The following is a 50,856-nucleotide window of genomic DNA, read 5'->3' as shown; positions in this document are numbered from 1 at the left end:
AGCCCGACAATCCCACTACACACGCCGCCTCAACCTCGAACTCCAGCCATGATCCCGAACGGCGGCTGCCGTACTAGGTCCTCTGAGGGCAATCATCCTGGCGCACCCTTGCCTTATCGAGTGACGTAGTCCAAGATCGCTAGACATCCAGGCCGCGTACGGGGGCGCGCCGTCTGGATGTCTTGGCCCCCACGCATGTCTACGGGGGTCCGATGAGATTTCGGCGGCTGCTCGCCACGCTTTTGTTAACAGCCGGGGTGGGGCTGGTGCCTGTCCCTGCGGAGGCCAGCATCGCGCTGGCCACCTCGCAACCCACGGTGACGAATCTCGACCTCGTCGCCGGTCAGTTCAACATGGCCGGCGGGAATGATGAACACGGCATCAAGGGCAACGAAGCGCCCGACGCATTGGCCCGGGACATCAACAGTCGCGCGTCCCAGTTGGCGTTTCTGATCGTCAACGAGGGCTGTCAGGATTGGCTGGAACGGGTCGAAGCCCAGATACCCAACAAGTACCGGGTGCGGTTCGACCCGATCCGGGGTCGCAGCGGCCGGATAGCGAGCTGTAGGCACGACTCGCCGTTCGGCAACGCCATCATCTACGACCAGACCGTTCTGCCCAACCCGCAACCGGTCGCCCATGAACTGGCCGCGCAGGTCGGCATGGAGAAGCGCGAGATGCTCTGCCTGCGCTCGTCCCTTCGGATGCTGGTGGTCTGCAGCACCCATCTGAGCGCCACCAGCGAGAACGCCCCGCAGCGTCAGCTGGAGGCGGAAGAGATCAAGAGAATCCTCGCCAGGGACTACTCCGGCTACACCTTGATCGTGGGCGGCGACTTCAACGATCATCCGCTCTCCCGAACGTTGAGCAACCTCTACCACAGCGGTTACGGGGGTGAGACGGGGAAGAAGGCGCACGGCTCGCTCAAAGAGGCGTTCAGCCCGTGCGAGAACGAAGTCAAGGAACGGTACGTGGATCTCCGTGGCTTCGAGCAGTTCTGCCGCGCCGGCGAGCGAACCCATGGCGGCAACAACAAGTTCGACTACCTGTTCGTGTCGCTGGCAGTGGCTGTCCGGGGAGCCAGCGTGGTCAGTTCGCCGCACTCGGATCATTCGCAGATCTGGGCCTGGCTGACCGTTCCGTTGGCCAGCGGCCCCCAGGTCGATCGGATCATGGTGGTCGGCGACTCGATCAGCCAGGGCCTGGAGGGCGACGTCACCTGGCGGTACCGACTTGATCAGCACCTGCGCATGGCTGGGCGGGACGTGGCCTTCGTCGGTCCGTACCGGGGCACCACCCGGCTGCCGAAGGATTTGCCGGCTGGCTTCCCGGATGAATCAGCGCCGCCCTACTTCAACGGCATCTACTACAACGGCCTCACCTTCGACAGCGACCACTTCGCTCAATGGGGGCGCCAGGCCCACCAGACGAAGAACGACATCGCCGCTCGGGTCTCCCAGTACCAGCCGAACTACCTGCTGGTCGAGTTGGGCTTCAACGACCTCGGCTGGGGCGTGTCAGACCCGGACGGTCTGGTCGCGGACATGCGCGCACTGATCACCAACGCCCGGTCGGCCAAGCCCGACATCCGTCTGCTGGTCGCCACCGTTCCGCAGCGCACCCCGCTGAGTGTGCAGCCGGATCTGGGTGCCCGGATCAGCGAGTACAACGCGAAGCTGGGACCGGCACTGCGGGCACTGAACACCGCGACGTCACCCGTACGACTGGTGGACATCGCCAACGGATACGACCCGTACGTCGACGCCTACGACGGACTGCACCCCAACGGCGACGGAGAGAACAAGATCGCCAAGGCCTTCGCTGACGTGTTGGCGAACGAATTCCAGGTCGGCAGGCCCTACCCAGGTCCGATCGGCCCCAACCCGAGGATCATTCCGACCACGCCCTCGTGGATGCGCGCCACCCCCACCGCCGCTGGGATCAGGCTCGAGTGGCAACACTCGTTCGGTGCCAGTGGCTACTGGCTCTACCAGCGCGACGCGACTTTCGGCGGGCCGTTCGAGCGGTTGCCGTTGCAGATTCCGGCCGACTCCTGGTCGGTGAACTGGGTGGCACCCGGGCATCGCTACGAGTTTTATGTCGTGGCCACCCGCGGCAACCTGGAGGCCAACGGCTCGTCGCCTATCGCGTCGGCCACCGTCGCGCAGATGGAGACTGCGGCTGGTCCGCCGAACATCACGGCGACACCAGGGCAGGGCTACATCGACGTAAGCTGGGACGCTGCGACCGGTCCGTACAGCGGGACGGTACACAGCTATCGCGTCTACTACCTGGACAACTCCGTGCCGGGCAGTGTCGTCGCCAGCCAGACCACCACGGGGCGGTCCATCCGGCTGTCGGGTCTGACCAGCGGCCATTCGTACATTCTGGCGGTGTGCTCGGTGAACGCAGTCGGCGAAGGGCTGCCCGCGCCCGGTCCGACCATCACCGTCGGCTGATCGCGCTGCCTTGGTAACTCTGCGGCCCGGTCAGCGATCGTTGCTGACCGGGCCGCAAAACGATGCCCAAGTAGGTCTCTTCCGTTACAGAAGCGGGGGGATGTCGGTGCTGATGGGTACGGGCAGCACCGTCGGCCCCTCCGTGCGCAGGGCGAGGTCGAGGGCCTGGCCTAGGTGGTCGGGGGTCTCGACCACTGTGGTGGCGCAGCCGTAGCCACGGGCCACCGCGCTGATGTCGATGCCGGGAAGATCCAGCCCGGGTACCCCGGGGGTGTGCTTCAGCTCGGCGAAGGACTTGAGGATGGCGTACTGCTGGTTGACCGGGACGATCACGACCAGCGGCAGCCGCAGCTGGGCGGCGGTCCACAGGGCCTGCACCGAGTAGTGGAAGGCCCCGTCCCCGATCACCGCCACCACCGGCCGGTGCCGGCCGGTGTGGCGCTGGGCCAGGGCGATGCCGACCGCCGCCGGAAGGCCGTACCCGAGGCCCCCGCTGGCCATCGTGAAGTACGAGCCGGGTCGGCGCAGCCGCAGGCGGCGGCGCAGCGCGGAGAGGTTCGACGGGGACTCCTGCACCAGCACCGCGTCCTCGGGCCAGTGTCGGGCCAACGCGGCGAAGAGGGCGTCCGCACTGAGCGGAAGGGAGTCCTCGACCGAGGGTGGATCGGGTCGGGGAGCCGGTGCCGGCCGGTCCACCCGCGGCAGCAGCTCCACCAGGGCGGCGAGGGTGAGGCCGGCGTCGCCGAGCAGGCTGTCACCGACCGGGGCGCGGGCGGCCTCCTCCGGATCGTCCGTGACGTGCAACAGGCGGGCGCCCTCGGGCACGGTGGCCCCGGGAATGTGCGGGTAGTACCGGAACACCGGGGCACCGACCACCAGCACGATGTCGTGCCCCTCCAGCCGCTCGGCCAGTGGCCCGGCGGCGTAGGGCAGCACCCCCTGGAAGTAGGGGTGGTCCTCGGGGAAGGCGGTGCGTTCGGGCGCGGGTGCCGACCAGACCGGCGCGACCAGCCGCTCGGCCAGGGCTGTCGCCGCCTCCCAGGCCCCGGCACGGTCCACGGCCGCACCGAGCACCACCACCGGGGACCGGGCCTCCGCCAGCGCGGCGGCGAACTGCCGCAACCGCTGCGGGTCGGCCGCGAACCGGGTGGCCACCGTCCGGACCTCAGGCAGGGGATCGGCGGGCTGCGCCCAGTCGTCCAGCGGCAGGGAGAGGAAGACCGGCCCGGCCGGTGGCTGGACGGCAGTGGCGTACGCCCGCATCAGCGAGGCCGGCACGTCCTGCGCGCGGACCGGTTCGTGGGCCCATTTGACGTACGGCTGGGGCAGCTCGGTGGGACGGCGGGCGGTGAGACGCGGTTCGAGCAGCAGCATCTGCCGGGTCTGCTGCCCGGCGGTGACGATCAGGGGGGTTCGGTTGTGCCAGGCGGTGACGATGTTGCCCATGGCGTTACCGGTGCCCGGCGCGGTGTGCAGATTGACATGCGCGGGGGCTCCGGTCACCTGGGCGTACCCGTCGGCCATGCCGATCGCCGAGGCCTCGTGCAGCGCGTGTACGTACTGGAAGTCAGCGGGGAAGGCCTGTAGGAAGGGCTCCTCGGTCGACCCGGGGTTGCCGAAGACGGTGGTCATGCCCAGTGCGCGGAGCAGCTCGTAGGTGGTGTCGCGGACCGTTGCCATCGCCCCTGAATCTAGCCGGGTGGCTCCGGCCGGCAGGGTCATTCGGCGTTGCCGGTGCCGCCGAGGGGCGGGCTCTTCCCGCAGCTTGTGGTGGATGCGCCGGCCCCATTGTCGATCACCGGGCAATCAGACCGTCGCCACGGCCGGGGTCGCAAGCTATCGTGCCAGGCATGGCTACGACAGCGCGGATGACACCGGCGGGGCCTGTCGTTGGTGTGCCGGCCCGACCCTGCCCGCCGCGACGAGGCTGACGGGTACGCGTGATGCAGGGAGAGGGGCAGGCGATCGGCGGGCGGGCCATGGAGTCGATGATCGGGAAACTGCTGGTGGCGACGCCCGCACTGAAAGATCCGAACTTCGACCGTACGGTGGTCCTGCTGGTCGCCCACGAGCCCGGCGGGGCGCTCGGGGTGGTGCTGAACCGGGCCACCGAGGTACCGGTGGCCGACGTGCTGCGCGACTGGGGCGATCTGGCCCGGCACCCGGCGGTGTTGTTCGAGGGCGGCCCGGTGCAGCCCGAATCGGCGATCTGCCTGGCTCGGATGCATCCGCCGGTCCGCCGCCTCAAGGGCTTCCACCAGGTCTCCGGAGCCGTCGGCACCCTGGACCTGTCCGTCGATCCGGAGCGGCTGCGGGAGAACGTGCAGACCATCCGGGTCTTCGCCGGGTACGCCGGTTGGGGCGCCGGGCAACTGGAGCAGGAGATCGAGGAGGGCTCCTGGTTCGTGCTGGACGCCCTGCCCGGCGACGCCTTCGTCGAGCGCCCCGACGACCTGTGGCCCATGGTGCTGCGCCGGCAGGGCGGCATGATGGCCGCGGTGGCACATTTTCCACCCGACGTGGCCCTGAACTGACCCGCCCGAGGGGGGGTACCCCGCGAGATGACCATGCCGGGCGTCGTGTGTATAGTTCTTCCAGTGCCCGGGGAAACCGGGTGCGAAAGCAAGGGGCCGTGGCGCAGCTGGTAGCGCACCACACTGGCAGTGTGGGGGTCAGGGGTTCGAGTCCCCTCGGCTCCACCGACCGCACCATTGTGCGAACCGGTGGTACTCCTGAAGTGCCCCCGTCCGTTTCGGGCGGGGGCATTGTCGTGTCGGTGGGGATCTTGAACACGGGTATGACTCCCTGGTCGGTGAGTTGGACTTCGGCGATGAGGGTCTCGATGGCGGCTTTGCGTTCGGTGGCGGTGCCGCTGGTCATGATGGTGCTGAGGTGGTCGCGGATCCGGGCGACGGTGCCCGGCGGCGGGGGCGCGGGCTGGGACGTCAGGCTCGCTTCAAGTTCGGTGTGCCGGGCTTGGAGTTGGGCGAGTCGTTGGCGGAGTTCGCGGATGCGGGGTCCGGCGGTGGCGTCGTCCATGGTGCCGTTCTCGAACGCCGTGTGATACCGGTCGATCGCGTTCTCGGTGCTGGTGATCTGGTGGGCGGTGGCGGTGAGTTCGGCGCGTCGGTCGTCGGTGGTGGTGTCGTGTTGGGTATGGGCGCGTTGGATCATGGCGGCGAGGACGGGTTCGGCGGTGGTGTAGAAGTCGAGTAGGGCTTTGAGGATCATGTGGTCGAGGTCGTCGGCGGGGAGCCGGGGTGCGGTGCAGGTGGCGTGTTTGCCGTAGCGGGTGCGGGTGAAGCAGGTGTAGTAGCGGTAGCGGCGGGTGCGGCCTTTGGCGGAGGTGCCGATGTAGCGCTGTCCGCACCGTGGACATGTCAGTAGGCCGGTGAGGTAGTAGTCCGAGTCGGACATGGCCCGCTGGGTTTGGACGTCACCTCGCGCGTTGGCGATGTCCTGGGCGCGGCGGAAGGTGTCCCGGTCGATGAGTGCTTCGTGGGCGTCGGGGACGTAGACGTCGCGGTAGGCGATGTCCCCGAGGTAGGCGGGGTTGTCCAGGATCCGGTTGATGGTGTGTCCGGACCACTGTTTGCCGGTCCGGTTGGGAACACCACGGGCGTTGAGGTCGGTGGCGATGGCGCGGGTGCCGAGTCGGTCGCGGGTGTAGAGGCGGAAGATGTCCCGCAGGATGGGTGCTTCGTCGGGGTGGGGGACGAGGCGTTGGGTGTCGGGGTTGACGAGGTAGCCGTAGGGGCGGGTGCCGCCGGCCCATTGGCCTTTGCTGGCTTTCGCGGTCATTCCGCTTTTCACTCGGTCGATGATCATGTTGCGTTCGTATTCGGCGAACACGGCGAGGAATTGCAGCATCATGCGGCCGACTGCGCCGCCGGTGTCGACGGGTTCGGTGGCGGAGGCAACGCGGACGTTGGCGGCGTCGAGGGTGGCGGCGAGGTCGACGAAGTGGGCGAGGCTGCGGCTGAATCGGTCGACTCGGTAGACGAGCAGGACGTCGTACATTCCGGCTTTCGCCGCGTCGAGTGCTTTCTTGAGGCCGGGGCGTTCGGTGGTGGCGCCGGAGGCGTCGTCTTCGAATTCGCAGACGATGACCCAGCCGGGATTGTTCTCGACGTACCGTCGCAGGGCGGTGCGTTGGGCGAGCAGGCTGAAGGGCTGGTGCTCGTCGTCGGTGGAGCGCCGGATGTAGATGCACACTCGGCATGGTCCGGTCGAGCCGTCCGGCTGGGTGGTGGTGGGGGCGCGTCGGCCGCGCCGCTTCGGTGGGCTGGTGGGGGTGGGCTTGCCTGCCATGAGAGGTGGTTCCTCCGTGCGAGTTCGGCGTGGGGTTGGCCGGCGGGCGGCCCACGGGCGAGTGGGCCGCCCGCCGACGTTGGGCGAGGGGGCTCAGGCGGCGAGGTTGGGGTACTCGCGCCAGAAGTGGTTGAGTAGGACGGCGAGGGCTTCGGCGGCGTTGTCGAGGTCTTCGGCGGTCATGGGAATGGTGTCGACGCGTGCGATACGCATCGGAATCGTCTTTTCTCTTTCGTTGGTGGGGATGTGTTTCGCACCGCTGCTTTTGGTGGCGGTGCCGGGATGCGGTTCGTCAGGATAGCTCCGGACGGCGTTTTCGTCGTCATACGGCGCGGTGGCCACGGTCCTCCGAAAAGCGTGTGAAGCTGCTGGGGTCGGAGTCCTTCGTTCATGCGGTTTCCTTTCCTGCGCGGATTCGCGCGATCGATCCGATTGATGCGGAAGAGGCGGTTCGTGGCAGGTCGCTCTGCTTTCCGTGAGGGGCGGGGACGATACCTCGGAGCGCTGTCACCGGGTAGCGAATCGGACTGTCAGCGACTCACGGAAACTCACACAGGTTGCCGGAGAGCGGCTGACAGTCTCAAAGGCTTGCTGTCACGGCGAGTGCAGAGGTACTGTCTGCCCTCCTCGTCGGGGATGGTGCGGGCCGCCACCGCACGCCGCGTGCTGCCGGGCCGTCGGGTAGCCCTCCTCGCCGCCTGTGTGGGCACGTGCCCGGCCACCAGGGGCAGGCCGCTACTGGGGGATCAAGTGGCCTGCTCGGTGCGACTGTCGGCGGTGGGGAGGTCGGCCAGGCGCATCGGCGTCCCGTGGTGGCGGTGCAGCCACCACACGGCTTCTGCGGGGTTGATGCCGGTGACGTCGGCGTGCACGGCGGTGGCCACCGGGTAGATGGTCCCGGCGGCGGCGAGTTCCTGGTGTAGGTGCCGCTCGCGGGCTGGGGAGTGCAGCCAGAACAGCACCGGCCAGATCCGGCCGGTGACGTGCGCGAGTTCCCGATATCCGTCGATCTTGTCGACGAGGCGGGACAGGGGCCGTTCGGTGCCGAGGTCGTGTTCCAGGAAGAACGGCACCCTGCGGTGGCCTTCGGCCCAGATGCCGTGTCCGTCCGGCCGTGATCCCGGCTGGTAGATGCGGACGGTGACGTCGTCGTCGGGTTCGGCGAAGGCGCCCATCTGCTGGCAGCGTCCCGCCGGCCACCACCGCAACAGTTCGCTGCCGGGGTGGGTGCGGGCGTGACCGGCCAGGGCGGTGAAGAAGCCGTTGACCCCGAGCAGGTGCGGCAGGTTCGCCCGCCTCGTCAGATGCCACCGCCTTTTGCGGGCCTGGTCCTTGCGCGGCAGGTCGTCGCCGCGCTGCGCGGCGACGACCTCGACGCCGAGCTGCGCCAGCACGTAGTGGTAGGGGTAGGAGCCGCCGTCGGGCTTCTGCGGCCGGAACCGGTCCACCACCCCCAACGTGTGCGTCAGCGCCCGCAGGCGTTCCTGGGCGTAGTCGACCGATGGGTAGAGGGCTTCGGCGATCTGGAAGGAGGTGAGCACGCCGTGGTCGGCCAGCCAGCCGAGCAGGACGAGGTCGCGGTCGGTGAGCTGAGCCTGCACCCGAAGCAGCTGATCAGGCATGCGTCACCACCAGCCCAGGGGGGAGAGACCCAGTCGGAGGGTCTGTCGCATCACGACAGACCCTGTTGACAGCGGCTCTGGCCTGGGCTGTGAGCCGAAGCAGTGGGTCCGGTTGAGGGTCCTGTTGAAGCGGGACGCCAAGTGGGAGACCCGGCCGGACCCGCAACGGGAGGTCAAGCCCGCCGCTGTCAGCGGGAGACGTCGGAGATGCGGTAGCCGCCAGCGGCGGCGGTGAGGATCGTTGCGTGAACAGGGTGTACTCCAAGGTGAGAAGGGGTTTCTTGTTGGGTTGTGCGGGGCGGATGTCGCCGGACGGCGGGCAGAGCGGGTCTGCGCCGGGTGACGCCGGCCGGGACCTTGACATGCGGAGGTCAGGTGTCACTGTGGAGATGTCAACGAACGAGTCAGCCCCGCGAGGGGCCGACCGGATTCGGGCAGCAGTGGTCGCGACGACCTGACAGGGCAGGTCGCCGTCGATGCGAACAGGGATAAGCGGCGGAGTCGAGCACGCGACGTGCCGACGGTCTTTAACAGCGTCCAACGGCGCCCCGGTGCTCGTCGGCAGGGACTTACCACGACAGAAGCGCAAGCGCCCCGTCGTGGGCGGCGGCTTAACTCGCCGGCGTCAGGTCCCTCATCAGCGGTCCTCCTATCACCCAGCGCCCCCGTCCCGGCGACGTGTGCCGTGAACGACGACAGGCGCCACCGGAAGGGGTGCCGCCTGCGTCGGGCCGCGACCGGGACAGGCCGGCCGCGCGGGGAACGCTCATCCAGTACGCCCCGGCAACCCATACCGGGTCAAGCCCATCGTCGATAACGATAAGATAACGGGTCTTGACGGTTGCATCTCTCTGTGCTGCTGCGTTCGCCTCCGTTATCCCTAGTGCTCCTCAGTCCACCTGCGTCCACTCGACGGCGGGGTGTCGTTCCTTGCGCATCGAGTCGTAGCCGTCGAAGGTCGAGAGCGTGCAGAAGTGGGATCCGCTGAAGGAACACCAGCTGCCGTTGCTGCGGCGCATCGGTGACGGTGACGACCTCAGCGGCCCCGACGGCGTCGATCAACGTCTCTCCGCTCGGGCGTTGCAGAACCGCCGGCTCGTCGACGTCAGCCGCCGAGGCGGTGTATGGCGGGCGCAGATCACCGACGCCGGCCGCTTCTACCTCGACAACGGCATCCACCCTGACCATCCCGACCGGCTCCTGGGCGGCGCGGCGGCTCCCCGCCAGCGAGCCCGCATCGTCAACGCCGCCAAGCGGGGTGAGTCGGCGTCGGCCAGGTCGGAAGCCGGTGGCGCCGTCGCCGCGGCAGGCTCGGCGGGTACCCCGGCCGCTGCGATGGTGGAGCAGGCCCGGCAACTCGTGGAGCGCCTCCAGGCCGAGGGCGGAACGGTGCGAGTCGAGAGCCCCGACTCTGAGGAACGGGCCCGGTGGCGGCGGGTCATTCACGCGGCCAAGCAGCACGGTCTCGTGCCCGCCGGGTTCCACCTCAAGCACACCGGCCGCGCCGCCGGAGACCTCATCATTCGCCTGTCCAACGACGACGACCCCGACGAGACGGACTGGAACCGGATCCGGCTCAACACCCGCCGCGTCACCACCGACCCCGACCTCGTGTTCACCGCCCTGGAGAAGAACCCGGCCGGGCTGGAGGTCACGGAGACATCCGTTCCCCGGGCGCTGGACCTGATCCGCGGCCTCGCCGCCGAAGCCCGACGGCGAGGCCACCGGGTCGGTGTGAACACCAAGACCAAGAACCCGTCGGTCTACCTCCAAGTCGACAAGACCCGTCGCAGAGTCCGGTTGATCGAGGAGTACGACGAGATCCCCCACGTCCCCACCGAGCAAGAGGCCCGGCAGCTACGGCGCAACCGGTGGATGGTGCTCCCCAAGACCGACCGGGTCGCCTCCGGCCGGCTGCGGATGGAAATCGCCCGCGCCGGCTGGGACAAGAAGGACACCTGGGCCGATGACAAGCGGACCACCCTGGAGAAGCGCCTTCCCCGCATCATCCGCGACGTCGAAGCCGGCATCGCCGCAGACGAGGAAGCTAAGCAGGCTGCTCAGCGGGCCCACGACGAATACGTCGCCGAGCTGAATCGGCGGGAGGCCGAGGAGCGTCGCCGCTGGCAGGCGGCCATCGACGAGGCCCGTCCCCAGGCCGCGGAACTCCTGCGCAAGAAGGCGTTCCGGCGGGCCTACGACTCCTGGATCTCCGCCAACGAGATCCGCGCCTTCTGCGACGCCCTCGAACACGCCGCACTCGACCAACTGGCCGACTCGGGCAACCGCACCCGATGGATCGACTGGGCCCGAGCCGCCGCCGACCGCCTCGACCCCACACAAGGGGAACGAACCCTCGCCGAGATCGGCTTCGACATCGAGCCGAAGCCCGGCGACCTGCGGCCCTTCATCGGCGACTGGAGCCCCACCGAGCCCCACCGCGAATACCGCTCCGAACGCGACCAACAGGCTATCGACGCGACCCGGCTCCAGGCCGAGGCCTGGCACCACGGCATGCGCGGACGCGCAACCTGGTGGCGCAGGTAGCGGCCATGCGCAGAAGCGCGGCCCCGTTCGTCGACGGCCTGTTGGGCCCGTCCGACGGAGGCATTCGCCTACTGATGGGTGAAGTGCCCGTACTTGGCGCCGACCAAGAAGCTCGTCCAATCATCCCGGCGGAACAGGAGAGCCGGGCCCGTTGGGTCCTTGCTGTCCCGGAGAGCTACCGCGTCGGCGAGGTTGGCGACCTCGACGCATTGGCCGTTCCCGCTGGATCGGGTGCTCTTCTTCCACTGGGCGCGGGACAGGTCGACTGAGGTCATCCCGTACCTCCTCCCTGACTGATTGCCGCGGCGTGTTCCTGGATCAGCTTGATCGAGCTGGTTGGGTCGAGTGCGGTAGCGCGGAGGTGTTCGAACGTGCTGGTGTAGCGGCGGACGTCTGCTTCCCGTTCGAGGAACAGGTCGCCGGCCATGCTGTCGACGTACACCAGGGCGGGATCGGCCGGGTCGGGGAAGTCCATGACGACGAACGAGCCGGGCATGCCGGCGTGCGCGCCCGAGGCGAACGGGATGACTTGAAGCGTGACCTGCGGCTGGCCCGCCGCGCTCGCCAGGGCATCCAGCTGTTCCGCCATGACGGCTGGTCCGCCAGTCAGCCGGTGCAGGACGGCTTCGTCGAGGATCGCCCAGAGGTGTAGCGGCTCAGTCTTGCGGAGCGACTCCTGCCGCTGCATGCGCGCCTCCACCCGGGCCTGCACGTCCGCGTCGGTCGCCAACGGCAACACGCCCCGGATGACGGCGCGGGCGTAGTTGTCGGTCTGCAGGAGGCCCGGGACGAAGAGCGACTCATAGTTGCGGACCGAGCGGGCTTCGGCTTCGAAGCTGATGTACGTGGTGTAGAGCTCCGGCAGTTCCGACTCGTACGCCTGGAGCCAGCCCAGCTGCGCGGCCTGGCGGGACAGGGCGATCAGCTCGCTGCGCTTGTCCTCGTCGGTGACGCCGTACTTGTCCAGCATCGCCATCAGGGTGCGCCGCTGCGGGCGGACCTTGGCCGTCTCGATGCGGTAGAGGGTGGCGGGATTGATGCCGGTCTGCTCGCTGACCTCGTCGCGGGTGAGGCCGGCCGCGGTACGCAGTCCGCGCAGCTCCGCCGCGAGCCGCCGGAGGCGCACGGTGGGCGGTTGCCGTCGAGCTGACAACTCCATGTCCCTTCGCTCCTGTCGTAGTCAGAGTGTGCCCGCCGTGCGGATGCAACCTCCAGGCAGGCCAGGCAAGTGACGTACATGCGAATGCAATCCTTGCATTCTCACTAGTGCATAGGCACTATGGGCATGAGCATGTCAGGCCGGTGCGGCTCATCAAAGCCGCGCGGTACGGCGGTGGGCTCGCGCTCCCAGGGGCTCACCGCCCGTCCGGCCTCGGACGCCTCTCGGCAGGGACGCAGCCCGTCACCCGAAGCGGGCTGCGTCCCTGCCGAGAGCCGAGTCAGGGAGGCAACGCAGTGGTTCCATCCCTCGTCCTAGCGGTGGTCGCGATGCTCGGCTTCGCCGCCGGACTGTTCCTGTTCAAGGTCAAGTCCCGATGGTGCCGACGGTGCGGGTCGGCACTGAACTGCCCCGACTGCGGAGGCCGCAGATCCCGCCCGCGTCCCGGCCGGACGAGTTGGACGAGCGGACTGTGACCCCGACGCCGATCACACCTGTAGTCGGCGTCGCGCCCGGCGACGTCGTGCACCTACGCGAACAGGACTACCAGCACGGCAGCGGCCCGCTACGGCTGCGGATCGTCTGCGTCCGCCTCGACCTCAGCCTTTGGTACGACGGCCAGTGGGTGTGGCTCGAAGGCATCGAAATGCCCTCGCCCGGCCGCGCCGGACGCTTCCGGCAGGTACTCGCCCGCGTCGGCGCCCTCCCACAGCCGCAGGAATGACATGGGCGCCACCGTCTACCTATCCGCAGCGGCCATCGACCAGCTCACGACCGCGCAGCGAGCGCTCGACGAGCACGTCACCTCCAGCGCCACCGGCTACTGCCTGCGTTGCCAGCTCATCGGCCCCTGCCCCACCAACGAGCAAGCCGTCGCCACCTTCACCCGCTACGGCCGCCTGCCCCGAAGAACTCCCGGCGCGACCCGACCGCAGCTCATCAACGCCCGCCGCATCACTGCCGGCCCTGATCCCGCAGCCGACCTCACCCGGAGGTACCAACCGTGACCCTGCCCGACATCGCCGCCGCGCTACGAGACCTGCACGTCTCCATCGGCCAACAGCAGGACCTGACCAAGGTCGTCATCCAGGACGCCGAGAACGCCCGAGCCGAGTTCCGTGCACTGACCACTGGAGCCACCAACCCCCTGGTCAACCGGGCACTGGGCAACTACGCCCAAGGAATCGTCAAGCTCCGCGACGGCTCATGGCTGCTCGCCGAAGCCGGCGACATCCTCGCCGAGTACGCCCGAGCAATCGGCATCGACATGCCGCCTCGGCAGCCGACCGAGGGCAAGCGGAAGGTCGAGCCGACATACGACGAGCAGAGCGATATCGGGCCCCGGCAGCCCGGCACCCAACGGCTCCCGCAAGCCGAAGAGCCGGCACCGCGCGACCCGTCGGCTGGCTAACTCCCCGCGGACTCCGAAACGCGGGCGGAATGTGGCGACGGCCGGTGCTCAGCCCCCGGCCGTCGCCACTGCCACCAAGTGCTTACCGACGAGGTCCTGGGCCTGGTTGACCTCGTCCACGCCCTCTTCGAGACGGACAGGCGCTTGTCGGCACGCACGCACCGCGCTGTTCAGCAGGTTGTTGCCCCCGCCCCGGCTGACCTTTTGGAAGTGAGCCTGGGCCTTGTTCACCGAGTCGACGACCTCGGCGATGCCACGACCCACCTGATCGAGCGTCTGCAGCACCATGCTCAACTCCGCCATCACCGACCCGATCGGACCGCCACCCCGCCCGGCGGTGATCCGATCCAGTCCGGCGTTCATGGCCCGCCCGGCCAGGCCGCCGACTTTCATACCGGCGTAGGCGGCACCAACCGCGATCAGAGGGGACGGGTGGTAACCCGCAGCGTCGGCGGCTGCAGTGGCCGCAACGGCTAACCCCGCCCCTGCAGCCTTGCCGACCTTCTCGCTGACCTTGGTGATGCCTTCCCGAGCAGACTCGATGGCGGTGTCACGTACAGCTCCCGCTGCCGCCGTGAGCGCTCCAGCCGCCTTCCCACGGGTGCCCGGGACTCGTGCATCCCTCGTTCGACCTCGACCTTGTCTGCCCAGCCCGAACATCGTTTACTGCGCCGGTTCCAAGAAGGCGCACCCAGCGGCAACGAGCATAGGAATTACCTTGGCCGCATCGAGCGCCAGCTCACCCGCTGTCATCTCGTCGATGTCCTCACCGCTAGCGCGTTGCTCGGCTGCAAGCTGAGTAGCGATTGCACAGGCGTCCCACAAGGAGCCAACGGTCGAGGAGAACGCCCACAGGTTGTAGACGGTGAAGTTCACCTTGACGAGGGCCTGCCCGTTATGGCCGATGAGGCGTCGGTCCGGCTCCTCCGGGGTGTTGCCCATGCCTTCCGCGAGCGGGTGGAGCTTGATCCGCCGGAACGCCTTCTCCAGTTCACTGTCCGGGTCGAACTCGATCAGTAGCCCCCGGTCGAGGAGCCGGTCGATGACCGGCCCGGGGTTGGCAGGTCCGTTGCCGGCTGCGATCACATCCCGCTTAAGTGTCTCGCGGTTGACCTCCAAGCGAGCGTGCCGCTCTGGGTCGAGGAAGGCTCGCCCCCATACCTGGAACTCTTCGTCGGTCAGTTCCTCGGAGTCGCTGCCGAGCCGCACCTCCCAGTACTCCGGGGTCGGATCGGGCGGGGTGACGTACCGGTAGGAGGGGCCGAGGTTGAGGCCGACGGGAACGATGACGGTGGGCATCGGGTGACCTTCCGAGGATCGGTATCAGAGGACTGCGTTGTACTTCTCGGTCTGGGCGATGGCGGCCTGAATGAGGCCGGCGCCCTCGCCAAACTTCTGCTTTGCGGCGCTGAGTTTGCCGATGGCACCCATGACGGCGGGCTGCTGGGTGCCGGCGGCGAGGGCTTGGAGCACGGCGATGGCCCGGTCGACTTGGGCATTGACGCCAGCGAGTTGGGCGAGCGCCCTGTCGGCTTCGGACTTGCCGTGGGCCAGGCCCGCCTTGATGTCTCCGATGGTGGCCACTGGATGTTCCTCCCCTGGGTCGTGGTGTCCAACGCCCCGCCACCGGCGGCAGGTGCGTCTGCGGGTTCAGCCTCGGGTCGCGGCGATGAAGATGAACCACAAGATCGGCATGCCGACAAAACAGATCACTCCGCCTGCGCGGGCGGACCGAGTACCCCCTCCGCCGACCCGCGGCTGACCGACGAGGCTGATCGTGAGGTAGCCGGCGAAGAACGCCAGCGCGGGCAGCCCACACAGCGACCAGGGCACGAGTTGCCACGGGATGCGGCCGAGGTCAGCATCGGGGCTGACGGCGAGCATCAGCAGCGAGGCGAGGGTGCCGAGGGTCGCCGCGGCGGTGTAGACGAGAGCGTTGCGGGCCAGCGGCGTGAGCCCTGGCAGCAGTGGTGGTTGCGCGGCCTGCCGATGGGCGTGCTCGGCAGCGGTGTCGGCCGCGTCGGCGGCTGCGGCGGCCCGGCGAAGCGCCTCGGCCGGGTCCGGAACCGGGCTGGGGGCGATGCCGCCGATGTGCGGCTCGGGCAGGCGCAGCGTGGCGGCGAGCTGGTGAAGGTGTTGCCGCTGAGTTGCGAGCCGGTGGGTGATCTGGTCGAGGGCGGCCTGCCCGCTGCGGCTTGCTGTGGCCTGCTGCTCGGCTCGTGAGCGTTCGTTCTGTAGGAGGGCCGCAAGGCGGCGGGCGTGGTCGGTGTAGGCGGCCCACCCGCCGTCGCGGGGCATCGGGGTGACGGGGTCGCTCATGTGAGGTCGTCGATCTGGTCGAGGGTGCCGGGGCGTACGTAGGGGACGATGAGGGTGCGGCGGTTGTCGTTGCGGTCGATCAGCAGGGCCCGGTTGGGGCGGGACTGCCACTCGGAGGCGTAGTCGCCGAGCAGGGAGCCGATGTCGCTGCTGGGCAGGTTGAGCGCGACGAGGCAGGCGACCTCACCGCCGCCGGTGGGGCCGACGTCGTCGTTGAACCGGCTCAGGGTGCGCCACCAGCCGAGCAGGTGCACGCCGTGGCCGGGACCGTTGGCCAACACGGCCCGCAGGTCCTCGTGCCCGGAGCGGTAGGTGGTCGGGTCGCTGGCCGCGAGGAGGTTGCTCGCGGCGTCGGCGCCGAACACCACCAGGTACGTCGCCTGCCCGCCAGCAGAGTCGGGGGGCTGCGCGAGGTCGACCAGATGCGTCCGATACTGGTTCGAAGTGATCGTTTCGCACGGGTGGCTGGCTGCGGTGATCGCCTCGACGGCGGCGTCGGCCGCCTGGTCGGCGGCGGCGACCAGCGGCGCGACGAGGAAGCGGGCGGTGCCGGGGGCGTGTTGGCGGGCCAGGCTGACCGCGGCTGCGTACAGGATGTCGGCTCCGACTGGGGAGGTGCCGAGCACGGCCAGATGGCTGCCCGGAGTGGCGTCGAGGGTGAACCCTGCGGTCGGCAGGCCGACGTCGACGGCACGGCCGACCAGTGCCCGCCGTCGCCGCACGTCCGGGGACAGGCGGGCGAAGGTGGGATCGGCGTTGGGATGCTGCTCGGCGTAGCCGGCGAACACCGCGGGTGGCGCGTCGCCTGGCGGGCGGGCGTTCCACAGCAGGTGTCGCTGCGCGGTCACCGACGCGGCATCGGCGTTCGGGAAGCGGATCACCCGGTTCGCTCCCGCTATCCCGGCCGCCGCGTTGATGACGGCTGCGCCGATCGGAAGGTTGTCGGCGCCGTCGTTGAGCTGGTCGAGGATCCCGCCCCCACCGGCGAGCGCGACCCGCAGCGGGAACTGCCCGAAGATCGACTCGGTCTTGGCGAACAGCGCCTCCACCCCGGAGATCGTCTGCGACGCCAGGACCAAGTGGATGCCGTACGAGCGGCCCTTACGCGCCAGCTCCTCCAGCAGCGCCACCGCCTGCCGGGCCACCGCGTCGTTTCCCTCGAACAGCACATGGAACTCGTCGATCACCGCCACCAGCCGCGGCATCGCCACGTCCGGCCGCCCTGCCCGCAGGTCGGCAAGCTTCGTCACCCCGGCCCGCTTCAGCTCGGTCGCCCGCCGGGTCATCTCCCGCGACAGCGTGCGCAGCACCGCCAGCCCGTACTCCCGATCGGACTCGATACCGACGGTGCGGGCGTGCGGGATCCACGACGGGTCCACCGCCGTCGGGGTGAACTCCGCGAACGACACCCCCTCCTTGAAGTCCAGCAGATACAGGCCCAACTCGTCCGGCGAGTAGCGCGAGGCAAGGCCGTAGAGCACGTCCAGCAGGAAGACCGTCTTGCCCGACCCGGTACGCCCACCCACCAGCCAGTGCGGCGTCGCATCATCCAGCGCGAGCACGCACTCGGCGCGGCCCTCCCGGCCCACCACGGTCCGCAAGCCCCCGACCGACGACTCCTGCCACATCTCGGCCGGCATCAACGCCGTGAAGTCCGTGGACGCCTGCACCCGCGCGGCTTTCGCCAACCTGCGACAGACCGCCTCGACCAGATCGTCCGGCGGGCCGCCGTCCAGCCGCATCGGCACCGCCAAGCCTGTGCCGTCAGCGCTGAACCGGTACGGACCCGGCGGGTCAGAGACCCGGAAGAACCCTTCACCGGCCGCCGTCAGTTGCGTCGTCCGCTCCAGGCGAGGCGCCGCCTCCAGCCCCGGGTGCTGTGGCGGCGGATAGCCGGCCACCAGCAGGAACACACCTGCAGCCGGACCGGCGTGCGCGATCGCCGCCAACCGCGACCACTCCGTACGCCCCGCACCGGCAGGCGGCGCCGCGACACACAACAGCAGCACCGACGGATCCGCCTCGCCGGCCTGAACCCGCTCGATCCGCTCCTCCGCCTCCGCCAACACCTGCTGAAAGCCCGGAAGGTCGACCGCAGGGCGCCGCCAGGCCTCCGCCTCCACCATCGCGCGGAACGGACCGAACACCGCACCGAGCGTCGCCCCGTCAACAGCCGTGACCCGAAGCGCGCCATCTGGCAACGCCGCAAGCACTCGCAGCAGCACGCCGCGCAGCCACCGCGCTACGGACGGCTCGCGGGCGTCGCTGTCGATGGTCAGATGACCGGCACCCAGGAACGGCACGACGACACCGAAGACGCTGCCAGTGGCCGGGGATGCCTCACCCAGCCGAACAGGAAGTGGACGACCCGCAGCCGCATCCACACCTGTCGGAAGGCTCGCGGCAGCAGCGTCCAGCCGGCAACCGAGCCAGCCCGGCGTCAGTCCCTCGGCCATTCGCTGCATACCGGCGGCGAAACGCCGAGCATCTTCACTGGCCTGCGCCGACACGCCGTCCCCGCCGGCACCAGCGCGCAACCGCGCACGGGCGGCTTCCGCATGCGATACCGCTTCTCGATGCGCCGTCACCGCCCGACCGAAGGCCGACGCCACCGACTCCATGCCAACGTCTCCCCGGGACCGATGGACCGCGATCTCTGGCGCCGACCCTATCCAACGAAGCCACCCGCAGTCAGCCCCGTATTGCTCAGCGTGCTGAGCGATGGTGGTGAGGTGGTCTCTACCATGGCGAGGACATGCTTAAGCCATCGCACCGCCAGCACGGGGTAGCCGGCACCGCCTGTCACCGCAGGGCGGGCCGCCTGCTGCTGCTCCTCCCGGAGCCCACTCGTTGGCGGAGGTCTCACGAGTGGGAACCGCAGCACGGTGGTCAGTTGCTGGCGCATGTAGCTGCTCATCAGGTTTTCGAGTTGGGCGGAGAAGCGCTCGTGCCGAACTACGTTGCGCTTGGGGACCTCACGCATCTTCCGTTCGATCAGCCGGCGCAGCGACGGGGCTATGACGACGTCAAGGGACTGAAGAGGTGTGAACGTCGGCTTTTCAGCTACAGCGACGTCACTGATTGGCCACGGAGCGCGTCGTGGCTCGCGGTCGGTGCGCCGTTTCGGCACACTGGCCAGAGTGGATCTGGGTGCACGGTGGGCGGAAAAGCGCAGAATGTCGAATGAGTGAGCTCCCGTCTCGCATCGGCCGATACGCGGTCAGTCGTAAGCTCGGCAGCGGCGGTATGGGTGAGGTGTTCCTCGCGTACTCGCCGGCGGGTTCGCCTGTGGCGGTGAAGGTCATCCGAAGTGATCGGCTGGATCCGGTCACCCGCGCCCGGTTCGAACGAGAGGCCGCCGTCGCCCGGACGGTGATCGGCACGAATCGCATCGCCCGATTCCTGGAAGCGGACCCCTACGCGGACCGTCCCTGGCTGGCGATGGAGTACGTCCCGGGTTACACCCTGCAGGAGTACGTACGCGAGCACGAGATGCTGCCCGTGGCTCTGGTGGCGAGCCTTGGCGCGCTCGTCGCGGAGGGCCTGGAGGCGGTGCACGGTGCCGGCCTCCTGCACCGGGACCTGAAGCCGCAGAACGTGATACTCGGCGCAGACGGCCCGGTAATCATCGATTTCGGTCTGGCGGCATTCGTCGATGCCTCGTCGTCGCACGACTCCCTGTCGACCAGCGGGATGATCATCGGCTCGGTGCGGTGCATGCCGCCCGAGCAGGCCGGCGGGAACCCGCGGGTTACCGCGGCGGCCGACGTCTACGCGCTGGGCACAGTTCTTCTGTACGCGGCGGCCGAACACTACCCGTACGACGGGCCATCGTGGCAGGCCATCATCTGGCAGATCACGAACCCCGAGATCCAACCGGATCTCACTGGGGTCCCCGCCCGTCTGCTCCCACTCCTGCGGAAGATGCTCGCCTTCAAGGCCGAGGAACGTCCGACGATCTCCGACGTGGCTGCCGCCTGTGCCGAACTGCTGGCGGACGCCTCCATCAGCCCGGCCGACGCACGGTTGGCTCTCATCGGCAGGACCGCCGGCCGAAATCCGAGTCTGCGGGAGGGCCAAGTGCCGTCGCCGTCGATCGAGGCAAGGCTCGACGAGCTGAGTGCTGTGGGCGGCTCGGATGCGGATGGGCCGCTCGATGTGCCTCCGGCGCCTCCCGAGCCGGTGGAAGCGGGGGCGCCAGAGATCGCGGAGCCCGAGGCCCCTGAGTCACCGGTTCGGCCTCGGGAGCGTCCACCGCGACGGCCGGCGTCCAGCCGGGTGGCGGCGGAGTTGCGAGCCGCCTACGCGGCCCAACCGACCCTGTAGCAGGGTGTAGGGCGGTCGAACAGCAGAACGAGGAGCGGGGCAAGAGTGAATATCGAGGCCGAGACCGCAACCGGCGAGGGCAAGGTATCGGCCGGCTTCCCGCCAGGGTCGCAGGTACTCGTACGTGACGAGCAGTGGCTGGTACGCAAGAGCACGTTCACCAGGCGCGACAGATGGATGATCGAGGTCACCGGGGTGTCGCCGTTCGTCCGCGGCGAGGAAGCGATCTTCTATCAGAGCCTCGACGACATCCGAATCCTCGATCCGCGCGAGACCACGCTGGTGGCAGACGACTCGGCGAACCACCGGCGGGCCCGGCTGTTCCTGGAGGCGGTATTCCGCAAGACTGCGCTGCCGCAGACCGAGCACGGGCTCGCGCTCGCAGACGGGTTCCTGATGCATCCGCAGGTGCATCAACTGCGGCCGGCTGAGCTGGCGCTGTCGATGAAGAACCCGCAGCCTCGGGTTCTGATCGCGGACGTGGTGGGCCTGGGCAAGACCCTGGAGATCGGTATCTTGCTGGCCGAACTGATCCGACGCGGTCGCGGCGAGCGGATCCTTGTGGTGACGCCGCAGCACATCCTGGAGCAGTTCCAGCGGGAGATGTGGACGCGGTTCGCCATCCCGCTTGTCCGATTGGACTCGACCGGCATCCAGCGGGTGCAGCGGGAGATACCGGCGGGACGTAACCCGTTCGCGTACTTCAAGCGGGCGATCATTTCGGTGGACACGCTGAAAAGCGCCGTCTACGCCCATCATCTGGAGCAGACCGACTGGGACGCCGTCGTCATCGACGAGTCGCACAACCTGGTCAACCGGGGCACCCAGAACAACGAGCTGGCCCGGTTGCTCGCTCGCAAGACCGACGCGCTGATCCTCGCGTCGGCCACGCCGCACAACGGCCGGGCGGAATCGTTCGCTGAGCTCATTCACATGCTGGACGAGGCCGCGATCGCCGATCCGAGCAGCTTCGATGTCGACCAACTCGAACATCTCTACATCCGCCGGACGAAGACCTCGCCCGAGGTACGCGACTCGCTGACCGGTTCCTGGCCGGATCGCGGGCCGTCGACGCCAGTGCACGTTCAGGCCAGCGCCGCAGAGACTGCAGTCTTCGCGGAACTGATCGAGCGGTGGATCCCGGCCGAGGGCGGTACTTCGGTCAGCACCCATCAGCTGGTGCCGTATCAGCTGCTCAAGTCGTTCCTCTCCTCGCACCGGGCGTTGCTGGCGACGATCCGTACGCGGTTGAAGACGATCGACACGTCCTTGGCCGAGAAACCGGGCGACAAGGCGCGCCTTGCGGAGCGGACAGCGCTCCTGACGCTGCAGGAACTGACTGGGCACGTCCAGGACGACGACGCGTCGAAGTTGACCGCCTTGGTGACGCAGTTGCGTGAACTCGGCGTCGGACCGGGCTCGGACACCCGAGTTGTGATCTTCTCGGAACGCATCCCGACGCTCATCTGGCTGGCCGAGACCGTTCCCGCTGTGCTCGGGTTTCCAGCCACCGCCGAGGTCACCGATCGCAAACCCTGGACGGCTTTCAATGGCGCTGTGCAGGTCATGCACCGCGAGTCGACCTCGGATGAGGAGCAACAGCGCATCGTCGAAGCGTTCGGCCTGCGTGACGCCCCAGTCCGGATGCTGTTCACCGGCGACATCGCCTCCGAGGGCGTCAACCTTCACCAGCAGTGCCACATCCTGATCCACTACGACCTGCCGTGGTCACTGATCCGAATCGAGCAGCGCAACGGCCGCATCGACCGCTACGGGCAGAAGCACTCGCCGCAATTCCGGGCCTTGGTGCTCACCAGCAACCTGCCGTGGCGTACCGATCCGGAGTCCGGCGCCGCACGCACCCTGGACGACCGCCTGGTCGGTGAGAAGCTGCTGGCCCGCGAGGCCGAGGCCCACAAGATCGAGGGCTCGGCAGAGGCAGTGACCGGCCTATATCGGGCGCAAGAGGAAGAAGATCGCCTGATCAAGGATCTGGTCGCTGGCCGGACCGTGGAGCAGTCGATCAAAAAGTCCCGGGCGAGCCGGACCGGTTTCCTCGTCAAGCTCGTCGGTCAAGTCGGCGCGGTCCCGGAGCGCAAGGAAGTCCTCAGAGCGGAGGTGTTGACGCTCTTCTCCTCGACCGCGGACTACTTCGACGAGGGTCTGCGGCAGATCTGCCGGCCCAACCCCGAGGACCAGCTGTCGCTGTACCGCGACGACAACGGCACCATCGCCTTCGAGCCGCCAGCTGATCTGCTCTACCGGCTGCGGTCGCTGCCCAGGTCGTACCTGAAGGAGCAGCAGATCCTGCCGGGGCCGGACTCTCCCGGGCGTCTGCGTATAACCTTCTCCAAGGATCTCGCCGATGCCCGGCTGACGGCGGCGCGGGAGAGTTCAGACTCGCAGTGGCCGACGGTCTCCTACGTGACCGACGTACATCCGGTGCTGGACTGGCTCACCGACAAGGTGCTCGTCGAGGTCGGCCGGCACGAGGCGCCGGTCCTGGCTGCAGCCGTGACCGAGCCGGTCTTCCTTGTGCAGGGCATCGCCTCGAACCGGCTCGGCCGGCCGACCATCGTCAAGTGGATGGCGGTCACCGGCCTGCCAAATGACCCCAGGACCGTCGAGATCACTCCTGAGCTGCTGGCCGAGTTCGGTCTCGGGCCACGGATGCCGGCCCGCGCCGTCCCGCGGGACTTGGACGGGCTGACGAAGATGGTGCCGGAGGCGATCGAGGAGGCGCGCCGCTACTTCGGCGAGATCGAGGGCGGTTACCGTGCCGACATCAAGCGGACCCTGGAGCCCTACCGGGACAAGGTCGGCAAATGGAAGCAGGAAGCGCTGTTCGCCGGGCCGCGACCGGATCACCGGCAGGTCGACAGCACCGCCGAGCGCCTGATTCAGCTGGTGGCATCGCTGGAATCGGTCGGGGCGCCGATGTTGCGCCTCTTAGCAGTGCTGGAACCGTTCGCCGACGGGGTGAAAGGAACACAGGGATGAGCCGCGACTACGACTCACTCACCAACCGGGGCGAGTACCTCTCCGCGCACTACCTGGCCGAGGACCTGGACACCGACCTGCGGAAAGGGATCTTCGCGGTATGGACCGGGCGCGAAGGCGACGAGAACGAGCCCCGTCGTACGCCGCGCGAGCTGATCCGTGGTCTGCGCGGTAGCTACCTCGGCGAGGACGGTCGGTCCTACTTCGCCGCTGCGGCCGAGGCCGACGGCGACGGTCCGATCCGTCTAGCCACCTACAACAACCCGGAGTGGCACAAACGCCTGATCGAGTGGCACCAGGAGGTACTGCGAGCCCTCGGCTTCGACCCTGCACCGGTCGAACTCGTCGCGCACCGGGCCGGCCGCGACCACACCGTCACCGTCGCGCTGCACACCGACGAGATCATTGCGATCGACTGCGGCTGGACGGGCAACACCGACGCGGCCCTCGACCCGAACGGTGCCGGGCGCCTGCTGCATCCCCTGCACGTCAGCGGATCAGAAAAGTATGAGAGCGGCGCCGCGCTCGCGTCGTGGCTGTTCCAGAGCGAAATCGGCGGGCCCGGCGGTGCTAGGCCGCGTTTCGTCCTGCTGCTGCATGGTGGCGTGATCATCCTCGCCGACCGCGGCACCTGGGCCGAGGGCCGGTACCTCGCCGCGAACCTCGACACGGCGTTGGAACGTTACGACCGGACCCAGACCGGCGAGCTGTCGACCATCGCCGCCCTGTTCAGCCACGACATGCTGCGTCCCGGCGACAACGATCCGACCCGCCGGATCGACGTCCTGTTGAAGAACTCCAGTACCAACGCCGTCGGCGTCTCCAAGGAACTGCGGCACGGCCTGCAACGCTCCGTCGAGATCCTCGCCAACGAGGTTCTGCTCCGCATGGCGGAGCCGGGCAATAACGTACGCCCGGAGGACATCGAGGGCCCGAAGCTGCCGTTCGCCCGGGAGCTGACCCGCGAGTGCCTGCGATACCTCTACCGGATCCTCTTCCTGCTCTACGCCGAGGCCCGGCCCGAGCTGGGCATCCTGCCGACCGACGACGGCAGCTACGAGAGCGGCTACTCGATGGCCCGGCTGCGGGAGCTGTGTGCCCTCGACGAAGAGCTCGTCGAGGAGGAGTCGAGAAACGGCTTCCATCTGTACGCGTCCCTCGATCTGTTGTTCAACAAGGTCAACTTCGGGCACCGGCAGTACGGCACCGAACCCGACGACGACCTCCCCGGCGATGACGAGGCGACCCGCAAGGAGAAGGCCGAACGCCGCAGCGAGGATCACGGACTGCGGTTCGAAGCGCTGCGCAGCACCCTGCTCGAACCGGGCGCCATCCGGCTGATCGGCACCCGCACCCTCGACCCGCGTAGCGACGAGGACGAAGATCCGCGCTGGCTCGACCTACGGCCCCGGAACGCCGCCCTGCACCAGGTGCTGCGCCTGCTCACTATGAAACAGGGCAAGAAGGGCGAGCGCGGCGGCTTCGTCTCCTACCGTAACCTCGGCATCAACCAGCTCGGCGCCGTCTACGAGGGCCTGATGTCCTACACCGGCATCATCGCCGACGAGGAACTCTGCGAGGTCGCCCGCGAAGGGAACCCAGACGAGGGCTCGTGGCTGGTGCCCGCCCACCGCCAGCAGGACTACCCGGACGAGACGCTGGTCCGCTACAACGAGGCCGACGCCCGGCGCGGCCTGCGCGGCGTCAAGAAGTACGCAAAGGGCTCGTTCGTCTACCGGCTATCCGGCCGTGAGCGGGAGACCTCCGCCTCGTACTACACGCCGGAGTCACTGACCAAGGTCACGGTTGAGCTGGCGCTCAAGGAGCGGCTCGACCAGGAACGCGACGCTGGCGGCAACCCGATCAAGACCCGGGCGGCGGCGTTGCTGTCGTACCGGCTCTGCGAACCAGCGCTCGGCTCCGGCGCGTTCCTCAACGAGGCGATCAACCAAGTCGCCGAAGAATACCTGCGCCGCCGGCAGGACGAGCTGGGACGGTCCATCCCGTCCGGGCAGGTGCTCACCGAGAAACAGCGGGTCAAGGCCTACATCGCTCTACACAACGCGTACGGCGTCGACCTCAACCCGACCGGCGTCGAGCTGGCCGAGGTCTCGCTGTGGCTCAACACCATGCACCCGGGCATGCTCGCGCCTTGGTTCGGCCTGCATCTGCGGCGCGGGAACTCGCTCATCGGCGCCCGGCGCGCGATCTACGCTGCCGACGACGTCTGCTCCACCGCCAAGGAGTGGCTCAAGGCCAAGGGAACCCTGGCCCCGACTCCGCTGCCGATGCGCGATGAGTACGGCAACCTTCAGCCGCTGCCTGCCGACGCTGTGCACCAGTTCCTCCTGCCCACGCCGGGCTGGGCTGCTGTCGCCGGCAACACCGAGGCGAAACAGCTTTCTACCGACCAGAACAAGAAGCTCGCGGACTGGAAGAAGGGCATCCTCCAGCGGCCGACGCGGAACACCTCGCATCTCAAGGCGGACGGCACCCCGAAGCTGGTGGCCCGTACCCAGCAGCCGCAGCAGGAGAAGCCTTCCCAGTTCACCCGGCTCCGGGACGCCGCCCGGCGAGTCGAGTTTCTCTGGGCCGCGGTCGTCAAGCGGATGGACATGTCCGAGCAGAACATTGCCCGGCGGATCCCGATCTGGGGCGCCGGACCAGACGAACCCGAGTACGGCTTCCTGCACCAGCAAGAGCGATCAACACCCAAGGAGGACGTGCTCCGGGACCTCTTCGAGGCAGTCGACACGCCTTACTGGCGACTGAAGCTGGTCATGGACGCCTGGTGTGCCCTCTGGTTCTGGCCGTCCGACCAAGCCGGGCTGCTCGACGGCACCGACGAGGAGTACGAGCTCAGCGGCAGCATCACCCGCGACAGCCTGGCCAGCCTGATCGACACCACCGTTCCCGGCACCGAGCCACCAGCCGAACTGCCGCAGCAGGCGACATCCACTGCAGTTGCGCCCTCGGCGCCAGCTGCCCGGCGCATGATCTCGCGGCCGATGACGCTCTTCCCCATGGACGGCGACCAGACGACCCTCGACGAACTTGGTTGGGGTCTGGAGCCCGAGCCAGCACCCGTAACTCAGCAGCCCCAGAAGAAGCCCGCGAAGGCCCCGAAGTCCTCGGCACCGGCACTCCGCCGAGTCATCCCCCTGAAGAACCTCGACGACTGGCTCGACTTCCTCGAAGCAGTCCTCGGCACCGCCGACGTTCCGCAGAACAGTTTCCTCGACGCGTACGACACGCTCGACAAGTTAAAGGATTTCGAGAAGTCTCTGTCCGGGTTCTTGAACATGGACACCAAGCCGCCGGAAGACCGGTTCCCGTGGCTGCGGGTCGTCCGCGACATCGCCGACCGGCAGGCCTTCCTGCACTGGGAGCTAGAATTCGCGCTCATCTTCGCCGAACGAGGTGGCTTCGACCTCCAAGTCGGCAACCCGCCTTGGGTTCGGCCCCGATGGGACGCTGACGCCGTGATGGCCGAGTACGAGCCGTGGTTCGAACTCGCCGACCGGCCTTCGGAGTCAAATAAGGAACGCAAGCGGCGGGAACTATTCCAGAGGTCCATGGTCAAGGCCTTTATGCTCGACGAATTGACCAGTAACAGCGCGACGGTGGCATTCATGGGCTCGCCGCAGACGTATCCACTACTGGCGGGTACCCAGCCGGACCTCTACCGAGCCTTCATGTGCCAGGTATGGCGGCACACCTCTCATCGAGGAACCGCTGGCATGCTGCACCCAGACACTCACTTCGCCGGCGAAAAAGAAGGAGCGCTGCGTGCGGCGGCCTATCACCGCCTGCGCGTCCATGGCGATTTCGTGAATGCCGGACAGCGCTTCTTTCCGAAGCCTGTGGGGCACGCGGCCCACTTCGGTGTCCACATCTATGGACACCGTGCAGAGATCAAGTTTGACCATCTGTCCTGGCTGGTGTCGGCCGACGCACTTCGACTTTCACGTGACCACGATGGCTCCGGTGAGGTGCCGGGTATCCGGTTCATGAACCGGGAGTTCGACGAGCGACCCCATCGAACTCGGGTTATCGCTGTGGACGATGACGTTCTTGCCGTATGGAGGAGGCTTCTCGACGAAGAGAACCGACCGCTCGACCAGGCGCGCCTGCTTTTCCCGGTAAGCGTCGCTGAGGCCTCCGCCATCGAGGCTCTCGCAGCCTACCCACTTCGTCTGAGTGCTCTGAGTCCGCAGATTTCCGCAGGATTCAACGAATCTGGGGCCAAGAAGGCAAACCTGATCGACTACAACCGGGAAGACCCGTCTACCGGGCGGGTGTATCAGCCAGAGAACTGGAGCGAGGTGATCCTCAAAGGGCCCCAAATCGGCCCCTCAACCCCGGTGTTCAAGCGGCACGACGCGAATAGCAATGACCCTTACGGTACTGAGCTGGTCGGCCTGCCTACGGACTTCATCCCGGATAGCGCCTACGTTGTGGTACCGGAACGGGTGGACGCGTACCGGCAAGCTCAGGATCGTTGGATCGACCACACCGAACTAGAACGGCTCCGTTCGGATAAAGATGCCTGCGATGACGTAAGGGCCATGATTGCCGAGTTAGAGAACATCCCTGAGTCGGACGTCGACACCGAGAAGGTGAACGCCGTCTTGGTGCAGAAGTCGCGTCGGCCGTACGTCGACTTCTACCGACTGGCTTGGCGTCGTCAGATTGCTCCGGATACCGAACGCGCCCTCTATGCCGCGATCTTTCCGCCGGGCCCAACGCACGTCCACACGGTTCACACTCTGGCAATGCCAACCCCGCAGCAGACCTTGCTCGTTGCGGGTTTCTGGTCGTCGCTTCCCTTGGACTATCTATTGCGGGCCACTGGCCGGGGAGACCTTCAGGTTGCTGGCACTAAGGCCATGCCCGCTCCAGACGCGAATCATCCGTTGGCGTCGGCGCTTCTCCTGCGCGCGCTCCGACTCAACTGCCTTACATCGTCGTACAGCAGTCTTTGGACGAACACTTATGCCGCCGAGTGGCCAGGGTCTGAGGATTGGGCAATCGACTGGCCGGGCTTGTCGCCCCTGGCCGCGGTCGGGCCGGAGTGGACCTCGGAAACGCCCTTACGGAGCGAGCGTGCCCGCCGGGCAGCGCTGGTCGAGATCGACGCGTTGGTAGCCGTCTGGCTCGGCATGAGCGCCGACGCCCTGGTCGCAGCTTACCGTGGTCGCTTCCCCGTTCTGCAGAAGTACGAGGCCGTGACCTGGTTTGACGCGGATGGGTGGAAGCTCGCCGGCAATGCACGGACTATCGGCCAACGACAGACGAAGGCGAGCTGGGCGCAGTTCGAGGCGTACCAGAACGACAAGTCCGAGCCGAAGACCGTTGCGCCTCCGGAGGGCTTCACGCCGCCGTTCTACAAGGCGGACCGGGTGGCTGAGATGACAGCGGCGCATGCGGTGTTCCAGGCCCGGCTGGATGCGGCGATCGCTCGCGGTGAGTGGGATCCGGTCACGCGGAAGGCGGCGCAGCAGTGAGGCCGACCCTGGAGGCGCGTGGACTGAAGGAGAGCCTGCTGCAGTACCTGTCGACCACCTACGCGCTGGCCGACGAGGGTGCCCGGGAGGCGCTGCACCGATTCCTCGGCAACGAGACGTCGGGGATGTTCCGTGGGCCGTTCCTGCGGATCAGGACTCCGTTCACCACGGCGGCGCCTGGTTGGGAGCAGCATCTGGAGTGGCGGCGAGAGGGCTGGACGCCGTACGCCCATCAGGCTCGGACCTTTGCGCGGTTGAGCTCGGCGAATGGTCACGTGCCGGAGCCGACGCTGGTCACCACGGGCACAGGTTCCGGTAAGACGGAGTCGTTCCTCTACCCGATCCTCGATCACTGTCGCCGGGAGCGGGCGGCCGGGCGGCCCGGGGTGAAGGCGTTGCTGCTGTACCCGATGAACGCGCTCGCCACCGACCAGGCGCAGCGGATCAACGAGCTGCTTCTCGGGCACCGCGACGAGCTGGGTGCCCTGACGGCCGGTCTCTACATCGGTGACCGGGCCGCGATCCAGTACGAGCGGGTCTACACCCGGCGGCAGGACATGCAGCTGACCCCGCCGGACATCCTGATCACTAACTACAAGATGCTCGACCTGCTCCTTCAGCGGGTCGACGACGCGCCGCTGTGGCAGGAGGCAGACCTTCGCTACGTGGTGGTGGACGAGTTCCACACCTACGACGGCGCGCAGGGTACCGACGTCGCGATGCTGCTGCGCCGGCTCGCGTCCGTCGTGGGCGCCGGCGAGGAGGGCCGCCCGCTGGGCCCGATCTGCCCGGTGGCCACCTCGGCGACGCTCGCCTCGGCGTCCGACGAGCGCGCCACCGAGGATCTGCTAAAGGTGGCGACAGCGGTGTTCGGCACCCCGTTCACCGCTGAGGCGATCGTCGGTGAGGATCGCCTCACCATCGACGAGTTCATCCCACTGCGCGATATCGGGGAGCTACCGGACGAGGACGTGATCCTGCCGACCCCGACGCCGGACGAGCTGCTCGCTCTGCCGGACCCAACCAGCGGCGACGATGCGCTCCTGCTGCTGGCGCATGCTGTGACCGGTATCGACGATCTGGATCAGATCGAGCTCGGAAGGCGCCTCAAACGGCACCTATTCACCAAGGCGTTGCTTATCGCTCTTGAGGGCGATGTGAAGAGTGGCCCGGACGTGCTGCGGCTGATGTGGCGTGCCGGCGCGCAGAGCTGGTCGTCGGCGATCACTCGGCAGCCGGAGAAGGCCGCCGCGGCGCTGGCCAGGTTCGTGGCGCTGCTCTCGTACGCCCGTGATCCTCAGTCTCCGCCCGGCGAGCTCCGGCCGTTCGTGCATGTCGAGGTGCACCAGTGGGCTCGGGCGGTGACCCGGTTGCTGCGTGGGGTGTTGCCGTGGCCGAAGGCGGAGTTCCGGTGGGACGTCGCCGGGACCCGCGATCCCGGCACCGATCAGGGCGTGGTGACAGTACCCGTGACGACCGCGACCGCCGGGCAGGCCGCGAACCTGTTCCTGCCGGCGGTCTACTGTCGGGAGTGTGGTCGCTCCGGCTGGGCGGTCTTCTCGCCGGAGAGCGACGACTGGGACGTCCAGTTCGACAGCTACAAGATCCGCCGGGCCTCGACGGGGCAGGACAAGGTCCGGATCCGCTACCTGATCGCGGCCACCGACCGGGAGGCCGCCGAGGGCGCCGGCCGCAACACGCTGCGCGACGCCGGCCAGCGTGTCGGAGCACCGTCGGCGGCACAGGGCCCTGGTGGGACGCTGATGGTGCTGGACGCCGTCCGGCAGCGGCTGCGGCTACCGGACCCCGGCTCCGACTACAACGACGAAGGGCAACCCGCGCTGACCGCACGGGACTCGACGTTCCTGCTGGTCAACCTTGGTTCGACGGCCAACACGGCCGCGGCGGAGGACTGGTGCCCGGCGTGCGGTGAGCGCAACGCCATCCGCTTCCTCGGCACCGGTGCGGCCGCTCTGGCCGCGGCGGCTATCACGCAGCTGTTCACCGCTGGCGAGCTGGACAAGGAGGCGTTCGAGGACAAGACCCTCATGTTCAACGACTCGGTCCAGGACGCGGCGCACCGGGCCGGTTTCGTGGCGAACCGGTCGTACACCTTCTCGCTGCGGGCGTTGCTCGCCGCGCACCTGCGCCAGGAGTCCGCCACAGCTCTGAACGACCTGATCGCCGACGTGGTGTCTGCGACGACCGATCCGCAGACCCTCGCTGCGGTCGTACCTCCGGATCTGCATGGCCTGCTCGGTGTCGACCGCCTGCTGTCCGGCCGTGGGCGTGGTGGCGATATCGCAACCTGGCAGTTGATCGGGCAGCGGCTGGCGTTCGAGACGCTGATGGAGTTCGGGTTCCGCTCCCGCAACGGCCGCACGCTGGAGCTCACCCGCACCGCGGCGGCGCACATCCACCTCGCCGATCCGGCCGCCGTCACGGCGATGGTCAAGGAGATCCACCTCGATCTGGGCCGAGATGGCCTGCCGATCATGGAGGCCGACGACGCCACCTACCTGGGTTTCGTCCGGGTATTTCTGGAACGGCTTCGCAGCCGCGGCGCTGTCTCGCACAAGTGGCTGAGCAAGTACATCGACGAGGCCGGGACGAGCCGGTACTTCATCTGGGGACAGCGTCCGCAGGGCATGCGAGCGTTCCCGAACCGGGTCGCGGCGCCGAAGTTCCTGCTCGCGGCGCCGAAGAACGGCAGTGACTTCGACGTGGCCTCCGGCCGGCTGTCCTGGTACGAGCGGTGGACGGGCCGCACCCTCGGCCTGTCGCGGGAGGTCATCCCGGAGTTCTGGTACCGGCTGCTGCCCGAGCTGACATCGGCTGGGCTGCTGTCCGTTCGTACCCCGAATGATTCCTCCGCCCGCATCTACGGCCTGCAACCGGGCAACATCGAAGCCCTGCTGCTGGACGACAGCCAGGTGCGGGAGGCTTTCGTACGTTGCCCGGTCTGTTTCTGGGAGCAGACGGTGCATCCGACGCTGCTCGACCAGTGGCACGGCCAGCGGTGCCCGGCCTATCGGTGCCGCACCGGCCGCTTAATCGCCGGCAACCGGCCGATGGAACTCGGGCGCCACCAGCGTGACCGTGACTACACCCAGGACTACTACCGCCGGCTCTACCGGCAGGCGGGCACCTATCAGGTGAACACCGCCGAACATACCGGCATGCTCACCCGTCAGCAGCGGGAACGGGTCGAGCAGGCGTTCAAGCAGGGCTGCAAGCCCGACGAGACGGGCGTAGTGGCGTTCAAGAACCCGAACGTCCTGTCCTGCACGCCGACGCTGGAGATGGGTATCGACATCGGGGACCTCTCCGCTGTGGTACTCGCCGCGCTGCCTCGCCGACCAGCGGGCTACGCCCAGCAGACCGGACGTGCCGGACGGCGTACCGGCAACGCGTTCCTGCTGACCATCGCCGACCGCTCTCGGCGTGACCTGTACTTCCTGGATCAGCCGAAGGAACTCATCGCCGGGACGATCGTGCCGCCGGGCTGTTACCTGTCCGCAGTGGAAATCCTGCGCCGGCAGTACCTCGCCCACCTTCTCGACCTGGCCGCGGCCGGACGCCTTGCCCGCGCTGACGGCGTTGTACTGCGGGCGCTGCCGGACCGGGTGAACGCGCTGTTCGGACCGTCCGGGTTCCTCGTCGACCTGATCGAGGTCGTCATCACCCAAGCTGCCGAACTCGTGGCGGGTTTCCTCCGGCTGTTTCCCCGCGACGACGGCACCGACCTGTTGCCACGCGGTGTCACCGAAGATGCACGTAACGATCTTATCGAGTACGCGTCACACGGCCTGCGGGCGGCGCTGGAGGAAGCCGAGCGGGAGTGGCGGCGCCAGGACGAAGGGTTGCGGGCCCGGATCCGGACGATCAGCGAGGCCTACGACGAGCTGCACGACTCCGACCCTGACGAGGCGGATGAGAAGGCGATGTTGGATGCCGAGCGGCGTGCGCTCGGCAAACGGCTGATGGACCTCGGCCAGACCACGGCGCAGGGTGCGTTGTGCGATCTGGGCCTGCTGCCCAACTACGCCCTGGTCGACACGGTCACCACCCTCAACGCCACGTTGTACGGGCCGGACGGTGTGAGCGCAAAGGACGGCAAGACACCCCGGTACAAGTCGAGACCGGTGAGCTATCAGCGACCCCGCCGATACGCCCTGGAGGAGTTCGCCCCCGGCAACACCTTCTACGTCAACGGCTACCGCCACCAGATCACCGGCATCGACATCATCACGTCTGGCCGGCCCGAGTGGCATCACTGGCGCGTCTGCCCGGGCTGCGGATACATCCGCACGGAAGACGCTGTGCACGACCGGTCTGCCTGCCCCCGCTGCGACAGCACCTACATCGCCGACGACGGCTGCCTCTTCCAGGTCGTCGAACCGTCGACCGTGACTTCGCGTGACCTGCGGGAAGACGCCCGGATCCGGGACGACAAGGACGAACGCGACCGTCGCTTCTACACGGTCGTCGACGCGGTCGACTTCCCCGACGACGAGATCGCCCCCGGTTCGTGGCGGCACACCCACCAGACGTTCGGCGTCGACTACTGCCGGCGCGCGATGATCCGGCGCATCAACGTCGGGCCGGCCCGCTATGACGCGCCGCCGCGGGACGACTTCGCCGGGCACACCGTACGGATCAATCCGTTCCACGTCTGCACGGGATGTGGGGCAACGAGCGCGGACGGCCAGCCGGTCTTCAATCTCGAATCGGACGCTCTCACCTCCTCCCAGACGCGTAACCCACAGCTGAAGAATCACCGCCCGTGGTGCCCGCTGCGCCGGGGCAAGCCGGACAACATCACGCAGGAGAAGGTCCTGCTCGCCCACCAGTTGCGGACAGAGGCGCTGCGCATCCTGCTTCCCGCTGCGGCCGCCGACGTCGACACCCGGGTGCACTCCTTCCGGGCGGCGCTGCGGATGGGCGTGGACCTGCACTTCGGCGGCGACCCCCAGCACCTGGACACCACCGTCGCCTCCATGCCGGACCAGGCGAGCGGAGAACGCCGCTGGTTCCTGGTCCTCTACGACCGGCTTCCGGGAGGCACCGGCTACCTGGACCGGCTCACCAAGGCCGAAGACTTCCAAAAGGTGCTCTTGAAGGCACACGCCGCGCTGCTCGACTGCAAGTGCAAGGACGAGCAGCGCCGGGCCTGCCATCGCTGCCTGCACCGGTACACCCCCGAACCGCAGCAGGACCTTGTCTCCCGTAATACCGCGCTCCGGATGATCAGCTCGCTGCTCTTCGACGATGGCGGGTGGGAGACCGAGCCGGTCGCCAACACCCGGAAGATCGGACTGGACGGCCAGCTCGAATCCGACCTCGAACAGCGCTTCCTCGACCTGCTGCGCGGCTGGGTGTCGGTTACCGACGACGTATCGCTCGACGAGGATGGCCACGCCAGCGGGCACCTGCGCTTTGCCCGCGGCACCGACCTGGTCCACTGGCGGATGACTGCCCAGCAGCAGCTGCGCCGGACCAGGACCGACTTCACCTTCAACCGGGTAGACGGTCCCAGCCAGAGTGTCACCGTCTACCTGGAGGGCTTCCGGTTCCACGCCACCCCTGAGCACAACCGCATCGCGTCGGACGCCCGGCAGCGGACCGCCCTGCGCGCCGAGGGCCACCGCGTCTTCCAGGTCACCTGGTCCGACATCGAGCTGTTCGAGCAGCGGCCGACCTCCACCCGGCCGGTCTGGCCGCCGTACTCAGGAACGGCGCAGGAGCAGGCCAAAGATGCTTACGAGGAGTTCGACGGCAACCGGGCCCAGCTGACCGGCATGATCTACACCAACCCGGTGAGCTCTCTGATCGCCTACCTGCGAGACCCCGACGAGCAGCGGTGGGCGTCAGCGGCGGGCGCCATGGTGACCGGACTGCTGGCCGAGCCAGGAACCGCTCTACTAACGGCGACGACCGACCGCCGGGAACTGGCCCGGACGCTCCGTGCCGAACTCAACGGGCTCACTGCGGGTCAACCCGAACAGCCCCCGCCTGTCGGGGACCCAGACGCCACGCTGCACGCTTTCCGGGCGCACGATCAATGCGGGCTGCCGATCATCGTCATCCTCGACGCCAAGGATCCGGACCACCCGCGCTGGACGGCGCTCGCGGCTCTCGACGACCGTGAGGCCGCACTCACCGGCGATGGCCACTGGCGGCGCTGGCGCTCGTGGCTCTACTGGACGAACCTCACCCAGTTCCTCGCGTACGCCGGCGGTGACGGGGTCCAACTCGCCTACAGCACCGCCGCCGAACTCGACCTCGACACCCTCGTCGTCTGCGGCGGCGTCGGCGAACTCGACTCGCTGAACGGCCCGCCGCCGAAGCCGACGGTCAGCGTCGACAAACCCGCTGCGGCGACGTCCGGACCGCGGGACCAGCAGTGGGACGACGAGATCCTGGAGATCCTCGACGATGAGCCGGAACACGGCGGTGACCTCGGTGTTCTCGCCCGCAGGCTGGCCGACCGGGGCAAACGCGCACCCGTGTTCGGCTACGAACTCGGCGCCGGCCGCTGGCAGGTCGACTTCGCCTGGCTCCTGCCGAACTTCAAGATCGCAGTAGTGGCCCTGCACGGTGATGACACCGACGCACGGCACCGGGACGAGGCATACGCCGAGGAAGGCTGGACGATGCGAACCGCGGCCGAGTGGCTCCAACACCTCGACGAACTCGAAGACCTGCTGCCCGACATGGAAGACTCCGAGTCATGACCGCGCGACTCAGCCTGCACTACAAGGCCGAGGAAGAGCTCTACAAGCTCGACCGGACGGTCAAGGGACTGTTCTACGACTTCTGCCACCGGTTTCGGAAGAACCCAGATCAGCCCGGCCTGGATCTGAAGAAGCTCAAGGGCGACTCCCGCATCCACCGCGCCAAGATCAACCAGTCGTATCGGGCACTGCTCATTCCGGTCGAGACCGACGAGCGTGGCCGCCAGCACTGGCTGATCATCGCGGTCCGACATCGCAAGGACGTCTACGACGAACTCCAGGTCGCGGTCAACCGCGTCACCGGAGAGCTGGAGTTCGTCGACCTCGCCGTGATGGGCGACAGCTCCCTGCAGCGTGCCGGGATCACGCTCACCCCGGCCGAGCCCGATGATGTAGCTCCAACGCCGGCTCCCATTCGAGAGCCCGATCAGGTTCCAGACCGGCCGCCCCTACTCGGTGCCTACACGGCCGACCAACTCCGCGACCTCGGCGTTGCCGAGCAGCTCATCGACTTGGCCTTGGCTGTCACTACCGATGAGGAACTCGACCGACTCGTCTCGGGTGCACCGCTGCTTTCCAAGGACGTTCTCTACGGACTCGCGGCAGGGATGAGCATCGACTCAGTGCTCGAAGAGGTGACTCGCCCGGTGAAACTGCCAACCGAGCCGGACCTCGCCGACATCTCCACCGCGGTCAGCCGAACCAATGTCTCGTCGATCGACGACGACGTGCAGGCTGCCCTAGACGAGGGCAGTTTCCGTAGCTGGAAGCACTACCTGCACGCGACCCAGGCCAAAACCGCTCGGCGTGAATACACCGGCCCGGCCCGCGTCTCCGGCGGTCCGGGCACCGGCAAGACCGTCGTCGCGCTGCACCGGGTCAAGTATCTCGTCGAGCAGCTGACCGACGACGGCGTGCAGATCCTGCTCACAACCTTCACCGCCAACCTCGCCGCCGACCTGCGGCTCCGCCTCACCTCCCTGATAAGCGAACCGAAGCTGCTGGCGAGGGTTGACGTCGTGCACATCGACCAGCTTGCCGCCCGTGTCATCGGTGAGAACACCGACCAGCGCAACCGGCGCAAGCGCATCAGCGATCACGCAGCCATGATCGAGATGCGGCAGCTCCTCCTCGAACTCGACGAAAAGCGCTGGGAGGCCGACTTTCTCCTCGACGAATGGGAGCAGGTCATTCTCGGCCAGGCACTGACAAGCCGGTCGGACTACTTCAGCGCCCGACGGGGCGGGCGTGGCCGCGCACTCACCCGCCCAGAACGCAGCCAGATCTGGAAGCTTATCGAGCAGTTCGCCGCTCGTCTGGACAAGCTCGGCGCCGAGACCTGGGGCCAGGCCGCCGAACGCGCCGCCCGCTTCGAGATCGAACGCGCCGCCGCAGCGGAGCGGTACCGGAGCTCGCCTGCGACGGCAGACGACAGCTCCGGCTCTCGGCCTTTCGCGTACCGGTACCGGCACGTGGTCGTCGACGAAGCCCAGGACCTGCGCGCCGCTCACTGGAAGATGTTGCGCGCCATGGTTGAGCCAGGCCCGAATGACCTCTTCATCGCCGGCGACACCCACCAGCGGATCTATGACCACCAGGTCTCTTTGGGTGCTCTGGGCATCAATATTCGGGGCCGCTCACGTCGGTTGACACTCAGCTACCGCACCACCCGCGAGATCCTGGAACACGCCCTCCGGATCGCCGAGGGCAACAAGACCGTCTACGACGATCTCGACGACGGCGTCGACAACCTCTCGGGATACCGGTCCGTGCTGCACGGCCCCACACCGACCTTCCTGGGATATCAGAACTGGCCGGGCGAACTGGCCGGCGTCGGCACACTGCTACAGGGATGGCGCGACGAACTCTCGACGGACGACGATGGCGCCCGCCAAGACCCGTCCGGCCACGTCGCGGTCGCGGTCGCGGATCACGAACAGCTGACCCAGGTCATCGAGTACCTGGAGAAACAGGGCGGCCTGACCTGCGCCGAGCTCACTAAGGACGGGCCGCGTGGCGACGGCGAGATTCACGTGGGGACGATGCACCGGTTCAAGGGCCTTGAGTATCAGCGGCTGGCGATTATCGGAGTGCGCAAGGGTGCGATCCCACGTCCCTACATCGAACGCTACCGCCGGTCCGACCCGCAGCGGTACGAGCTCGAGCAACGGAAGGCCCGGTCGCTGCTGTTCGTCGCCGCGACCCGTGCCCGAGATGTACTAGCCATCACTTGGCACGGTGCACCCAGCCCTTTATTGGATCCAGTATTCAACGGCTGAGACCGCCCTGATGCGTGCTCGATTCGGGCTGCGCCGTTCCCTCGCCTGTCTTAGCTACTGGCGGTTGCCGCGCTGGCACCGTCTGGTCCGGTGGTCGCGGTCCGAGGGCGCTTGATGCCGATCAGGACGTCTTTGCCGAGGTGCTCTTTGATCAGGTACGTGAGGCGGTTGCCGTCGATGAGTTCGATCCGTCCGTGTTCGCGGGCCTTTTGCCAGGAGCGGGGTGTGAACCATGAGGTGGTGACGAGGATGCCGTGTCCGGCCTTCTTCTCTTCGATGGCGCCGGCGAGTTCGCGGATGTGGCTGACGCCCACGGCGTCCTTGTAGCGTTTGGCCTGCACGATGCTCAGCCGGCCGAGCAGGGCTGAGCGGTTGACGACGACGGCGTCGACTCCGTCGTCGTAGTTCTGTTCGGTGGTCCAGCTTTCCACGCCCATCGCCTCGAAGATCTGCCGGACGAGGTGTTCGAACTCGGTGGGGCTCATCTTCATCAGGTCGGGGCGCGAGTCGAGCGTGGAGACGGCGTCCATGCCGTCGACGAAGGAGAATTTCGTCAGGTCGAAGTCCAGGATCGGAGTGATCGGTTCCAGTTCGTACGGGTGCGGCGAGACGAGGGCGTTGAGGTGGCGCAGGCACACCTCAGGGCGGACCTGGGCGAGGACGAGCTGGGCGAACAACTCACGTTCGACGTTGAGGCTGATCAGGCAGGGGTATTCACGCTGCCCGGTGCCGGGGTTGATCGCGTCGACGTGGCCGTTGAACCCGATGCTGGCAAGCTGCGGATCGGCTTCGAACAGGTTGTGCAATGTCAGGAGCGCTACCTGGGCGACGAGCGATCGGTACAGCTCGCTGGTCTCCTTCGTGGGTCGTGGGACCGGTTGGATCTCGTCGCGGGTCTGGACGTACTTGTATCCACGCACGGTGGGTACAGCGTCGCGGCCGGGGAGCTGCATGCGTACGACGATCTGCGCCTGCTGGGGACTGAAGGTGATCTCCGCGCGCCGGGGGAAGTCGTCTGGCAGGGGTACCTGGTTGAGGGTGAGCCCGAGGACCGACTCGACGGTCTTTCGGTCTCGGGCGCGGTAGTTGGTGATCAGTTGCTCGACGTGTCGGTTGTGTTCCTCAACCTCCGCCAGATGTTGTCGGACCCGCTCGTCGTGATTGCTGCGTGCCGCGTCGAGCCGCCGCCGCCGGTCGGCGTCGGCGGCCTGCCATGCCTGCATGGCCTGCTGATGGGCGGCGCGGGCATGGGCGAGCTGCTGCTGGTAGCGGCTCTGCCCGCCGAGGAGCCGGCTGACCATGCCGGGCTGCGGTGGCTCGAACTGCTCCCAGGCCGGCTGCGCGGCAACCGCGGCGAGGTCGCCCGGATTGAATGGCTGCTGCGAGGGCTGACGCTTGAGCGAGGTCAGGTCGATTCGAGCGGTGTGGCGTAGGCCGGAGGTGAGGATCGCCTGGAGCTGCCGTGCCCGGGTCTCGACCTCGGCAGTCCTTAGCTCGGTCTCGCGCTTCTGGTCGGCGATGTGCTGGTCTCGTTTCGCCCGATCAGCGGCCTTGGCCGCAGCTGCGGTGGCGCGCTGTTGCCGCTCGAGTTCCCGTGCCTGTTGGCGTTGCCAGCGTTCCGACTCATTCGGCGAGGGAGACCTACGCGCCATCCAGTTGCCTCCGGTGAACTCGGGCTGCTGCTTCAGCGCGGCCAGGCTATCGCTGGTGATCGGCCTCGTCTAGCCGTGCGTAGCCGAATCATTACTTGAGGCGTTCGAGCGTGGTGCTGCCTCTGGCCCCGCCCTGTGGACGTCGCGAATCGAGGTTGCGTGTTGCGAGGGGACACGACGGTCCTTCTTGTGCGATGCCGACCGTGCGGCCGTGAAGCGCGCCAACCTGTGTCGGCACCGCCACCGACGCCAACGCGATGAAGTGGCGCCGGTCTGCGGGGGCCCGCAGCGGCCGACGCGATCTGTACCGTCTCGACAATGAGCCGCGAGCCTTCGTGCATGACGTCGAGGACGGATGGCGCTCAACCATGAACGACCCTCGATTCGAAGGATCTGCCGCAGCCGATGACGGCGGCGCGGACAGGGTCGAGGGGCACGACACCCGACACCGCCTCGCCAAGCAGGTCAACACCGGAGCCAAGCAGGTGCAGGTCCGCGTACTCGGCCCACCGGCGATCCTCGACGTCCCCGACAGACAACATGTCCGGCCGCAGGCAGTCGAGTTCCTCGTCCATCTCATCGTGCAGGGCGGATCGGCGTACCAACAAGAGATCCTGGATGACCTCATGCCCGAGCCGCCGCGCCGGCTGGCTGCGCAGCGCCTACACACCTACACCTACAACCTGCGCCGAATCTGCAGCCTCATCGGCGGCGAGAACACCTACCTGCAGCTGAAGCGCCACCGCTACACCCTCAACCGCGACGCCTTCGACGTCGACCTGTGGACCATGCGGGACGCCATCACCGCAGCACAATCCGCCACAGAGCCAGCCGCCCGCGTCGCCGCCCTACGGCGCGCAGTCGACGTCTACCGCGGGCCGCTCGCCGACCACGCCGGATACCCGTGGCTCGCACCGCACCGCGACACCGTGACGCGCGAGTTCGTCACCGCCGCCCTGACACTCGCCGAGGCACTCGCGGACCGGCCCGCCGAAGCCAGGAGCGCGCTCCAGGCCGCCGCGTCACATCACCCCGACGATGAGCGCCTCGCCGCTGCGCTTCTGGCAACCCGCCGTCGACCGGACTGAACGCCCGCCCGGATGGGACTGCAGCACCGAAGCGACGAGAACTTTCTCGCACTACTAAACCGGCTCCTGTCAGATTCTGCGAACTCCTCAACCTCGTGATCTTGCAAGATTCAGCCGAAAGTCTGATGGATAAAAAACAACAAAAATGGGCCAAACGGAATTTCTAGGAGAGGTCGCTCCACGGGTTGTCAACACCTTCAAGAGCCATCTGCTGCTGGTTGTCCCGCATCCTCAGGCTTGACCGCCGCGAGGCGCCGGACATGACGCTCGGACACGCCGGCGGCCCGAGCCAACTCCGCGAGGCTGGCCTGGGGACGTTCGGCCCGCAGCCGGGCGACGACATCTGCCGTCCGCTCCGCGCGTCCCGTCATCCGCTTGCGTCGCCCGGCCCGACGTAGAGGCGGCGATACCTGACTCGTCGCGGGACCGTGGGCGGCCCCAGCCAGCTGCGCCTGGCTCGCCTCAGTCACGACGTCCGACGGATTCGACTCCGGTGGTGGAGACGCAGCGTTGAAGGCAAGCGGCTGGGCGGTGTCTGACGTTCGATGGTCGTTGCCCGATGCCGGCTGCGCTCTGGTCAGCATCTCCACGACCAGCAACAGCGCCACCGCTGGCCATGCCGCCACGATCCGCGCGCCGAGGCTTGGCTCAGCGGCGGCGATGTTCGCCGCCACGCTGGCCGCCACCCCGACCGCGAACGCCGTCCGGGCTGACCAGCGCACCCTCCGGCCGGCGCGCTTGTCCTCGACCATGGCCGCCGACGCGACGACCAGCATCCCGTCGACCGACAGCGGAAGCACGTAGGCGACCTCGGGACGCTCCCCGAACCTCAACGCCACGGCGACCATGTGACTCCACGACGACCAGGCAGCAATCCCGGCCACCGCCACCGTGCTCACGTCTCGGGCCAGCCGGGTCGGCGTCATCGAACTACCCCCAGACCGAGTCGCCGCTCGATGGCTTGGACCTCGACGGGGTCCACGGACGGACGTCCGCCGATGTCCAGCCGCGTCTGGATATCAACCCATCGCCGCCACCGCCGGACGACGTCGCTCGCGTCGAGACCGGTCGCTTTCGCGATGTCCGTCAGGTCCGCGCCCGCCCGTAAGGCGGTGTGGATCGTCGAGGGTTGCCAGCGAGTCCACCAGGACGCCACCGCAGCGGACAACGCCAGCTCCGCCAGGACGTCATCGAGTCCGGTCTCCGGCGTCCGAGCGCCGGCATGGTCATGAAGATCGAGAAGGAGTTGGAACGGGTTGATCTCTTCCGCATCGGCGAACCGCACCGGCGGGTCGGACGGGCGGGCCGGGTTCATCGGGCACCGCCCGGCGTCCGTGAGCTGGGCAAACTCAGCGGTAGCGGGTCACCGGCGATCGTGGCGGTGTGGTTCGCATGGTGGTACCTCCGGCCCACCCTAGCGAAAAGCCCTGGTGGGAGATTGAATCTCCCACCAGGGCTTTAGTCATTCGGGGCGGCCCCAAGCACGTGACCCACCATCGGCTATTCCGTCGGTGTCCTGCGGAGGGCGGGCGACACCAGGCCTATGGCGACGGCAGCCGTGTCCGCCACCAGCCAGATCCGGTAGGGGTCGAGCGGCCAATCGGCCCGATCGATGCTGAACGACACGAGCAGCCCTCCGACGAAGAGCCCGACCTGAAGCGACGTCGATGCCACGACGTCGAGCAACGTCAAGGCCCGGACCGAGGTGGTTTCGTCGACGTCCCGGTGTGCCCGCTCGAGCATGGCCAGAAGGATCGTGAGGTTGGCTGCCGACGCCACGGCCAGGGCCGCGATGGTGATCACCTGCTCGACGGTCCCGTCAACCGGTGCCCGCACGACGGCGAGGGCGACGGTGGCCGTCAGCAGCACCAGACCGGCCTGCCAGGCGTAGCGGCCGAGGTTCGTGTGGCTGGACCGCCAGGAGGCGGCAGCGAGGAGTCCTCCACCGAGCTGCACCGCCCCGAGCATCCCGAGGTTGGCGCCGGGCCACAGGACCTTGTCGGCGTAGACCAGGAAGAGCGGCCAGGCGGTGGCCAGCCCGGCGACGCCGAGGATCAGGTAGATCCGCCGCATGACGGGTGAGAGCTGGGGCCGGTTCCCGAGAAGGGTCGCGTCGAGGTCGCGCCCCACCGGTCGGTTCGGGGCCGGGATGCCGCGGGCGGCGACAGCCAGCAGCAGGGCGACGGCGCCGATGACCGCGAACATCGCCGTACGCAGCACTGGGCCGCCCGAGCCGTACAGCAGGACCGCACCGGCCACGATCAGGCCGCCGGCGGCCCTGCCCCAGGAGTTCACCCGCTGGCGTTCCTGGCTGACGAGGCCGTAGTTCAGCAATGGCTGCCACGAGGGGACGTAGAGCACCGACAGGTTGATCTCCGCCGTGACCGTGACGGCCAGGGCGATGAGGGCGAAACCTCCGCCGACCACGTCCAGACCCACGAGCACCGCCAGGACTGCGCATTCGACGGCGGCGACGAGCAGGAAGAGTTGGAGGTTGCGGCCGGCTCGCCACAACGGCAGGCGAGCGGCGAGCACCTGGACGGGCACGGAGAGCAGGCCCATGGCGAAGGCCAGACCGATGGTCCTGGGATCGAGGCCGAGGTCCTCGACCGCAGCGATCTGGAAGATGGCGCCGCCGTCGAGCCCGAGCGCGGAGCCGAGGGTCGGCATTGTCAGGGCGACGGCGAAGAACCGCCAGAGCCGTCCGCGTCGGGGTACCTCGCCGGTGCCTTCGGGTTCCTGGACCTCTACGACCATCCGCCGCCGGACGGGCGGGTGGTGTGCGTGGACGAGTTCGGGCCGCTGAACCTGCAACCCCGCCCCGGCCGCGACTGGCGACACCATGGGCAGCCGGGGCGGCTGCGGGCCACCCACACCCGCGACCAGGGCGTGCGGCACATGATCGTCGCCTTGGACCTGGCCACCGGGAAGCCGCATTACCGCGTCAGGTTTCCGCCGTCCATCTCGTAGTCAAGAAAGCCCTTTCACTCCCGCAGGACGCGGATCATGTCAACGCGAGCGGCTGCTATTGCGGGAACCAGCCCTCCGGAAAGCCCGGCGGCCACTGCAGCGATGAAGCCGTACACAGCAGCTTGCCACGGGAATCCGGGCCGATCGATGGCGGAAGCGGGATCCAGGAGGCGCGGGACGTACCAGGTCACACCGATGTAGGCGATCCCGATCGCCAAAGCGGCCGCTAGTGTGCTGAGGGTCAGTGTGGTGGTGAGCACGAGCCCGAGTACACGTTTGCGTGTCGCTCCGATTGCACGACGAAGGCTGAGTTCGCGGGTGCGTTCTCGTAGTGTTGCGAGTCCAATATTGAGCAGTCCGACTACGGCGACGAACAGAGTGACTGCAGCCACGACACTGATTAAGCGCTGGGTCCGCTCCAGGCTTGTCAGGAAGTCTGCCAGGCTGCTGGTCACTTGTGGGTCTGCACCTTGGTCTTGTGCTGCCAGAGCGTCGCCGATATCGCGCATCTTCTCGCGGATCATTGCCTGGCTTGCCCCGGGGTAGTGAACGAGGAGCTCCGGACCTTGCCCTGAGCTACTCGTGATAGACGGATTGAAGTGTAATGCCGATCGCAGTGACTGGTAAATTCGCGGTTCGCGGCGTCCATCGGCGACGATGCCGATCACTGGCCGATCGTAGGGAAGAAGATTCCCACTCAGGCGGATCCTCAGTCTACTTCCTACGCTGCCCCCGAGTTGCCTGCTCGCAACGTCGTTTAGCACTACACCGTCAGGGAAGACTGCCTCCCCTTCCGGCAGCCACGTGCCGCCGAGAACGGGCATCCGCCGTACGAGGTTCAGGTCAACGGTTGCCAGCACTATACGCAACGACTCGGACTCTCCGGCGAAGTCGTCAAGGATGGGTGCCGCCTCACCGGGCCGCTCCATCTGAAGCGCGTAGTGTCCGCCGGTGGCGGACACTTGACGGTCGAGTTCCTTGGTGACTTCGGTCAGTCTGGCTTCGGTAACGAGGCCGTAGTCCAAGGTCGTAGCCATTGTCCACAGGCGACCGTTCGTTTGCTCGTCTTGAGCGACAAAGACCTCGCGAACGACAGTTCCGATCGTAGTGACAGCGACCAGTGACAGAATCGCTATGAACAGGCCAAGCGCGGCCAAGACGGATCGCACTTTATGTGCACGCAGATCCAGCGCGGCGTCTCGCATCAATCGCATGTCATGCCACCGAGTCGTGCAGGGTGCCGTCGCGCAGGCGCATGACACGATCTGCCCTTGCCGCAACCTCTACATCGTGAGTCACCAGCACCAAGGCCGTCCCATTGCCCCGCGCCTCGCCGATCAGGAGATCGAGCACGTCTTCCGCCGTCGCTTCATCCAGGGAGCCTGTGGGCTCGTCTGCCAGGATGACACGTGGCTTTCTCACAAGCGCACGTGCCACCGCAACCCGTTGTTGTTCGCCCCCTGACAGTTGGCGAGGATAAGCATTTCTGCGAGCGTCGAGTCCGACCGACGCCAGCCCCTCATCCACTCGTAGTCGAATCTCCTTCGCGGGGACCCGCTTGCCTTGCATGAATGGCAGCGCCACGTTCTGGGCAGCCGTCAGGTGCGGCAACAGAGAGTAGTTTTGGAACACGAAACCGATATGCGCACTACGCAGATGCGACCTGGCTGAGTCGGTGAGCCCGGCGGTGTCGTGACCAGCGATGTAGACGGCTCCGCTGTCGGGCCGGGCGAGAAGTCCGAGCATTGCGAGTAGCGTGCTCTTTCCACTCCCTGACCGTCCTACCACGGCCACGAGCTCCCCACCGTGCACCGAAAGGTTCACATCACGCAAGATCTGCAGACGCTCGCCGAGGGAGAGGCCGACCGCCTTGTTCAGACCGTTGACTTGAAGGGCATGCATCGCTATCGCACAAGAGCCGGAGGCGAAGCGAGTACCCGCATACCAGCATCGAGTCCGGAAGTGATTTCCACGATTGCGCCGTCGGTTGCGCCGAGCCCAACCTCGCGAATGGTGACAGTCCCGTCATCCAGCACCAGCGACACCTCGCCTCGGTCGGCGGATCCCGCGACCGCTGTCACCGGGAGCGTGGGAACGTTGGTGACCTGCCCGCTCGTGATCGCGATCTGACCCTGAAGGCCAGCAAATGCACGCACGTCTTGGGGGACAGCGCAGACGACCGTCGGACTGGCGGCAGCGCCTGCCTCGGGGTTCGGCTCGACCGACGGCACCTCTAACAATGTGCAGTCGAACCCAGCCGGCCCATCTGTTATCGACCCAGTCGCCTTCAGATCTCCGCTCAGGAGACGGTACGCGTCGGTCGGCGGCAGAGAACCCTGTAGCCCAAACCCGAGATACCGCAGTTCCGCGACAGGCACACCACGCACGACCTTCCCGCCGTCGGGAACCAGCCATCGCTCGAACCGCGCTGCGACGGATGACCTGACATCTCGCGCCTTCAACCTGAACACCGGCGCACCCTCGCTTACTTCACCGCCTTGTCCACCGACCCAGGTGTGCCGCACGATCCCATCACTGGGCGCGGGAATGCTGAAGGTGGGGAGCGGGAGCATAGTGCCGTCAATAGCAACGACAGCCCTAATGTCGCGGCGCACAACTTCCACTGTGCGCGGATCTGGCGCCGAAGCCCCCGCGATGCCCGCCGTGGGAGATTGTCCGTCCTCCCTGAGTGCCAATGTAGCTGCTACCCCACCAGCGCCCCCTACCGCCGTCAGAGCTAGGCCCACCAGAATTCCCAGGGCTTTCCTCACCGGGGTGGCACCGGGCAGTTCAACTCAGTGGTCTCTGTCAGCGGGCGCAGGTCGCCAGCACGAGTAGCGTCCAGCTTGGAATCCAGAGTCGCCCTGTCATTTGGCAAGAGGCCGACTTTGTAAAATGGAGTCTCAGGGACCCGTAGCACCTGCGCCAAGGCGGCGACTCGATCGGCTTCCACCGTCGCGTTGATCAGTGTGCGACTCCATGCGCAGAACCAATACGAAGTTGCATCGACGCTACCGGTATTGAGGCCGTAAACTATCCCAGCTCCATCAGCCGCTACGTCCTTGTAAATGGGTTCCGGTGGCCACTTCCAGTCGCTGGGAAGTGGCCACTTCTCGGCTTCGTCCCGATACTCCCGCTCGGCCTCCTGATGTGTGAGCGCAGGAGGACTGTCGCTCCCCCCACCTTCAGCAGCGCTATTGCTGCAGGCGCTCGTCAACAGCAACACGCCAGCCAGAATAGTGGCCGAGCCAGAGTGAACCTTGCGTAAGTCGAGTGCCTCGGAGTTCAGATTTGCGCTGGGGCTCTGCTTTGCGTGCTCTCGTGGCACCAAGAGCTGAAGCAACTTCCCCAATTCGTTGCCTTCCTGTTCAATCTCTCTGCACGAAACGTACGGCCGCGAGAAGTCTGGAATTCCGAGCTCGCCAGTAGTCGCCTCGTAGAGTGGCGTGGTGATGCTGTCCCACCCATCCAGTGAAACTAATCGGCAAACTGGGTGCGCTTCGCTCTACTGTTGATGGCCGTAACTGACTAGCGTGGCATGCGACCTAGTAGTACTGCTGTCCTGTGAAGTTGTTTGATCCGCAATTGAAATCGCACCAACTAATTCGACGGAACATGTTCTTGAACTGGTATCCGTTCGACATGCCGGAGTAGAGTGTTTGCGTGTTGTTTAGGGTATGAAAATCGGAGTATTTGAGCAGGCTGCAATTAGTGGAGGCGGGGCCGATCCTCAACCCGCTTTGCGGGAGAGCGCTGAACTTTGCCTCAACGACTCCGTTGCCCTCCTTGTAGCGAATGTTGCTAGAGCAGAAGTAACTCGCGTTGCTGTAAACGGTGCCCGAGATACTCCTCCACCTGGCGGCATGGGCCGGAGAGGCCACCACCAATGTGGATGCAACAGCGATGAGAAGCCCAGCCGCAGCGGCTGCGATCTTTCGTGAACTAACTCTGATCCTCATTCTCGGATCCTCCGAAGAAAAATTGCGATGGCTGGAACCCCGACACCTGCCTTCGCGCATTCCGGGCGTTGAGTCCTGCGCCAAACGGAATCGCGTAGTTGATCTTACGTCGACGGGCTTCGCTGCGCAAGCGTATGTTCCCGAAGGTGCTGGCTGAGGGCGGTTGAAGAGCTGGTGGCAGCAGGTCCCAGGGTCGATGTGTAGTTGGATGAGGTGTTCCTGACCTGGAGTTTCATGCCTGGGGTCCACTGCAGACGAGTGCGATTCCAGAGCCAGAGCAAAGTCTGTTTACTGTGGCCGGGATGTGTTGAGCAGGGCGGGATGGGCGTTTTGTCGGCGTGGTGGTTCTCCTCGCCGAACGGGACGTCACGGACCAGTGGGTAGCGGACCCGTCCGGCACCGAGCTGACGCCAGACTTTGACCGGCGCCGATTTGTGATGGCGAGATGCCTCACCGGGCGCTGCGGCATCCGACGAGCAGGCGGGCCACCATGTCCTGCGCCTGGTCCCGCCCGTAGCCCGGGCCGAGGATGCACAGGTTCCCCACGGCGCGCATGAGGGTGTACGCGGTCACGCCGGGGTCGATCTCGCCTGCGGCCACGCCTGCGGCGATCAGCGACGCGCAGGCCGGGACGAGTTCGTCGAGCATCAGCGAATGCAGGGTGAGCAGGCTCGGGTCGTCGGACTGCAGGGCGACCCCGAGCCCGTGCTTGGTCACCAGGAACTCCACGAAGGCCCCGATCCAGCGGGTCAGCGCCTCGCCGGGCGGGATGTCCTCCCGCTGTAGTGCCGAGGCCAGCGCCACGCACTCCTCGATCTGGTGGTGGTACACCGCGGTGACCAGTTCGGCACGGTTCGGGAAGTGGCGGTAGACCGTGCCGAGGCCCACTCCGGCCCGCCCGGCGATGTCCCGGATGGGTGCCTGCACCCCCTGCTCCACGAACACCGCCGCGGCGGCGGCGAGGAGCGCCTCGCGGGTGCGGCGTACGCCTGCCTCGCGTGCCCCGGGCGACTCGGTCACAGTTCCTCCCCTTGTCGGCGGAACATTGTTCCGCTAAGTTCGACGGAACAGTGTTCCGCCCAATTGTGGCAGGCGCCCTCCCCATCGCAGAGGAAGCAGCGACAGCATGCACCTGCACCAACGCGCACAGCAGATCATGGCGATCAAACCCGTCCCCGTGCCCACCACCGGGCGCGACTTCGACCTGGCGGTCAAGGTCACCGCCCCGGTGTCCGGCCACGACCTCCCGGTGATTGTGTTCTCGCACGGCAACGCCTGGTCCATGGACGCCTACGAGCCGCTCGTCGACCGGTGGGCCGCCGCCGGCTTCGTCGTCGTCCAACCGACCCACCTCGACTCCCGCCGCCACGGCCTGGGGTTCGACGACCCGCGATTCGGCGCCATCTGGCGAGTCCGAATCGCCGACCTGCACGCCGTCCTGGACAACCTCGACGACATCCTCGGCCGAGCGGGGCTGGCCGGCCGCATCGACCGGGAGCGTGTCGCCGCAGCCGGGCACTCCTGGGGTGGTCAGAGCGTCGGCACCCTCCTCGGTGCCCGCGTGCTCGACGCCGACGGCACCCCCGGGGAGGACTTCTCCCATCCCTTGGTCAAGGCCGGGGCGCTGCTCACCGCGACCGGCACCGGCGACTCGCTCACCCCCTTCGCGGTGGAGCATCTGCCGTTCATGCGGCCGGACTTCGCCACGATGACCACGCCGGCCCTCGTCATCGCGGGCGGCAAGGACCAGTCGGCGATGTCCACCCGTGGGCCGGACTGGTTCACCGACGCCTACCACCTGAGCCCAACGCCCAAGAGCCTGTTCACCATCACCGACGGTGAACACACCCTCGGTGGGGTGGCCGGCGAGCAGGTAGCCGAGACCAGCGACGAGGATCCCGCCCGCGTGGCCCTGGTCGCCGAGGCGGTCTCCGGCTATCTCCTCGACACCTTCGACCTCGACGGGACGACCTGGAAAGCGCTCATCGAAGGCGCTGCGGCCAGCGACGGCGCCTACCACGTCGAGCACAAGTGAGCCCTGGTGCCCACCGGGCCGGAGCGAAACGGCTCCGGCCGGGCCGTCCAGCAGGCCGCAGTGTGCCGACCCCGTTCCAGTCGGGCTGATCGGTGTTGGGGTCGGGCGGTGCCGGGTACCGTTCCAGCCATGCGCTACGTGCGGCTCGACACCCCGAAACCCCTGTCCAAGATCGGCCTCGGCACCTGGCAGTTCGGGTCGCGGGAGTGGGGCTACGGCCCGGACTACGAGAAGTTGGCGGGGGCCATCGTCCGGCGGGCGGTCGAGTTGGGTGTCACCCTCTTCGACACCGCGGAACTGTACGGTTTCGGTCGCAGCGAGCGGATCCTCGGCACCGCCCTGGCCGAGGCCCGAGACAAGGTCACCGTCGCGACCAAGATATTTCCGGTGCTGCCGGTGGCCGCCTTGGTGCAGCAGCGGGCGGTCGCCTCGGCGGCCCGGCTCGGGACCACCCACATCGATCTCTACCAGGTGCATCAACCCAACCCGGTGGTCAGCGACCAGAACACCATGCGGGGGATGCGTGCCCTGCAGGAGGTCGGCCTGGTCGCCGAGGTGGGGGTGAGCAACTACAGCCTGCGTCGCTGGCAGGTCGCCGAGGCCGCGCTGGGCCGTCGGGTGTTGAGCAACCAGGTGCGCTACAGCCTGATCGACCGCAAGCCGGAGGAAGACCTTCTGCCGTACGCGGAGCAGGCCGGTCGCCTGGTCATCGCGTACAGCCCGTTGGGGCAGGGGTTCCTCTCCGGGCGGTACGACGCGAATCATCCACCGGTCGGGGCGGTGCGCCGGGCCAACCCGTACTTCCTGCCGGAGAACCTGGAACGCGGCACTTCCCTGATCGAGACCCTGCGGCAGGTGGCCGCCGCGCACGACGCCACCCCGAGCCAGATCGCCCTGGCGTACGTGCTGCGGCACCCCAACGTGGTGGCGATTCCGGGGGCCTCCACTGTGGAGCAGATGGAACGCAACGCCGCAGCCGCTGAGATCGACCTGACCGAGGACGAGTACGCCGCTCTGGTCAACGCGGCGCGGGCGTTCCGCCCGGTCACCGGGCTGGCCGCCGTATCGGGAATGCTCCGGGCCCGTATCGGACGCTGACCAGCAGCCACCGACGAGGGCCGGTCAGGGTAGGTCGCGGGCGTAGCAGATGGACAACGGCGCCCCCCGGTACGGGCCGAAGTTGTCGATGCGGTGGTAGCCCTCGCGCTCGTAGAAGCGCATGGCGTCGGGCTGGGCGGTGCCGGTCTCCAGCAGCAGGGTGCGTACGCCCATCTCGCGGGCCTGGTGCTCCAGGGCGCGCAGGATGGCGACGGCGACGCCGGTGCCCCGGGCGGCCGGGACGACGTACATCCGTTTGATCTCGGCGGAGTCGGGGGTGAGCGGGCGCAGGCCGCCGCAGCCCACGGCGGTGCCGTCGGCGTCGCGGGCGACGAGGAAGACGGGGATGCTCGCGGCGCTCGGTTCCTCGCCCGGCT

The 50,856-nt window shown here is 67.5% G+C and carries 36 protein-coding genes, 1 tRNA gene and 1 pseudogene (1 of these 38 cut by a window edge); 17 read left to right on the top strand and 21 right to left on the bottom strand.

Annotated features, from left to right (window positions below; translation table 11 throughout):
- Positions 1-266: 266 nt before the first annotated feature.
- Complete coding sequence (locus tag ACLQ2T_RS18325; protein WP_425767562.1) at positions 267-2,459, top strand: GDSL-type esterase/lipase family protein; 2,193 nt, start codon at positions 267-269, stop codon at positions 2,457-2,459.
- An 84-nt stretch (positions 2,460-2,543) separates the two neighbouring features.
- On the opposite strand, the gene mdlC is transcribed toward ACLQ2T_RS18325, so the two are convergent.
- Positions 2,544-4,139 (bottom strand): benzoylformate decarboxylase, encoded by a 1,596-nt coding sequence (mdlC, locus tag ACLQ2T_RS18320; protein WP_425767561.1) that lies wholly within the window; start codon positions 4,137-4,139, stop codon positions 2,544-2,546.
- A 263-nt stretch (positions 4,140-4,402) separates the two neighbouring features.
- On the opposite strand from mdlC, the gene ACLQ2T_RS18315 reads away from it, so the two are divergent.
- The 3 genes from ACLQ2T_RS18315 to ACLQ2T_RS18305 all read left to right on the top strand — a co-directional run bounded on the left by ACLQ2T_RS18315 (position 4,403) and on the right by ACLQ2T_RS18305 (position 5,675).
- Entirely contained in the window at positions 4,403-4,993 is a 591-nt protein-coding gene (locus ACLQ2T_RS18315; RefSeq protein WP_425767572.1) for a YqgE/AlgH family protein, read from the top strand.
- A gap of 92 nt (positions 4,994-5,085) precedes the next feature.
- Positions 5,086-5,158: transfer RNA gene (locus ACLQ2T_RS18310), tRNA-Ala, on the top strand.
- A gap of 118 nt (positions 5,159-5,276) precedes the next feature.
- A complete protein-coding gene (locus ACLQ2T_RS18305) occupies positions 5,277-5,675 on the top strand; it encodes a hypothetical protein (RefSeq protein WP_425767560.1) in 399 nt (132 codons plus the stop codon).
- Between the two features lie 9 nt (positions 5,676-5,684).
- Here ACLQ2T_RS18305 and ACLQ2T_RS18300 read toward each other — a convergent pair.
- From ACLQ2T_RS18300 to ACLQ2T_RS18290, 3 genes and pseudogenes are all read right to left on the bottom strand, one after another.
- Positions 5,685-6,770, bottom strand: a pseudogene (locus ACLQ2T_RS18300) (recombinase family protein); the annotation flags it as partial.
- Positions 6,771-6,863: 93 nt separating this feature from the next.
- On the bottom strand, positions 6,864-7,112 hold the full coding sequence (locus ACLQ2T_RS18295) for a hypothetical protein (RefSeq protein ID WP_425767559.1): 249 nt from the start codon (positions 7,110-7,112) through the stop codon (positions 6,864-6,866).
- A gap of 404 nt (positions 7,113-7,516) precedes the next feature.
- Positions 7,517-8,392: a replication-relaxation family protein gene (locus ACLQ2T_RS18290; RefSeq protein WP_425767558.1), complete on the bottom strand. Its 876-nt coding sequence runs from the start codon at positions 8,390-8,392 to the stop codon at positions 7,517-7,519.
- A gap of 966 nt (positions 8,393-9,358) precedes the next feature.
- Between ACLQ2T_RS18290 and ACLQ2T_RS18285 the strand changes: the two genes are divergently transcribed.
- The gene (locus ACLQ2T_RS18285; protein ID WP_425767557.1) at positions 9,359-10,939 is read left to right on the top strand and encodes a hypothetical protein; all 1,581 of its coding nucleotides are present in this window, start codon (positions 9,359-9,361) and stop codon (positions 10,937-10,939) included.
- A 68-nt stretch (positions 10,940-11,007) separates the two neighbouring features.
- Here ACLQ2T_RS18285 and ACLQ2T_RS18280 read toward each other — a convergent pair whose 3' ends face one another.
- A complete protein-coding gene (locus ACLQ2T_RS18280; RefSeq protein WP_425767556.1) occupies positions 11,008-11,214 on the bottom strand; it encodes a DUF397 domain-containing protein in 207 nt (68 codons plus the stop codon).
- The gene (locus tag ACLQ2T_RS18275) at positions 11,211-12,098 is read right to left on the bottom strand and encodes a helix-turn-helix domain-containing protein (RefSeq protein ID WP_425767555.1); all 888 of its coding nucleotides are present in this window, start codon (positions 12,096-12,098) and stop codon (positions 11,211-11,213) included. The genes ACLQ2T_RS18280 and ACLQ2T_RS18275 overlap by 4 nt, the downstream gene beginning before the upstream one ends.
- A gap of 388 nt (positions 12,099-12,486) precedes the next feature.
- On the opposite strand from ACLQ2T_RS18275, the gene ACLQ2T_RS18270 reads away from it, so the two are divergent.
- From ACLQ2T_RS18270 to ACLQ2T_RS18260, 3 genes are read left to right on the top strand one after another with little or no spacing between them, the layout of a single operon-like run.
- Positions 12,487-12,822: a hypothetical protein gene (locus ACLQ2T_RS18270; protein WP_425767554.1), complete on the top strand. Its 336-nt coding sequence runs from the start codon at positions 12,487-12,489 to the stop codon at positions 12,820-12,822.
- Position 12,823: 1 nt separating this feature from the next.
- Positions 12,824-13,105 (top strand): hypothetical protein, encoded by a 282-nt coding sequence (locus tag ACLQ2T_RS18265; RefSeq protein ID WP_425767553.1) that lies wholly within the window; start codon positions 12,824-12,826, stop codon positions 13,103-13,105.
- Positions 13,102-13,509 carry a hypothetical protein gene (locus ACLQ2T_RS18260; RefSeq protein ID WP_425767552.1) on the top strand — a complete coding sequence of 136 codons (408 nt, stop codon included), beginning with the start codon at positions 13,102-13,104 and terminating at the stop codon, positions 13,507-13,509. Before ACLQ2T_RS18265 ends, ACLQ2T_RS18260 begins: the two co-directional genes overlap by 4 nt.
- A gap of 48 nt (positions 13,510-13,557) precedes the next feature.
- Here the strand turns inward: ACLQ2T_RS18260 and ACLQ2T_RS18255 are convergent, their stop codons facing one another.
- The 6 genes from ACLQ2T_RS18255 to ACLQ2T_RS18230 form a co-directional block, all read right to left on the bottom strand.
- Positions 13,558-13,902: a hypothetical protein gene (locus tag ACLQ2T_RS18255; RefSeq protein ID WP_425767571.1), complete on the bottom strand. Its 345-nt coding sequence runs from the start codon at positions 13,900-13,902 to the stop codon at positions 13,558-13,560.
- 270 nt (positions 13,903-14,172) lie between these two features.
- The gene (locus ACLQ2T_RS18250; RefSeq protein ID WP_425767551.1) at positions 14,173-14,808 is read right to left on the bottom strand and encodes a hypothetical protein; all 636 of its coding nucleotides are present in this window, start codon (positions 14,806-14,808) and stop codon (positions 14,173-14,175) included.
- 24 nt (positions 14,809-14,832) lie between these two features.
- Positions 14,833-15,093 carry a hypothetical protein gene (locus ACLQ2T_RS18245; protein WP_425767550.1) on the bottom strand — a complete coding sequence of 87 codons (261 nt, stop codon included), beginning with the start codon at positions 15,091-15,093 and terminating at the stop codon, positions 14,833-14,835.
- 66 nt (positions 15,094-15,159) lie between these two features.
- Positions 15,160-15,828 (bottom strand): hypothetical protein, encoded by a 669-nt coding sequence (locus tag ACLQ2T_RS18240; protein ID WP_425767549.1) that lies wholly within the window; start codon positions 15,826-15,828, stop codon positions 15,160-15,162.
- Positions 15,825-18,449: an FtsK/SpoIIIE domain-containing protein gene (locus tag ACLQ2T_RS18235; protein ID WP_425767548.1), complete on the bottom strand. Its 2,625-nt coding sequence runs from the start codon at positions 18,447-18,449 to the stop codon at positions 15,825-15,827. Before ACLQ2T_RS18235 ends, ACLQ2T_RS18240 begins: the two co-directional genes overlap by 4 nt.
- A gap of 47 nt (positions 18,450-18,496) precedes the next feature.
- On the bottom strand, positions 18,497-18,958 hold the full coding sequence (locus ACLQ2T_RS18230) for a type I restriction enzyme endonuclease domain-containing protein (RefSeq protein ID WP_425767547.1): 462 nt from the start codon (positions 18,956-18,958) through the stop codon (positions 18,497-18,499).
- 53 nt (positions 18,959-19,011) lie between these two features.
- Here ACLQ2T_RS18230 and ACLQ2T_RS18225 point away from each other — a divergent pair, with 53 nt between their 5' ends.
- Genes ACLQ2T_RS18225 through ACLQ2T_RS18205 form a run of 5 tightly spaced genes read left to right on the top strand, consistent with a single transcriptional unit; the run spans position 19,012 to position 37,677 of the window.
- Entirely contained in the window at positions 19,012-20,154 is a 1,143-nt protein-coding gene (locus ACLQ2T_RS18225) for a serine/threonine-protein kinase (RefSeq protein ID WP_425767570.1), read from the top strand.
- A gap of 45 nt (positions 20,155-20,199) precedes the next feature.
- Entirely contained in the window at positions 20,200-23,154 is a 2,955-nt protein-coding gene (locus ACLQ2T_RS18220; RefSeq protein WP_425767546.1) for a DEAD/DEAH box helicase, read from the top strand.
- Positions 23,151-28,661: a class I SAM-dependent DNA methyltransferase gene (locus tag ACLQ2T_RS18215; RefSeq protein ID WP_425767545.1), complete on the top strand. Its 5,511-nt coding sequence runs from the start codon at positions 23,151-23,153 to the stop codon at positions 28,659-28,661. The genes ACLQ2T_RS18220 and ACLQ2T_RS18215 overlap by 4 nt, the downstream gene beginning before the upstream one ends.
- On the top strand, positions 28,658-35,398 hold the full coding sequence (locus ACLQ2T_RS18210; protein ID WP_425767544.1) for a DEAD/DEAH box helicase: 6,741 nt from the start codon (positions 28,658-28,660) through the stop codon (positions 35,396-35,398). Before ACLQ2T_RS18215 ends, ACLQ2T_RS18210 begins: the two co-directional genes overlap by 4 nt.
- Entirely contained in the window at positions 35,395-37,677 is a 2,283-nt protein-coding gene (locus ACLQ2T_RS18205; protein WP_425767543.1) for a UvrD-helicase domain-containing protein, read from the top strand. The genes ACLQ2T_RS18210 and ACLQ2T_RS18205 overlap by 4 nt, the downstream gene beginning before the upstream one ends.
- 50 nt (positions 37,678-37,727) lie before the next feature.
- Here ACLQ2T_RS18205 and ACLQ2T_RS18200 read toward each other — a convergent pair whose 3' ends face one another.
- The gene (locus ACLQ2T_RS18200) at positions 37,728-39,329 is read right to left on the bottom strand and encodes a restriction endonuclease (protein WP_425767542.1); all 1,602 of its coding nucleotides are present in this window, start codon (positions 39,327-39,329) and stop codon (positions 37,728-37,730) included.
- Between the two features lie 335 nt (positions 39,330-39,664).
- On the opposite strand from ACLQ2T_RS18200, the gene ACLQ2T_RS18195 reads away from it, so the two are divergent.
- A complete protein-coding gene (locus tag ACLQ2T_RS18195) occupies positions 39,665-40,417 on the top strand; it encodes an AfsR/SARP family transcriptional regulator (RefSeq protein ID WP_425767541.1) in 753 nt (250 codons plus the stop codon).
- Between the two features lie 197 nt (positions 40,418-40,614).
- Here ACLQ2T_RS18195 and ACLQ2T_RS18190 read toward each other — a convergent pair whose 3' ends face one another.
- The 3 genes from ACLQ2T_RS18190 to ACLQ2T_RS18180 all read right to left on the bottom strand — a co-directional run bounded on the left by ACLQ2T_RS18190 (position 40,615) and on the right by ACLQ2T_RS18180 (position 43,174).
- Positions 40,615-41,343, bottom strand: a complete 729-nt coding sequence (locus ACLQ2T_RS18190; protein ID WP_425767540.1) for a DUF2637 domain-containing protein — start codon at positions 41,341-41,343, stop codon at positions 40,615-40,617.
- Positions 41,340-41,732, bottom strand: a complete 393-nt coding sequence (locus ACLQ2T_RS18185; protein ID WP_425767539.1) for a hypothetical protein — start codon at positions 41,730-41,732, stop codon at positions 41,340-41,342. The genes ACLQ2T_RS18190 and ACLQ2T_RS18185 overlap by 4 nt, the downstream gene beginning before the upstream one ends.
- 185 nt (positions 41,733-41,917) lie before the next feature.
- Positions 41,918-43,174, bottom strand: coding sequence for a hypothetical protein (locus tag ACLQ2T_RS18180; protein ID WP_425767538.1), 1,257 nt, complete (start codon positions 43,172-43,174; stop codon positions 41,918-41,920).
- Positions 43,175-43,201: 27 nt separating this feature from the next.
- On the opposite strand from ACLQ2T_RS18180, the gene ACLQ2T_RS18175 reads away from it, so the two are divergent.
- Positions 43,202-43,387: a hypothetical protein gene (locus ACLQ2T_RS18175; RefSeq protein ID WP_425767537.1), complete on the top strand. Its 186-nt coding sequence runs from the start codon at positions 43,202-43,204 to the stop codon at positions 43,385-43,387.
- A 14-nt stretch (positions 43,388-43,401) separates the two neighbouring features.
- Here ACLQ2T_RS18175 and ACLQ2T_RS18170 read toward each other — a convergent pair whose 3' ends face one another.
- The 4 genes from ACLQ2T_RS18170 to ACLQ2T_RS18155 form a co-directional block, all read right to left on the bottom strand.
- Positions 43,402-44,592 carry an ABC transporter permease gene (locus tag ACLQ2T_RS18170; protein WP_425767536.1) on the bottom strand — a complete coding sequence of 397 codons (1,191 nt, stop codon included), beginning with the start codon at positions 44,590-44,592 and terminating at the stop codon, positions 43,402-43,404.
- Between the two features lie 10 nt (positions 44,593-44,602).
- Positions 44,603-45,289, bottom strand: coding sequence for an ABC transporter ATP-binding protein (locus ACLQ2T_RS18165; RefSeq protein WP_425767535.1), 687 nt, complete (start codon positions 45,287-45,289; stop codon positions 44,603-44,605).
- Positions 45,290-45,291: 2 nt separating this feature from the next.
- Complete coding sequence (locus tag ACLQ2T_RS18160; RefSeq protein ID WP_425767534.1) at positions 45,292-45,858, bottom strand: hypothetical protein; 567 nt, start codon at positions 45,856-45,858, stop codon at positions 45,292-45,294.
- 1,938 nt (positions 45,859-47,796) lie between these two features.
- Positions 47,797-48,366 carry a TetR/AcrR family transcriptional regulator gene (locus tag ACLQ2T_RS18155; protein WP_425767533.1) on the bottom strand — a complete coding sequence of 190 codons (570 nt, stop codon included), beginning with the start codon at positions 48,364-48,366 and terminating at the stop codon, positions 47,797-47,799.
- Positions 48,367-48,472: 106 nt separating this feature from the next.
- Between ACLQ2T_RS18155 and ACLQ2T_RS18150 the strand changes: the two genes are divergently transcribed.
- Together ACLQ2T_RS18150 and ACLQ2T_RS18145 are read left to right on the top strand one after the other, a co-directional pair.
- The gene (locus tag ACLQ2T_RS18150; RefSeq protein ID WP_425767532.1) at positions 48,473-49,381 is read left to right on the top strand and encodes an alpha/beta hydrolase family protein; all 909 of its coding nucleotides are present in this window, start codon (positions 48,473-48,475) and stop codon (positions 49,379-49,381) included.
- A 129-nt stretch (positions 49,382-49,510) separates the two neighbouring features.
- Positions 49,511-50,479 carry an aldo/keto reductase gene (locus ACLQ2T_RS18145; RefSeq protein ID WP_425767531.1) on the top strand — a complete coding sequence of 323 codons (969 nt, stop codon included), beginning with the start codon at positions 49,511-49,513 and terminating at the stop codon, positions 50,477-50,479.
- Positions 50,480-50,503: 24 nt separating this feature from the next.
- Here ACLQ2T_RS18145 and ACLQ2T_RS18140 read toward each other — a convergent pair whose 3' ends face one another.
- Positions 50,504-50,856, bottom strand: partial view of a GNAT family N-acetyltransferase gene (locus tag ACLQ2T_RS18140; RefSeq protein ID WP_425767530.1) — the 3' portion only. Its footprint extends 103 nt past the window's final position; 353 of the gene's 456 nt are visible here — the last part of the coding sequence; its start codon lies beyond the right edge, outside the window; it ends in the stop codon at positions 50,504-50,506.

It is taken from the genome of Micromonospora sp. DT229 (assembly GCF_049844505.1).
Classification (GTDB): domain Bacteria; phylum Actinomycetota; class Actinomycetes; order Mycobacteriales; family Micromonosporaceae; genus Micromonospora.
Note: the sequence above shows the minus strand (reverse complement) of the source record. Positions and strands in the feature narration are given on the sequence as shown.

What these genes read in the sequence shown, in the direction of transcription:
- ACLQ2T_RS18225 (WP_425767570.1), top strand. Translation starts at nt 19,012, where the DNA reads ATGAGTGAGCTCCCGTCTCGCATCGGCCGATACGCGGTCAGTCGTAAG.
- ACLQ2T_RS18200 (WP_425767542.1), bottom strand. Translation starts at nt 39,329, where the DNA reads ATGGCGCGTAGGTCTCCCTCGCCGAATGAGTCGGAACGCTGGCAACGC.
- ACLQ2T_RS18150 (WP_425767532.1), top strand. Translation starts at nt 48,473, where the DNA reads ATGCACCTGCACCAACGCGCACAGCAGATCATGGCGATCAAACCCGTC.
- ACLQ2T_RS18315 (WP_425767572.1), top strand. Translation starts at nt 4,403, where the DNA reads ATGCAGGGAGAGGGGCAGGCGATCGGCGGGCGGGCCATGGAGTCGATG.
- ACLQ2T_RS18240 (WP_425767549.1), bottom strand. Translation starts at nt 15,828, where the DNA reads ATGAGCGACCCCGTCACCCCGATGCCCCGCGACGGCGGGTGGGCCGCC.
- ACLQ2T_RS18185 (WP_425767539.1), bottom strand. Translation starts at nt 41,732, where the DNA reads ATGAACCCGGCCCGCCCGTCCGACCCGCCGGTGCGGTTCGCCGATGCG.
- mdlC (WP_425767561.1), bottom strand. Translation starts at nt 4,139, where the DNA reads ATGGCAACGGTCCGCGACACCACCTACGAGCTGCTCCGCGCACTGGGC.
- ACLQ2T_RS18250 (WP_425767551.1), bottom strand. Translation starts at nt 14,808, where the DNA reads ATGCCCACCGTCATCGTTCCCGTCGGCCTCAACCTCGGCCCCTCCTAC.
- ACLQ2T_RS18190 (WP_425767540.1), bottom strand. Translation starts at nt 41,343, where the DNA reads ATGACGCCGACCCGGCTGGCCCGAGACGTGAGCACGGTGGCGGTGGCC.
- ACLQ2T_RS18180 (WP_425767538.1), bottom strand. Translation starts at nt 43,174, where the DNA reads ATGGTCGTAGAGGTCCAGGAACCCGAAGGCACCGGCGAGGTACCCCGA.
- ACLQ2T_RS18215 (WP_425767545.1), top strand. Translation starts at nt 23,151, where the DNA reads ATGAGCCGCGACTACGACTCACTCACCAACCGGGGCGAGTACCTCTCC.
- ACLQ2T_RS18170 (WP_425767536.1), bottom strand. Translation starts at nt 44,592, where the DNA reads ATGCGAGACGCCGCGCTGGATCTGCGTGCACATAAAGTGCGATCCGTC.
- ACLQ2T_RS18265 (WP_425767553.1), top strand. Translation starts at nt 12,824, where the DNA reads ATGGGCGCCACCGTCTACCTATCCGCAGCGGCCATCGACCAGCTCACG.
- ACLQ2T_RS18280 (WP_425767556.1), bottom strand. Translation starts at nt 11,214, where the DNA reads ATGACCTCAGTCGACCTGTCCCGCGCCCAGTGGAAGAAGAGCACCCGA.
- ACLQ2T_RS18235 (WP_425767548.1), bottom strand. Translation starts at nt 18,449, where the DNA reads ATGGAGTCGGTGGCGTCGGCCTTCGGTCGGGCGGTGACGGCGCATCGA.
- ACLQ2T_RS18275 (WP_425767555.1), bottom strand. Translation starts at nt 12,098, where the DNA reads ATGGAGTTGTCAGCTCGACGGCAACCGCCCACCGTGCGCCTCCGGCGG.
- ACLQ2T_RS18145 (WP_425767531.1), top strand. Translation starts at nt 49,511, where the DNA reads ATGCGCTACGTGCGGCTCGACACCCCGAAACCCCTGTCCAAGATCGGC.
- ACLQ2T_RS18255 (WP_425767571.1), bottom strand. Translation starts at nt 13,902, where the DNA reads ATGAAAGTCGGCGGCCTGGCCGGGCGGGCCATGAACGCCGGACTGGAT.
- ACLQ2T_RS18165 (WP_425767535.1), bottom strand. Translation starts at nt 45,289, where the DNA reads ATGCATGCCCTTCAAGTCAACGGTCTGAACAAGGCGGTCGGCCTCTCC.
- ACLQ2T_RS18205 (WP_425767543.1), top strand. Translation starts at nt 35,395, where the DNA reads ATGACCGCGCGACTCAGCCTGCACTACAAGGCCGAGGAAGAGCTCTAC.
- ACLQ2T_RS18290 (WP_425767558.1), bottom strand. Translation starts at nt 8,392, where the DNA reads ATGCCTGATCAGCTGCTTCGGGTGCAGGCTCAGCTCACCGACCGCGAC.